Consider the following 54,500-nt stretch of genomic DNA (forward strand, 5'->3'; position numbering starts at 1 on the left):
GGCCAGCCTGCCCTGCGGGCTGGACGACGCCGGGCTCCCCATCGGCGTCCAGCTCGTGGCCGCCCGGCACGCGGACGCGCTCGTCCTGCGTGCCGCGCACGCCCTGTACGGCACCGGGCTGCCGGAGCTGCCCCCGCCGCCCCTGCTCGCCGAGTCGCCCGTCCGCTCCTGAGCCCCGGCCCGGGCCCGTTCGGCGGGCCCGCCGCTCCTGTTCGTTCCTCCCCCGGCTCCGGGCCGGGGGCATGCCCCCAGAGGAGTCACGATGGCCGACCGCTTCATCGAGGTGTCGCTCGACAAGCGCGGAGTGCGCTGCACCGCCCGGCTGCTGGACGACCGCGCGCCGATCACCTGCGCCGCGGTGTGGAACGCGCTGCCGCTCGGCGGCGACGTCTACCACGCCAAGTACGCGCGGAACGAGATCTACGCCCTGGTGCCCCCGTTCGCCCCCGAGGAACCGCCGCTGGAGAACCCGACGATCACCCCCATCCCGGGCGACCTCTGTTACTTCACCTTCACCGAGGTCCAGCTCGGCACCTCGTCCTACGGCTACGAGACCGACGCACGGCACCAGGGCCGGCCCACCGTGGTCGACCTGGCGCTGTTCTACGAGCGGAACAACCTGCTCATCAACGGGGACGCCGGCTGGGTGCCCGGGATCGTGTGGGGCAGCGTCATCGACGGCCTGGACCGGATGGCCGACGCCTGCCAGGACCTGTGGCGGGCGGGGGCGATCGGCGAGAGCCTGTCCTTCCGGCGCGCGTAGCGCGACCCGGCGCGCGTAGCGCGACCCGGCGCGCGTAGCGCGACCCGGCGCGCTTGGGAGGTCTGCGCCACGGGCGCAGGGCCGGCAAGGGCAGCCCCCAGCTCCGGGCCGGCCCCGGCCAGGGGAGCTTCTTGCCCGCACGCCCCAGGGTGCGAGCACCTCCCGGCCGGTCGCACCGTTGCCGCGTCCCTTCGGGGCACACGAAAGGCCCCTGCCTCAGGCAGGGGCCTCACCGTACGCCGCCAGGGACTCGAACCCCGGACCCGCTGATTAAGAGTCAGCTGCTCTAACCAACTGAGCTAGCGGCGCCCGCGCCGGTGCGGTGACCGGCGGGAGGAGACTCTACCCGATGTCCTGGGGTGCCGGTGACCAGGCGGCGTCGCGGTCCCGCAGCTCCGCCAGCACGCGGCGCAGGTACTGCGGCGGGACGGCCGGGAGCAGCAGCGCCACGGCGTGCACCAGCTTCCCGAGGACGAAGGTGGTGTCCGGGGTGGCGCGCACGAGGTCCTGCACGGCCTCGGTGTCGTTCTGGTCGACGGCCTCGATGAGGACGGCCACGTGCGGGGCCGCGTCCTCGGCGGTCTCGACCCAGCGCCCGCCCCGCCCGGCGACGGCTCCGGAGGCGTCGGAGGCGGCCAGCCGCCGCAGCCTGCGGTCGCCCGCCTCCGCCGGGTACGCGCCGCGGACGCAGTCGTTGGCCACCCGGCACAGGGACGCGAGGAGGTCGCGGGCGTTCTCGTCGCAGTCCAGCCCGTCGAGCGCGGCGTCGAACGCGAGTTGGTTGCCGTGCCGGAAGGCCAGGAGGAGCCGGCCCGCACGGGCGTCCGCCCTGGACCGCGCCGGGGTGGCGACTGCCGGGGTGGCGCTCGCCGAGGTGGTGGAAGCGGCCAGGGTGTCGTCGCCGTGCCAGGACGTCCGCATGGCCCAAATCATGACATAGCTGCTGTTTCACCCCAGGGAGGCCGCACCCGGCCACGCCAGGCCGGTCACGTCGCCCGCACGCTCCCCGCCCCTTCGCCCGCGCAGCCGTGCCCGCAGCCCCAACACCCCACCGCCCGAACGGAGTACCGGAAGGATCGGCGGCCGAAAGTGGCGGGCATATCTTCATAGCGTTTGGGTAGCCGCGCGCCCATGGCTCCACCACCGAGGAAGTTCCAGACATTGAGCGAATTCCGTGGCATCGGGAGAAGACCCATCAGCCGCCGCGCCCTGCTCGGCGGGACGGCGGCGTTGGGCCTCCTGGGTGCGGCCGGGTGCAGCAAGGCACCCGACGAGGGGAAAGTGGAGGGCGGCGATCTCCTGGAGAGACTGCGCGACCGGGGCACCGTCCGGGTCGGCATCGCCAGTGAGCCGCCCTTCGGTTACATCAACTCCGAAGGGGAGGCGGCCGGCGAGGCTCCGGACATCGCCAAGGTGATTTTCCAACGGCTCGGTGTGCCGAACATCGAGCCGGTGCCCACGGAGTTCAGCGCGCTGATCCCGGGGCTCCAGGCACAGCAGTTCGACTGCGTGTCCGCGGGGATGTACATCAACCCCACGCGCTGCGCACAGGTCCTGTTCTCCGACCCGGACTACCTCATGCTGGACGCGTTCATCGTCCCCGAGGGCAACCCGAAGAACATCCGGACCTACCAGGACGTCAAGGACCAGGGGCTCCGGCTGGCGAGCGGCGAGGCCTACGCGGAGGTGGCCTACGCGAAGGACGCCGGCATCAGCGACATCCTGATCCTGCCCGACCAGGTCGCCGGTCTCGACGCCGTCGTCCAGGGGCGGGTGGACGCCTTCGCCGGTACGAACATCACCGTGCAGGCCGTCGTCAAGGACAACGACCGGGCCGACGGCACCGAGCCGTTCCAGCCGACGCTGGAGGGCGAGCCGGCCTACGGCGCGGGCGGCTTCGCGTTCCGGCTCTCCGAGAAGAACCTCCGCGACGCGTTCAACCGGGAGCTGCACAAGCTCAAGGAGAACGACTACAAGGAGCTGCTGCAGATCGTCGAGCCCTACGGCTTCACCCGCGCGGAGATGACCGACCTCACCGCAGAGGAGCTGTGCGAATGAGCTCAGGCATCTTCACCGAGTGGTTCCTTCCCGGTGTCTGGATCACCATCCAGGTGACGCTGTACAGCGCCGCCCTGGCCGGGGCCGTGGCCTTCGTCGTCGGTATCGCCCGCACCCACGACCTGTGGATCGTGCGGTTCCTCGCCGGCATCTACTTCGAGATCTTCCGCGGCACCTCCGCGCTGATCTTCATGCTGTGGATGGCCTTCGCCTTCCCGCTGATGTTCGGCTGGCAGTTCGTGCCGATGGCGGCGGGCGTGGTGGCGCTGGGGCTCACCTACGGCGCCTACGGCTCGGAGATCGTCCGTGGTTCGCTGGCGGCCGTCGCGGCCGGACAGCGTGAGGCGGGCATCGCCCTCAGCTTCACCAAGGGCCAGCGGCTGCGCCGCATCGAGCTGCCGCAGGCGTGGCCGGAGATGGTCCCGCCCTTCAACAACCTGCTCATCGAGCTGCTGAAGGGCACCGCCCTCGTCTCGGTCATCTCGGTGGCGGACATGACCTTCGCCGGGAACCTCTCCCGGCTGGCCTCGAACGAGAGCGCACCCGCCTACACCCTGCTCCTGTTCTCCTACTTCGTCATCGCCTTCGTCCTCACGCGCGGCATGCGTCTGGTGGAGCGCCGCGCGAAGGCCGGCCTGGGGCAGACCCCGAAGAAGGGGGCGCTGTCCGATCTGTTCACCCGCAAGCTCGAGGCCGAGGGTGAGTCGGCGCAGGCCAAGACCGGTACCGCAGGAGGCCTGGGATGAACTGGGACTGGGACGTCGTCAGCGACTTCATGCCGCGCTTCTGGGACGGGGTGCTCGTCACCCTCCAGGCGCTGGCCCTCGGCTCGCTCGTGGCCTTCACCCTCGGTCTGGTGTGGGCCATCGCGCAGCGCTCGCACCAGAAGTGGATCAGCTGGCCAGTGACCGCGGTCACCGAGTTCATCCGCAACACCCCGCTGCTGGTGCAGCTGTTCTTCCTGTTCTACGTGGTCCCCGAGATGGGCATCTCGATGTCCGCGCTGACCACCGGCATCGTCGGCCTCGGACTGCACTACTCCACCTACACCGCCGAGGTGTACCGAGCCGGCATCGACGGCGTCCCGGCGGGCCAGTGGGAGGCGGCCACCGCGCTGAGCCTGCCGCGCCGCCGCACGTGGACGTCGGTGATCCTGCCGCAGGCCATCCGCCGGGTGGTCCCCGCCCTCGGCAACTACGTCGTCGCGATGCTGAAGGACTCGCCGATGATCGCCGTCATCGGCGCCTTCGAGATGCTGGGCGAGGCCCGCGCCTTCAGCAACGAGACCTTCACCTTCGAGGCCTACACGGTGGTGGGTGTCGCCTTCATCCTCATCGCGTACCCGGCCTCCCTTCTGATCCGAGCCCTGGAGCGTCGTCTTGTCCAGTGACATCACCAACAGCCAGGAAGCCCCCGCCACGAGAGCGAGCGGCAGCGAGCTGATCCGTTTCGACCACGTCACCAAGCGGTTCGGGGACAACGTCGTTCTGGACAACCTCGAGTTCACGGTCGACGCGGGCAAGCACGTCACGCTCATCGGACCGTCCGGCTCCGGCAAGACGACGATCCTGCGGCTGCTCATGACCCTGCTGAAGCCCGACGAGGGCACCATCACCGTCGACGGCGACTACCTCACGCACGAGCAGCGCGGGGGCAAGCTCGTGCCGGCGGGCGAGAAGCACACCCGCGAGGTGCGCAAGAAGATCGGCATGGTCTTCCAGCAGTTCAACCTGTTCCCCAACATGAAGGTGCTGCGCAACATCACCGAGGCGCCGGTGCACGTGCTGGGGCTGTCCAAGGACGAGGCCGAGGAGCGGGCCCGCGGCCTGCTGGAGCTCGTCGGCCTGACCGAGCACATCGACAAGTACCCGACCCAGCTCTCGGGCGGTCAGCAGCAGCGCGTGGCCATCGCCCGGGCGCTGGCGATGCGCCCGCAGGTGCTGCTGCTGGACGAGGTCACCTCGGCGCTCGACCCGGAACTGGTCGCCGGCGTGCTGGACGTCCTGCGGGACATCGCGCACACCACGGACATCACCATGCTCTGCGTCACCCACGAGATGGGCTTCGCCCGGGACATCTCGGACACCGTCCTGATGTTCAACGAAGGGCGCGTCATCGAGTCCGGCTCGCCGGAGAAGATGTTCAACGAGCCCGAGAACGAGCGCACCCGGGAGTTCCTGAGCGCCGTTCTCTGAGTACCGTTCCCTCGGCCCGCACGGGCCACGTCGGCTGAGCGCGCGTCCCCCGCCGGGGCCGCGCGCTCAGCCGCTTCCCGGCCCCGGCGGCCCCGGCCCGGCCGACCGCGCGGGTTCAGCCGTCCCCGGGCTCGGGCTCCCGCGCCGCGCCGACCCGGAACGTCGTCCGGTAGGCGCTCGGCGAGACGCCCAGGGCCGCGTGCAGGTGCTGCCGCAGGGAGACGGCCGTGCCGAAGCCCGCCTCGGCGGCGACCCGGTCCACCGGGAGGTCGCTCTCCTCCAGCAGGTGCCGGGCCCGCTGGACGCGCTGCTGCGTCAGCCACTGGCCCGGCGAGACGCCGACCTCCTCCCGGAAGCGCCGGGTGAAGGTCCGCACGCTCATCGCCTCCCGCGCGGCCAGATCCCCGAGCGTGAGGGGCTCGTGGAGCCGTTCCGCCGCCCAGGCCCGCGCCCGCACCGTCGAGCCCTCCCCCAGCTCCCGGGGCACCGGCCGCTGGATGAACTGCGCCTGGCCGCCCTCCCGGTGCGGCGGGACGACCGAGCGCCGGGCGACCGCGTTGGCCACCGCCGTCCCGTGGTCGCACCGGATCATGTGCAGGCACAGGTCGACGCCCGCGGCCACCCCGGCGGAGGTGAGCACGCCGGCGTCGTCGGTGTAGAGGACGTCGGGGTCGAGGCACACGGCCGGGAACAGCGAGCGGAACTGCCGGGCCGAGCGCCAGTGCGTCGTCGCGCGACGGCCGTCGAGCAGCCCGGCGGCGGCCAGTACGAAGGCTCCGGTGCAGATCGAGGCGGTGCGCGCACCCGGCCGGACGCGGCCGAGCGCGGCCCGCAGGGCGGGGTCCAGCCCGGCGTCGTCGCGGACGTAGTCCTCCTCGGCAGCCGGTACGACGACGGTGTCGGCGTCCGCCAGGGCCTCGGGGCCGTGGGCGACGCCGAGGGTGAAGTCGGTGTCGGTGCGGACGGACCCGGGTTCCAGGGCACAGGTGACCACCTCGTACAGCGGGGTGCCGTCGGGCGCCTCGGCCGTGCCGAACAGCCGGTGCACGATGCCCAGCTCGACGGGCAGCAGCCCGTGCCGTACGAGGACGGCGACCCGGTGCCGACGCACTCCGCCGCCGGGCCGTCGGTTCGGGGACGTCGTGACCGCACGCATGGCCCGATTCTTTCACATCATGGCCATCAGGCCACTCGTTCGGCGTCCCACCGGAGCCGAACATCGGAGCATGACGTGCCCGACCTCCCCCGAAACGCTCCCCGAGACCCGACCGGCGGCCCGACCGGCGGCCCGACCGGCGACCCGTGCGGCGAGCGGGCCCGCGCCCGCGCGGTCCGGCGCCGCGGACGGCTCCCCGCCCCGGTCCCACCGCGTGCACCGGGCCTGGTGGGTCGCGGCCGTCGCGGCGCTGGCGGTGATGGTGACCGGAGCGCTCTCCGCGCTGCCCGGACTGCTGGTCGACCCGCTGCACGAGGAATACGCCTGGTCGCGCGGCTCCATCGGCTTCGCGGTCTCCGTCAACATGGTCCTCTACGGGCTGACGGCGCCCTTCGCCGCCGCGCTCATGGACCGCTTCGGGCTGCGCCGCGTCGTGGGCGGCGCCCTGCTCCTCATGGCCGGCGGGGCGGCCCTCACGCCCACCATGACGGCGGCCTGGCAGCTCACCCTCTACTGGGGGCTGCTGGTCGGCCTCGGCACCGGTTCACTGGCCATGGCCTTCGCGGCGACGGTCTCCCTGCGCTGGTTCGACCACCGCAGGGGCCTGGTCACCGGCGCGCTGGCCTCGGCGAGCGTCGTCGGCCAGACCGTGTTCCTGCCCGGGCTCGCCTGGCTGACCGACCACCACGGCTGGCGGCCCTCGGTGATCACCGTGGCCCTGGCCGCGCTCGCCGCCGCCCCGCTCGCCGCGCTCCTCCTGCGCGACCACCCCGCCGACGTCGGCCTGCCGCCCTACGGCTCCCGCACCCTCGTCCCCAAGCCGCCGCCGGTACCGGGCGCGGCCCGCCGCACCCTGCGCGTGCTGCGCCAGGCCGCGCGCACCAGCACGTTCTGGCTCCTGGCCGCTGCCTTCGCCATCTGCGGCGCCTCGACGAACGGCATCCTGTGGACCCACTTCACGCCCGCGGCCCACGACCACGGCATGCCCACCACGGTCGCGGCCTCGCTGCTGGCCGGGATCGGCGTCTGCAACATCGGCGGCACCCTGGCCTCCGGGTGGCTCACCGACCGCTACGACGCCCGGCGGCTGCTGGCCGGGTACTTCGCGGCCCGCGGTGTCCTGCTGCTTCTGCTGCCGATGCTGCTCGCCCCCACCGTGGGGGCGCCGATGGTGGCCTTCGTCGTCCTGTTCGGGCTGCTCGATCTGGCCACCGTCCCGCCGGTCATCGCGCTGTGCCGGGAGCACTTCGGCGCCGACAGCTCGATCGTCTTCGGCTGGGTCAGCACGGGGCACCAGGTCGGGGCGGCGCTCGTCGCGGTCCTGGGCGGCGTGGCCAGGGACGTCTTCGCCACCTACGACGTCGTGTGGGTCGCCGTGGGCGCCCTGTGCGCGCCTGCGGCCCTGCTGTCGCTCGTCGTCCGAAAGGTCTCGGCCACGTGAGGGAGGCCGGATCTCCGCCCCTCCCGGCAGCCCCGCAGGTCACTGGCATATGCCGATCGTGGTAACGACTGGTTCCGGACGGGGGGTTGGAGGCTATCGTGAGACCACGCAGGTGACACGACGCTACCTGAGGAATGCTGAAGGTCACTGCTCCAGCGGTCACAACCTCCAAGGGGGCAACCGTGGTGATGCCGAAGCCCGTACCCGCCGCGTCCTACCGCGCGGTGCAGCGCGCTCTGCGGCTTCTGGAAGCCGTCTCCCGCAACGGGGACGGCATAGCCGAGCGCGCGCTCGCCCGGCAGGCCGCGATGCCGCCCGCCGAACTGGCGCGCATGCTGGCCATGCTGCGCACCGAGGGATACGTGGAGCGACTGCCGGACGGCGGCTACGTCACCGGAGAGGCCCTGCGGCGGCTCGGCTCCTCCGGCGACCACCAGGGCGTCCTGCGCGAGCAGCTCCACACCAAGCTCTCGGAGCTGCGGGACGACATCGGGGCGGCCGTCTACATCAGCCGCTACGAGGACGGCGAGGTACGGATCACCCAGTTCTCGGCCGGTGCGAACACGCCCCCGGTGGCCGAGTGGGTGGACTTCAAGGCCGCCGCGCACGCCAGCGCCGTCGGCAAGGCGCTACTCACCCAGCTCGACCACGACGGCCGCCGCGACCACCTCTCGCGGCACAAGACCATCCGGCTGACCTCGCGCACGACGACGAACGAGCGGGCGCTGCTGTCCGAGCTGGACAGCCGTCCGCCGACCGTCCCCGTGCTGGACCTCCAGGAGTACGCCATCGGCACCGTGTGCGCGGCCGTGCCCCTGACGGCGGGCGCCTCCGTGGGCTGCCTCGCCCTGTCGCTGCCGATCCGGCAGGCCCACCGGCTGCGGTCGGCGGCCCGCAGGCTCAACGAACAGGCGGCACCCGTCCTACTGTCCCTGTGCATCTGAGACACGTCCGCAAGATGGCGTGGCGCACTCCGCACGCCACCGCCGGGTGGTGAGGAGCACCCCTCCCGGGACGGTAGGATGAGCGACGCGGGCGCCGCTAGCTCAGTTGGTTAGAGCAGCTGACTCTTAATCAGCGGGTCCGGGGTTCGAGTCCCTGGCGGCGCACAGCGAAGGTGAGGCCCCCTGCCACGGCGGGGGGCCTCACGCGTTGGCGCCGGTCAGGCGGCCAGAGCGCCCGCGAAGGGGCCGGCCTCCAGGGCGGACAGGACGCCGGCCAGGTCGACGGCGTTGGTCCGCGGCCCCCGGCACACCGGCAGGCACGCCGGGCCCTCGGCGCCGCCGAGGCGCCGCATGAAGGGGGCAGCAGCACCGCGGCCCGCACCCGGGTGCGGCGGCCCGCGGGCCCCGGTGCACGCAGCGCGAGGAAGCGGGCCAGCTCCCGGGCGGTGGGGTAGAGCCGGATGTCGGTGGGATCGATCAGCGGGCCGTGCTCCTCCTCGATGTCGCCGTAGAGGCTCAGCGCGGCGACGGAGTCGAGCCCGGCCTCCGCGAACGGGGTGTCGGGGCCGGCCGGCCGGGTCCGGGCCTCGCCGCGTCCCCGGCGGTGGGCCGGGGTCAGGCTCCGGCGCGGGAGGCCTCCGCGTACTGCTTGGCGTGGCTGAGCGCGGTGTCGCTGAGGGTGCTCAGCGACGTCCGGATGTGCTGCCGGGCCTCGGCTAGGGTGGCGTCGTCTCCGTAGGTGCTGCGGACTCCCTCGGGGTCGAGGGTGATGGTGTGCCAGGACGTGGCGCGCAGCCGCGGCTCCCCGCGCCCGGTGTGGAACCCGGCGAGCTGCCAGCGCCCGGTGTGGGCGCGCATCGCCACCGGGAGCCGCTGCTGCTTGTAGACGATGGCGTGGCGTCCGGGGAAGCAGACGCGCACGGATCTGGTGTGGTGCAGCGTGCCGTCGGGGGTGCGGGAGTCCATGTCCAGGCGGTGCATGCCGGGCCCGGCCTCGGTGACGGCGGCGCGGACGACGTGCGGCAGGCGCTCGGGCCAGTGCTCGGCCTGCCGGAGGTAGGCGTAGACGGTGTCGGCCGAGCCGGCGGCGCCCGCGATGTCGACGCTGGTGCGGAAGGCGAACTGGAGGGCGTCGTGGCGCTCGCCGAGTTCGGCGTGGTTGCGCAGGGCGGTCAGTCCGCTTCTGCTGTTGTCGTCGACGGCGTCGGCGACGAACTCGGCCGCCTCCCGGTCCCCGCGCACCGTGCGGAAGGCGTGGCGCAGGACGAGCAGGGTGCCGCCGGCGTCGGTGGGCTCGATGCGCCAGTCGCCCTGCATGGAGGTCACCGGGGCGGCGGGGAGCACCTGTTCGAACCGGACCCGCCCGGCACCGGGGTCGAGGACACGGCGGGACGTCCAGCTCTGCACGCGGTCCCCGGCCAGCGCCCAGAGCTGGACGAGCTGCTCGCGCCGCTCCCCGCCGACGAGCCGGTCCTCGACGACCTCGGCGTGGACGACGGATCGCAGGAACTGCGGCCAGCCGGTGATGTCGGCGATGAGCCGGTAGACGGTGCCGGGAGGGGCGTCGATCCCGATGGTGTGCTCGGCGTTCGCGCCGGCCGGACCGGCGGAACTCTGTCGTGTCACGGCGACCTCCCCTTCACGCCCGCTGGCCCTGGTCTCGCGTCGTCCCGTGCGTTCGGACGGGACGACATCCCGTGCGTTCGGACGGCCAGCGTCTCCGCAGCCGGTGGAACCCGGCTCGAATCCCGTCCCCTGTTCGGGTGATTCGCGACCGCCGCGGGGGTGGTCGTTCTGCCGGGCTTCGGCTGGTTCGCGACCGGCCGCGCGCACGATCCGAGCGAGTGGACCTGCCACTCGGCATTCCGGGCCACGCCGCCCGTCACCGCGTGCCACCTGCGGGTTTTCGCGCGTGCCCGGTCGCGGGGGGCGCGGCGCTCGCGCACACTGAGTCGTGCTGCCCGACCGACGTCCGAGGGAGTTGACGCAAGTGACGGTGATCGACGTGACGATGGGCCGGCCCGTGCGGGAGTCCGCGCACGCACCGCTCAGCACGTCCGGGTCCGTGGGCGGCCGGTCCACGGGGGGTCGGTCCGCGGGGGAACGGTCCGCGGGAGTGGAGGAGGCCCCCTGCGTCGCGGCCCTGCTGGCGGGCGAGGACGAGGACGGCGACGCCGAGCCGCACATCTGGCGGGGCATCGACTGACGCCCGCGGGCGCCGCCGGGCTCGCTCCCGGTGAGGGGCGGGCCCGGCGACGGCCGGGACCGGGGGACGGGGGAGAGCGGGAGGCGGGACGAGGGGCGGGGCCAGCAAGGGCGGAGCCGGGCGAGGGCCGCGAAGGCCGGGGAAGGGACCGGGCGTGTCGGCCGGGGCCCCACATCGATTTGATCACGTTCGTCCGGGCAATCGCCGCATCTCTCCGCAATCAGGTCATCACACTCTTGCGATCATGTGAGGGTTTCGAAAAGCTGACCTTCGGTCATTGGTCCGGAACTCCTGCGCGGTCGGGGTCCGTCTGTGTGGTTCTTGTGCGGTTCCGGGAACCGGAACGCCCCTGCCCCTGTCTTGGGGACCGGGGGAGGCACAACCCGAACGACGGCACACAGGACGCTGTGTGCGGGGGGATGGACACATGACGGCACGGGGCGGATCGACGCCGCACGCCGATGACGACGCGTCACGGACGACGAAACTGCGCGTCGTGCGCGAACGGATCAGCCAGCGCACCGGCGAGACGGCCGTCGGCACACTCGGCCGCGGGCTGCGCTGGCCGCGCAAGGCGCCGCCGCGCTACGACTACGAGCACTACAGCCGCCTCGCCGGCCCGCTCACCCAGCCCCCGCGCGACACCCCGTACCGGGTGCGCTACCGCAGCCTGCTGGCCGACGAGCCGCACCGGGTCAGGGCGGCGCTGCTGCTCGCCGCGGCCCCACTGCTCTCCCTCGGCCTGTTCGTCTGGCTCATGCAGCCCCAGCACTGGACCCAGCGCGACGAGGGCTCGGTCTCGGACCTGGTGCTCGCCCTCGACGTCGTCATGCTCGTCGCCATCGGCCTCATCGAGCTGTTCCGCACCCTCAACGTGCTCTCCAACTCCCATGCCACGCTCGTGGCCCGGGACCCGGTGCCGGTGGTGCCCGAGTCGGGCACGCGGGTGGCCTTCCTGACCTCGTTCGTCCCCGGCAAGGAACCGCTGTCCATGGTCACCAGGACCCTGGAGGCGGCGGTGCGGATCCGGCACCGCGGCACGGTCCACGTCTGGCTGCTGGACGAGGGCGACGACCCGGAGGTGAAGGCCGTCTGCCAGCGCCTGGGCGTCCACCACTTCAGCCGCAAGGGGGTCGCCCGCTGGAACACGGACAAGGGCGCCTTCCGCGCGAAGACCAAGCACGGCAACTACAACGCCTGGCTGGACGCGCACGGCGACGCCTACGACTTCTTCGCCGGCGTGGACACCGACCACGTGCCGCTGCCGAACTACCTGGAGCGGATGCTCGGTTACTTCCGGGACCCGGACGTCGGCTTCGTCATCGGCCCCCAGGTCTACGGCAACTACGACAACTTCGTCACCAAGGCGGCCGAGAGCCAGCAGTTCCTCTTCCACGCGCTCATCCAGCGGGCGGGCAACCGCTACGGCGCGCCCATGTTCGTCGGCACCAGCAACGCCGTGCGCGTCAAGGCCATCAAGCAGATCGGCGGCCTCTACGACTCGATCACCGAGGACATGGCCACCGGCTTCGAGATGCACCGGCACCGCAACCCGGACTCCGGCCGCAAGTGGCGCTCGGTGTACACCCCGGACGTGCTGGCCGTCGGCGAGGGCCCCAACGCCTGGACGGACTTCTTCACCCAGCAGCTCCGCTGGTCCCGCGGCACCTACGAGACCATCCTCAGCCAGTACTGGAAGGGCTGGTACTCGCTGCCGCCGGGCAAGCTGTTCAACTACACCATGATGATCATCTTCTACCCGATCTCGGCGTTGAACTGGATTCTCGCCGCGCTGAGCTGTGCCCTCTTCCTGGGCCTGGGCGCCTCCGGTGTGCAGATCGACCCGATCGTCTGGATGATGCTCTACGGCAACGCCTCGGCCCTCCAGGTCGGCCTGTACATCTGGAACCGGCGGCACAACGTCTCCCCGCACGAGCCGGAGGGCTCCGGCGGGCTCGCGGGCATGCTGATGTCGGCGCTCTCCGCGCCCATCTACGCCCGCTCGCTCATGGACGCCGTGCTGCGCCGCAAGAGCAAGTTCGTCGTCACACCCAAGGGCGACTCGGCCAGCCCCGACACGCTGTTCGGCACCTTCCGCGTCCACCTCTTCTTCATCGCCGTCTTCGGCGGCTCGCTCGTCGGGTCGTTCTTCCTCGGCCACGACCACCCCGCCATGCTCACCTGGGCCGCCCTGGCCCTGCTGATCACCGCCGCCCCGATCGTCGGCTGGCGCGTGACGGTACGGGCCGAGCTGAAGCGCCGACGTCAGCAGGGCGCCGCACCCGCGGCGCCCGGCGCATCCGCGGCCCCCACGGCGCCCCGGGCCCCCGCGGCCCCGGACGCACCGCGCGGGCCCGGGGCGCCCGCCGGGCCGGTGGACCGGGCGGCGACCACCGCCGTCCTGCCCGCCGCGGGCTCCGACGAGACCGTCCGGACCAGCCTGCCCGGAGCCGGGCGTCCCTCGCCGCGACCCTGACGGCCCGGCCCCCGGCCGGCACGCCCCACCGCCCACTCGCACGCACGCACCAGCACGTTTCAGCCAGGAGTCGTGAGCCGTGAAGTACCGTCCGAGCCGCCGCACGAAGCGGATAGCCATCTCCACGGCGGCCCTGCTCGCCGTCGCCGGGATGAACGCGCCCTGGCTGATCCGCTACGGCTCGGAGCAGTATCACGAATACAAGATCAACCAGGCGTCCTACAAGGCCGACAACGGCAAGTGGGACACGGTGAACGTCCCGGACGAGTACCGGATCAACACCATCCACGCCGCCCTCCTGCACACCGGCAAGGTGCTGCTCATCGCCGGGTCGGGCAACGACGCCGAGCAGTTCGCGGCCAAGACCTTCCGCAGCGTCCTGTGGGACCCGGAGAACGGGACGTTCAAGAACATCCCGACCCCCGCCGACATGTTCTGCGCGGGCCACAGCCAGCTTCCCGACGGCAAGCTGCTGGTCGCCGGCGGCACCAAGCGGTACGAGACGCTCGAGGGCGACGTCGAGAAGGCCGGCGGGCTGATGATCGTCAGCAACGAGAACCCGGACAAGCCCATGACGTTGGCCAAGGGCACCAGGTTCACGGGCAACGACTCCGGCAAGGTCTTCGTCGCCCAGGACTCCGTGCTGGTGCCCCGGGCCGAGAAGAAGGCGGACCCGGTCACCGGCGAGGTCACCGTCACCGCCAGCCAGGCCCGGCTGTACGTGGAGGCCGAGCACAAGGGCAAGCAGCACGCCACCGGCGCCACCGAGCAGTACACGGTGGCCGGGCTGACCGGCGAGGACAAGAACAACGTCTACGGCATCGCCAACAAGCTGTCCTTCGACAAGAAGGACTTCCAGGGCATCCGCGACTCCTTCGAGTTCGACCCCGTGGCCGAGAAGTACATCCGGGTCGACCCGATGGAGGACGCCCGCTGGTACCCGACGCTGACCACGCTGGAGGACGGTCGCGTCATCTCCGTGTCCGGCCTGGACGACATGGGCGAGGTGTCGAAGAAGGTCGAGATCTACGACCCCGCGACGAAGGAGTGGGAGACCCTCCCCTACCAGCGCTACTTCCCCACCTACCCGGGGATGTTCCTGTCCCAGGGCGGTGAGCTGTTCTACACCGGCACCAGCTCCGGCTACGGCCCGGCCGACGAGGGCCGCACGCCCGGCCTGTGGGACTGGCGGGAGGACGAGTTCGAGGTCGTCCCCGGCATCAGCGACCCCGACGCACTGGAGACCGCGATGGCCGTCCTGCTGCCGCCCGCCCAGGACCAGCGGTACATGGTGCTCGGCGGCGGCGGCATCGGCGAGAGCGAGAAGGTCACCGGCAAGACGCGCATCGTCGACCTCACCAAGGACCTGCCCCGCTTCGAGGACGGCCCCGAGCTGTACGCGCCCGTCCGCTACCCGAGCAGCGTCATCCTGCCCGACGACACCGTGCTGACGACCAACGGCTCGGGCGGGTACCGGGGCCTGAGCGACAGCAACGTGCTGGGCGCCGAGATCTACGACCCGGAGAGCAACTCCTCGCGCCGCGTCGCCGATCCGCTGGTGGGCCGCAACTACCACTCCGGCGCGCTGCTGCTGCCCGACGGCCGGGTGATGACGTTCGGCTCCGACTCGCTGTTCGCGGACGAGGCCAACACCAAGCCGGGCGAGTTCGAGCAGCAGATCGACATCTACCAGCCGCCCTACCTCTTCCAGGGACCGCGTCCCGAGCTGGCCGACGACGGCGGGGAGCCGCAGACGGTCGTGCTGGGCGGCACCGCCGAGTTCCGCACGAAGGACGCGGCCGACGTGGCCGAGGCGCGGCTGATCCGGCCGGGCTCCTTCACCCACGTCACCAACGTCGAGCAGCGCTCGGTGGCCCTGGAGTTCGAGCGGACGGACGACGGCGTCCGGGTCACCGTCCCCGAGGACCCCACGCTGGTGCCTCCGGGGTACTACATGGTCAACGTGGTCGACGCCGAGGGCATCCCGTCCGAGTCGGTCTGGGTGCACGTGCCGGGCCCCGGCGAGGAGGGCTGACCCCGCCTCCCCGGCCCCTCCCCCGGCCGCGCGCCGGGGGAGGCCGGCTCAGCCCGCGTTGCGGGCCAGCTCCAGCGCGTAGCTGTGGTGCCACTCCCCCGCCGGGGGGCCACCCTTGCAGGTCCCGTCGGACTCGCCCGGGCGCTTGATCCACAGGTAGGCGTCGATCTGCTCCTCGCCCGTCTCGGTGGTGGGGCGTTCACCGAGCGCCCGGCCCGGCGGGTTGCACCACGCCTCCTCGTCCTCGTGCCCCGCCACCGGCCCGTTGCCGTTGCGGCTGGTGTCGATGACGAAGGGCTTGCCGTCGATCATCGCCGACAGCCGCTGGCCGTAGTCGGCGTTGGCCCGCGTCGTCTGGTAGTTGGAGACGTTCAGCGAGAAGCCGTGGGCCTGCTCGATGCCCGCACGGCGCAGGGGCTCCACCAGGCCGCCCGGGTCCCGCACCCAGCGCGGGTTGCCCGCGTCCAGGTACACCCGCGTGTTCGGCAGCGCGCCGAGCTTGCCCACGGCCTCGCGCAGCAGCGTGTACTGCTCCTCGTGGAACTCCTCGGGCACGCAGCCGGGCACGAGGAGGTGCGGCAGCGCGTCCGGCTCCAGCACCACCCACGTCTCCCGGTCGCCGATGCCCGCGACGACGCGGTCGATCCAGTTCCGGTAGGCGTTCGCGTCGGCGGCGCCGCCCTGCGAGTACTGCCCGCAGTCGCGGTGCGGGATGTTGTAGAGGACGAGCAGCGCCGTGCGGTCGGCCGCGGCCGCGGCCTCGGTGACGCGGCGCGTCTCCGCCTCCGGGTCCTCCGTGCCGATCCACTGGCCGACGGGCTGCTCGGCGATCGCCTCGACGAGCTCGGCCTCGTCCGCCCTGCCCTCGTCCCGCACCCGGGTCAGCGTCTGCGCGGCCTTGCTGTCGGGGTTGACCCAGAAGGTGCCGGAGGAGGACTGGCCCACGCTCGGCCGGGAGTTCGGGGGGGCCGCCCCCTCCTCGTCGCCGCCCGACGAGCAGGCGCCCAGCAGCACCATCGCGGCCAGGGCCGCCGCCGCGGCCTTCGTTCCTGTGTGCGGGCGGCGCTGTCCGCGGCCGGCGTCGATGCCGTACATCCACTCCCCTTTGGAGACGGTTGAAACCGGTCGGGCCCATCGTGGCACACCCGGCCGCCGGATCGAACGCCCATCCCTCATGCCGGGCGGACCCCCGACAGGTACGCCGAGACGACGACGTTCGCCGTGTAGGCGTCGGCTTTCTCGTCGAAGGTCCCGCCACAGGTGATGAGGCGCAGCTCCGCCCGGCCCGGGTGGCGTTGCCCGTAGACCCGCTCGGCGTCGAAGCCCTCCCGCTGGACGACCTCGACGTCCTCGACGGTGAACTCCGCGACCGTGCCGTCCGCCCGGGTGACCAGCACCGTGGTTCCGGGCTTCACGGTGCTCAGCTCGTAGAAGACGGCCCGGTCGGTCTCGGTGTCCACGTGGCCCACCAGCAGGGCCGCGCCCTCCTCGCCGGGCGCCGCGCCGCCCGCGTACCAGCCGACCGTGTCGGCCTCCCGGAACGGCGGGGGGTCCACCGCCCCGTCCTCGTCCAGCCCGCGCGGGACGACGACCGCGTCCACGCCCAGGCCCTCGACGGCCACCCGCTGCGGCGCCGCCCGGTCCGCGAGCGGAGCCCGGGTCGGCGGCAGCGGGTGACCGCCCTCCTCCCCCGTCCGGCTACCGGCCGCGACGTCCCGCACGGCGGCCGGGGGCGGCACGGCGTCCGTGAGGTCCTTGCCCCACAACCACAGCGCCAGCAGCAGCACCGCCCAGGCGGTGCCCGTCATCAGCCGCCCGGTGCCCGAGGACCGCGCCTCACCGGACACGGGCTCAGTCGTCGGCGCCGCGCCGCGCCGCGAGGCGGCGCCGCCGCAGGACGGCGAACCCGGCCAGCCCCGCGGCCCCGGCCCCGGCGAGGGCCAGCGTGGCGGCGGGGGCCGAGCCCTCGGCGTCGTCGGCCGTGCCGCCGCCGCCCGCCCGCACCGGAGCCACGGGCTGCCCGTGGTGCCGGTCCCGGTCGTGCCCGTCGTGGCGGCCGTCGTGGTGGGTGGGTTCGGGGTGCGGCCGGCCGCCGACGACGAACACCGAGCCCTCGGCGATGCCGCGCTTGAGGTCGCCCGTCTTGTCGTAGCAGTCGACGACGACCGTGTAGCGGCCCGGCTCGGCGGCGGGCCGGATGTCGGCCCGGCCGGTGAGCGTCTGGTCGGCGGCCTCCTTGAGCGTCGCCGTCTCCACGAACGCCCGGGAGCGGGCCAGCCCCTTGTCCCCGTCGCAGGCGGCCACCCGCAGGTCCACCGCGCCCCCCGCGCGCACCTTCGCCGGGGCGACGACGACGGACCCGGCGTGCTCCGGGTCGACCGGATCGGCCGGGGCGGCCGACGCGGGGGCGGCTCCGCAGACGGCGAGCGCGGCGGTGCCCAGCGGCAGCAGCGCCGTACGGAACGTCACCCTGGCGGGGCATGCGGAACTCATGGGGAACCTCCGGGGTCGATGCCCTTCGAAGATCCCCGGCCACGGCCGTGCCCGCACGCGGGCCGCCGCCGAACGGGTGCCGGCGGCGGCGTTCCGTCAGACGCGCTCGACCAGGTCGGCGATGGAGTCCGCGACCGTGGACGGGCGGAACGGGTAGCGCTCGACGTCCTCGCTCCGGGTCAGCCCGGTGAGCACCAGGAACGTCTCCATACCCGCCTCCAGACCGGCCAGCACGTCGGTGTCCATGCGGTCGCCGACCATCGCGCTGCTCTCGGAGTGCGCGCCGATGGCGTTGAGCCCGGCACGCATCATCAGGGGGTTGGGCTTGCCGACGAAGTAGGGCTCGCGCCCGGTGGCCTTGGTGATGAGCGCGGCCACCGAGCCCGTCGCGGGCAGCGGCCCCTCGGCCGAGGGGCCGGTCTCGTCGGGGTTGGTGGCGATGAAGCGGGCGCCGCCGTCGATGAGCCGGATCGCCTTCGTGAGGGCCTCGAACGAGTAGGTGCGGGTCTCGCCCAGGACGACGTAGTCGGGGCGGGTGTCGGTGAGGACGTAGCCCACGTCGTGCAGGGCGGTCGTCAGACCCGCCTCACCGATGACGTACGCGGTGCCGCCCGGTCGCTGGTCGTCCAGGAACTTCGCGGTGGCCAGCGCCGAGGTCCAGATGTTCTCCACCGGCACGTGCAGGCCCATGCGGGACAGCCGGGCGTGGAGGTCGCGCGGCGTCTGCATCGAGTTGTTCGTCAGAACGAGGAACGGCTTGCCCGAGTCGGTGAGCCGCTTGATGAAGGCGTCGGCGCCGGGGATGGGCACGCCCTCGTGTATGAGGACGCCGTCCATGTCGGTGAGCCATGACTCGATGGGCTTGCGCTCTGCCACGTTTGCTCCTGCCGTGCGGTGCGGACCTCCAGCCTATGTGTTCGGTTCCGCCGGGCCTCCACCGCGCCAGCCTCTGAGACGCCCCCCGGCCCGCCGGGTCCACGGGGTCAGGTTCCGGCTCCGGCCTCCGTCGTACGCTGGAGGCCGGAGCCGGGACGAGGTCGGGTGAGGTGGACGCGTTGAGGGACCGGTACCCGCCGTCGTCCCCGCGGTGGCGAGGTGGAACCTGGCGCTGCCGACGCTCTTCGGGGCCTTCACCCGCGGGGCCCGCCACGTGAACCACGGGTCGGCCGCTCCGGCTACGCGGGTTTCAGCTCGGTGCGCTGCCGGCCCAGGCCGTCCACCTGAAGCTCCACCACGTCCCCGGCACACAGGAACGGCTTGGGCTCCGGCTGCCCGTTCGCGACCCCGGCGGGGGTGCCCGTGTTGATGACGTCGCCGGGCCGCAGCACCATGAACCGGCTCAGGTAACGCACGACCTCCAGCACGGGGAAGATCTGGTCGGCGGTGCTGCCGTCCTGCCTCAGCTCGCCGTTCACCCAGGTCCGCAGGCCGAGGGCCTGCGGGTCGGGGACCTCGTCGGGCGTCACGAGGTAGGGGCCCATCGGGTTGAACGTCTCGCAGTTCTTGCCCTTGTCCCACTGGCCGCCGCGCTCCAGCATGAACGCGCGCTCCGAGACGTCGTGCGTGATCGTGTACCCCGCGATGGCGGCCCGCGCCTGCTGGGCATCGTCCAGGTAGCGCGCCGTGCGGCCGATGACGACGGCCAACTCCACCTCCCAGTCCAGCTTCCGCGCGCCGCGCGGCACGAGCACCGTGTCCTGCGGTCCGACGACGGTGTCGGGGGCCTTCATGAAGACCAGCGGCTCCTCGGGGATGGGCTGCCCCGTCTCCTCGGCGTGGTCGCGGTAGTTGAGGCCGATGCAGACGATCTTGCCGATGCCGGCCACCGGCGCCCCGACGCGCAGCCCGGCCGGGTCGAGTTCGGGCAGCTCGCGGGCGGCCAGCGCCTCCCGGATCCGGGTGAGCGCGGCGTCGTCCGAGAGCAGGGCGCCGTCGACGTCGGGGACGAGCCCGGACAGGTCGCGCAGGAGACCGGCCCCGTCGAGGGCCGCCGGACGCTCCGCCCCCGCGGGCCCGACACGCAGCAGCTTCACAGGCACACTCCTTCAGTGGTGAGGGGTCACGATGGGGACGGCCATCAGAGGAATCGGACGATCCTCCAAGAACCCGTCACAAGCGCGCAACCACCATCCACGTACTGGACGGTAACTTCCGAAAGTTCCCGACCCGCCCCGCCGTCGGGGCACTCAGCCGCCGAGGATCCGGGTCGCCGCGTGGATCGCCAGCCCCGCCAACGACCCGACCACGGTGCCGTTGATCCGGATGAACTGGAGGTCCCGGCCGATGTTCGCCTCGATCTTGCGGGCCGTCTGGTCCGCGTCCCAGCCCGCCACGGTCTCGGTGATCAGCGAGGTGATCTCGTGCCGGTACGTCGTCACCACGTGGGCGGCGGCCCCCTCGACCCAGTCGTCCACCTTGTCCTGCAGCCGCCCGTCCGAGGCCAGCCGGCCCCCCAGGGAGAGCAGGGAGGCACGCACCCGCAGCCGCAGCTCGCTGCGCTCGTCCTCCGCCGCCGCGACGATCATCGCCCGTACCGAGGACCACGCCGAGGCGATCAGCTCCTGCACCTCGTCCCGGGCCAGCAGCTCGGACTTCAGCCGCTCCACCCGCTCCCGGGTCGCCGGGTCCTCCTGCAGCTCGCGGGCGAAGTCGCCGAGGAAGCGGTCGACGGCCACCCGCGCCGGGTGGTCGGGCATGTCCCGCATGTCGGCGGCGAACCGCAGCAGCTCCTTGTAGACGCGCTCCCCGATCTTGTGGTCCACGAAGCGCGGGGTCCAGCCCGGGGCGCCCCCGGCCACCGCCTCCATCACGCTCTCCCGGTGCCGCAGCAGCCAGTCGTGGGCCCGCCCGCACACCAGGTCCAGCACCCGCCGGTGCCCCTGGTCGTCGACGATGCGCTGCAGCATGCGGCCGAGGCCCGGCGCGATCTCCTGGGCGTCCGCCCGGCGGTTGATGGCCTCCCCTATCACCGCCTGCACGTCCGCGTCCCGCAGCACCGTCAACGCCCCGCGCACGGCGGTGGCCAGCTCGGCCGTCACCCGGTCCGCGTGCTCCGGGTCGGCCAGCCACCTCCCGAGCCGGGAGCCGATCCCCACGGCCCGCAGCCGGGAGCGGACCACGTCGTCGGAGAGGAAGTTGTCCCCCACGAAGTCGCCCAGGTTCCGCCCGAGCTGGTCCTTCTTGGTGCGGATGATGGCCGTGTGCGGGATGGGCAGCCCCATGGGCCGCTTGAACAGCGCCGTGACGGCGAACCAGTCGGCCAGCGCGCCGACCATGCCCGCCTCGGCCGCCGCCGCGACGTACCCGGCCCACGCACCCGCTCCGGCGTGCTCCGCCCACGTCGCCAGCCCGTACACCACCGCCGCCAGCACCAGTGCCGCCGTCGCGATGGCCTTCATCCGCCGCACACCGCGCTGCTTCTCCACGTCGGCGGCGGTGAAGGCTCCCAGCTCGCGGGCCAGACCGGGCCCCCGCCCGCGCCCACCGCCCGCCGGCCCCTGCTCCGCACCCGGCCCCGCCGCCGGCCCCGCGTTCGCACCCTGCTCCGTACTCGCCATGTCTCCACCCGTTCCGCGACTGGGTCGATTGTGCGGGGTGATCGTCTCCCAACGGGAGCGCGACCCACATGACCCGTCCGGCGCACCCGTTCCCCCGGGTTGCTGGAGTGTTCGACGACCCCTGGGTGTTTTGCCGTGTTTGAGTGTTATGGGGATGAAACTCCACCGTCGCGGCCCCGCCCGTGACCCGACGCCGGACGAGGAGTCTGCGGACAGATGAGTGACGAGCCGACCCGCGGCGACGACGCGCCCCCCGGCCCCGACACCCCACCCCCTTCCCGCCCCCCGGAGCCCATCGGCGGCCCCGGCGAGCGGCGGCCGCGGCGGGAGACGGCGGGGGCGGGCGGAGGCCGCGGGCCGGGGGAGCCGGACGAGCCCGGGACCCCGGCCCCGGGCGGCCCCGGCCGCCGGGCCCGGCGTGCCCGGCGGCGACTCGCCCTGACCGTGCGGCTCCTCGTCGGCACGTTCCTGCTCGGCGTCGTCCTCCTCGCGGGCGCCCTCGTCCTCGGCTATCTGCTCGTGCCGATCCCGGAGCCCAACCAGGTGGCCACCGCCCAGAGCAACGTCTACCTGTACGCGGACGGCTCGCTCCTCGCCAAGGACGGGGACGTCGACCGGGAGAACATCACGCTCGCCCAGGTCCCGAAGCACACGCAGCACGCCGTACTCGCCGCCGAGGACCGCGACTTCTACAACGAGTCGGGCGTCGACCCCGAGGCCATGATCCGCGCCGGCTGGAACATGCTGCGCGGCGAGGGCAAGCAGTCCGGCTCCACCATCACCCAGCAGTACGTCAAGAACTACTACCTCTCCCAGGAGCGGACGATCACCCGCAAGCTGGAGGAGTTCGTCATCGCGATGAAGCTGGACCAGGAGGTCGGCAAGAACGAGATCCTCGCCGGCTACCTCAACACCAGCTACTTCGGCCGCAACGCCTACGGCCTCCAGGCCGCCGCCCGCGCCTACTACGACAAGCCGGCCCGCGAGCTGACCGTAGCGGAGGGCGCCTACCTCGCCGCCGTGGTCAACTCCCCCAGCCGCTACGACGTCGTCGCCAACCCCGACAACAGGGACCGGGCCGTGGCCCGCTGGAACTACGTGCTCGACGGCATGGTCAAGGAGGGCTGGCTGACCCCCGCGGACCGGCGGGAGCTGGAGTTCCCCACGCCGCAGCCGATCGAGCCGCCCATGTCGCTGTCCGGACAGCGCGGCTACCTGCTCGAGGCCGTACGCACGTACCTGGACGAGGAGGGCATCGTGAGTGAGTCCCGGCTCGCGGGCGGCGGCTTCCGCATCACCACCACCCTCGACCGGGACAAGCAGGAGGCCTTCGTCGCGGCCGTGGAGGAACAGCTCTACCCGCAGCTCAGCGAGGAGCGGGAGGTCGACGGCTACGTGCGGGCGGGCGGCACCTCCATCGACCCCCAGACCGGGGACGTCGTCGCCATGTACGGCGGGGTGAGCTTCACCGAGCAGTACACCAACAACGCCACCCGCACCGACTACCAGGCCGCCTCCACGTTCAAGCCGTTCGTGTACGCCACCGCCGTCGCGGAGGACGCCGAGACGCAGGACGGCGACCCGATCGGCCCCAGCACCGTCTACGACGGCACGAGCAAGCGCGAGGTCGTCGACGACGGGCGGCGCATCGGCTACAACCCGCAGAACGAGGGCGACCACTCGCACGGCGACATCCCCGTCAGCGAGGCCATGGACAAGTCCGTCAACGCCGTCTTCGCCCAGATGGGCGTCGACGTCGGCCCGGAGAAGGTCCGCGAGACCCTCGTCGGCGCCGGTATCCCGCAGGACACCCCGGCCCTCGCCAACGCCGGAGCGTCCATCTCCCTCGGCACCGCCACGCCCAGCACCCTGCACCTCGCCCAGGCCTACGCCACCCTCGCCAACCACGGCGAACGCGTCGACTACCGGCTCGTGGCCGAGGTGACCCGGGGCGAGGAGGAGGTCGTGGTCCCGGAGTCCAAGCCCGTGCGGGCCATGCCCCGGGTCGCCGCCGACGCCGCCACCGCGCTGCTCCGGGGCGTCGTCGAGGGCGGCACCGGAACGGCCGCCCAGAGCGCGGGCCGCCCCGCCGCGGGCAAGACGGGCACCGCCGAGAAGGACCGGGCGGCCTGGTTCGCCGGTTACACGCCGAACCTCGCCACCGTCGTCGCGATCATGGGCCAGGACCCGGAGACCGGCGCCCAGAAGGCCCTGCACGGCGCGGCCGGACTGGCAAAGATCAGCGGCAGCGGCTTCCCGGCCCGGATCTGGGGCCAGTACACCGGGGCCGCTCTCGCCGGCGAGCCGGTCATCGGCTTCGACCTCTCCCCCGACGTCCCCGAGCCCTCCCCCGTCCCCAGCGACGGCGAGGACTCCGAGGAAGACCGCCAGGACAGCGAAGACGGCACGGAGCCCGAGGCCCCCGCCCCCACCGAGGCGGGCGGCCCGGGCGGTTCCGACGGCTCGGGCGACACCGGGGACGCGGGCGACTCCGGCACCGGGGCGCGCGAGGACGCCCCCGCCACCGGGAACGGCCACGGAGGAGGGGACGGGGACGAGGCCGACGGCAAGCCGACCGGCCCGCGCGAGCCCGCAGCCCGCGACCGCAGCGAACCGGAACCTGCACCGGCCCCGGACGGGACGGCCACGGGCGGCGCAGCCGGGGAGAAGGCGGCCGGGGAGCGGCTCAGTGGCCGGACGTCGCCTTGAGACCGACCACGGCCACCAGCAGCAGCGAGATGAAGAAGATCCGGGCGGCCGTCACCGGCTCGTGCAGGACGGCCATGCCCAGGATCGCCGCACCGGCGGCACCGATGCCGACCCAGACGCCGTAGGCCGTACCGATCGGCAGCGTCCGCGCCGCCTGGGCGAGCAGCAGCATGCTGGCCGCGAAGCCGAGCACGGTGAGGACACTCGGCCACAGCCGCGTGAAGCCCTCGGTGTAGGGAAGCCCGACCGCCCAGCCGACCTCGAGCAGACCGGCGACGACCAACAGAACCCACGCCATGACGTGCACACCTTCCGTGAGTGATCACTGACAGGTGCGTCGTCTTTGCCTTCGTCCCTCACCCGCGGGGAGGGACGGCCCGGTACGGCGCGTCTCGTCGGGCTCCGGACAGGCTACCCCGAAACCGACATCACGGTCAGGTCACAGATAGAGCCCCGTGGAGTCCTCCGACCCGGCCAGCCGCTCGGCGGCGACGGCGTGCAGGTCCCGCTCGCGCATCAGTACGTAGGCGACGCCCCGGACCTCCACCTCGGCCCGCTCCTCCGGGTCGAAGAGCACCCGGTCACCGGGCTCGACCGTCCGCACGTTCTGGCCGACGGCCACGACCTCCGCCCACGCCAGGCGCCGGCCCACCGCCGCCGTCGCCGGAATCACGATCCCACCGGAGGAACGGCGCTCCCCCTCGGGGATGTCGGTACGGACCAGCACCCGGTCGTGCAGCATCCGGATGGGCAGCTTGTCGTCGGTCGTATGCGAACTCACGGGGCCGACCGTATCTCAGGGCCCGCCCGGGCCCGGTCAGCGGTGCCGACGTCGCGAGGAGCCGACGTACAGCCCGACCACCGCCACGGTCACCAGCGCCAGCGGCACCACCCGCTCCAGCCGCGGCGAGCCCTCCTCCGTCACCAGCTGGTCACGCACCGCGCCGACCGCCCGGTTCGCGGCCAGATAGGCGCGCCCCGCCGTACGGTCCACGGCGGCGGCCGCGGCCGCCTTCGCGTCGTCGGCGATCGTCTTCGGGTGCACCCGCACCGCGAGCTCGTCCAGCGTCGCGGCCAACTGCTCCCGTCGACGGACGATGTCCGCCTCGATCTGCGCGGGGGTCCTGTCCGGCACCGCAACTCCTCCGTCGGCCGTCATAAGGGGTCCAAGCTAGTGGACAGTCTGTCAGCTCCCCCGGACCGGCGCCCCACCACACCCCGGTTTCCCGCGCGGTTACCCTCGGCGGTACGCATCACGACAAGGAGCACCCATGAGCGAGCGCCTGCAGCCCGGCGACACCGCCCCCGCCTTCGCCCTCCCGGACGCCGACGGCAAGGAGATCTCCCTCGCCGACTTCGCGGGCCGCAAGGTCGTCGTCTACTTCTACCCCGCCGCCCTCACCCCGGGCTGCACCAAGCAGGCCTGCGACTTCACCGACAACCTGCAGGTCCTGGCCGACGCCGGGTACGAGGTCGTCGGCGTCTCGCCGGACAAGCCGGAGAAGCTGGCCGCGTTCCGCGAGAAGGAGGACCTCAAGGTCACGCTCGTCGGCGATCCCTCCAAGGAGACCCTGAGGGCTTACGGCGCCTTCGGCGAGAAGCAGATGTACGGCAAGACCGTGACCGGCGTGATCCGCTCCACGATCGTCGTCGACGAGAAGGGCGCGGTGGAGCACGCCTTCTACAACGTGCGGGCGACCGGGCACGTGGCCAAGCTCATGCGCGACCTCGGCATCGCCGCCTCCTGACCCGGACACGGCGCCCCCGTTCGGCGTAACCGATCGCTCACGCGTTCGTTGAGTCGAACGGGGGGAGGGTTCGCCGACATGCCCTCCGCGGCCAAGGGAGGGAATCATGACGTATCCGTACACACGCGAGGCCACCGCAGACGCCGCGACGGCGGCCGGGGCATGCACGGAGGCGCTCCCCCGCCCCCCGGGCGAGCGGGCGAGACTGGCCGACGCCGTGGCGCGGTCCTCGAGTTGGGCCGAGCTCATGCGCACGTTGAACGTGACACCGAGTGGTGGCAGGCGGCGCACTATCCAGCGGAAGGTCCTCGAGTACGGCCTCGATACCGCCCACTTCAAACAGCGCAGCCCCTGGCGGAAGTACTCCGACGCGGCCATCGCCGACGCCGTGGCCACGTCGCGTTCCCTGCGGGAAGTCGCGTGCAGGCTGGGGGCCCGGCCCGCGAGCGGCACGCTCTCCCACCTGAGCCGCCGCATCGCCGCTGCGGGGATCGACGTCAGAAACCTCCCCGGGCTGAGCCGACCACAACTCCACGTGCAGATCTCCGAGGCGGAGCTGCGGCGAGAGGCCGCCCGATGCTCCAGCGTACGAGCCCTCGCTCGCCGTCTCGACCTCGCCGACGACGGCGCGACGCGTGCCTGCCTGCGCCGCGCACTGCAGCAGGCGGGCGTGGACGTCAGTCACTTCAGTCATGCCCGGATCGCCCTTCCGGAGGCGCGGCTGCGGGAGGCCGTGGCGGCGAACACCAGCGTGGCGGGCGTCGTCCGCGCCATGGGCCTGCCGGAGAACAACGCGAGCTGGCACAAGGTCCGGCGCTCCATCACCCGCGCAGGAATCGACACCGGTCACTTCCGGCGTCGGCCCCGCAGCTCCCCGGACGTTCCGCCCGTGCGGCCGAGGTCGGGAGCCGAGAACGTCCTGCGGGTCACCCCGGCCGGGAGCCCGCGCACGAGCCGTCCCCGCCTGCGGCAGGCACTCGATGCCGTGGGTATCAAGTACGCCTGCGGCCGCTGCGGCAACCGCGGCGCGTGGCAGGGCGAACCGCTCACCCTGCACATCGACCACGTCAACGGTGACTGGCACGACAACCGCCGGGAGAACCTGCGGTACCTGTGCCCGAACTGCCATGCCCTCACGGACACGTACTGCGGGAGGAACCGACGCACCGCACGGCTTCAGCTGACCCGCTCTCCCGAGTCTCCCGAGCCCGCAAAGAGAGACGAGACCGTAGACGATACGATGCCTCCCACCGGCGGCGGTGGCGCAGAGGCGACGCAGCAGGTTTAGGTCCTGTGGCCCGTGAGGGCTTGAGGGTTCGAATCCCTTCCGCCGCACACTCCTCGCGCGGCCCCCGGTATCGGTTCACCAGGGGCCGCGCGCCGCGTCAGCCGAGGAGTTCGCGGATGGCCGGGGCGAGGGCACGGAAGGCTCGACCGCGGTGGCTGATGGCGTTCTTCTCCTCCGGCGTCAGCTCCGCGCAGGTGCGCGTCTCCCCGTCCGGCTGGAGGATCGGGTCGTAGCCGAAGCCACCCGCGCCGACGGGGGTGTGGCGCAGGGTGCCGCGCAGCCGCCCCTCGACGACGCGTTCGGTGCCGTCGGGCAGGGCGAGGGCCGCGGCGCAGGCGAAGTGGGCACCGCGGTGGGCGTGGTCGATGTCGGCGAGCTGGGCGAGCAGCAGGTCGAGGTTGGCCTTGTCGTCGCCGTGGCGGCCGGCCCACCGCGCGGAGAAGATGCCGGGCGCGCCGCCGAGGACGTCGACGCACAGCCCGGAGTCGTCGGCGACGGCCGGGAGGCCGGTGGCCCGGGCGAGTGTGTGCGCCTTGAGCAGGGCGTTCTCGGCGAAGGTGGTGCCGGTCTCCCTGACGTCGGGAATGTCGGGGTAGGCGTCGGCGCCGGTGAGGTCGGCGCTGAGGCCGGCCGCGCCGAGGATGGCGCGGAGCTCGGTGACCTTGTGGGCGTTGCGGGTGGCCAGGACGAGGCGGGGCGCGGCGGGCGAGGCGTCAGTCATGGAGGGCTCAGTTCGGGGTGCAGACGGAGGTCAGTTCGTTCGCGGCGTCGCCGACGGGGCTGACGTCGGGCACCTGGCCGTTGTCGAGGGAGGTGCGGGCGTTGTCGACGGCCTTGCGCATGTCGTCGACGGCGGCGGTCACGTCGGTGTCGCCGCTGTTCTCGGCTATCTGGTCGAGGTCGTCGTCGATGCGGTCGAGGGCCTCGGCGGCGGCGACCGGGTCCTCGCCGGCGTTGGAGACGGCGTCCTGGAGGTCGCCCACGCTCTCCGCGATCGCGGCCGCGGTGGTGGCGCAGCTGATGGCCTTCTCCACGGCGCTGCAGCCGATGAGTGCGGTGGCCGCGAGTGCGGCTGCGGCGACGGTGAGCAGGGTACGACGCACGTCGGGTCCTCTTTCGCTCGCTGGGAAGCCGGTCCGGCCGGACCGCTCGGGGTAAAGCCCCGGTAAAGGGTACGGTCCGGTACCGGCTGAGACGCCGCCGGGGGCGTGCTGGTTGCCCTGGTTACTGGGCGGCGAGGGCCTGCCGCTGAGCGCCGTCGAGCTGGGCGCAGCCCGCGACGGCGAGGTCGAGGAGGGCGTTGAGCTCGTCGCGGGCGAAGGGCTCGCCCTCGGCGGTGCCCTGGACTTCGACGAAGCGCCCGTCGCCGGTGCAGACGACGTTCATGTCGGTCTCGGCGCGGACGTCCTCCTCGTAGCAGAGGTCGGCGAGGGGGGCACCGTCGACGATGCCGACGCTGATGGCGGCGACGGTGCCGGTCAGGGGCTGGGCCTTGGCGCGGATGAGCTTGCGCTCCTGGCACCAGGAGACGGCGTCGGCGAGGGCGACGTAGGCACCGGTGATGGCGGCGGTGCGGGTGCCGCCGTCGGCCTGGAGGACGTCGCAGTCGAGGACGACGGTGTTCTCGCCGAGCGCCTTGAAGTCGACGACGGAGCGCAGTGAGCGGCCGATGAGCCGGGAGATCTCGTGGGTCCGCCCGCCGATCTTCCCGCGGACGGCCTCGCGGTCGCCGCGGGTGTTGGTGGCGCGCGGGAGCATCGCGTACTCGGCGGTGACCCAGCCCTGGCCGCTGCCCCGGCGCCAGCGCGGGACACCCTCGGTGACGCTGGCGGTGCAGAAGACCTTGGTGTCGCCGAAGGAGATGAGCACGGAGCCCTCGGCGTGCTTGCTCCAGTGCCGCTGAATGGTGACGGGGCGGAGCTGTTCGGCGCTGCGGCCGTCGATGCGTGACATGCCCCGAGCCTAGTAGGGAAAGCGGAAGGCCCGTTCCACGGGGGGAACGGGCCGGTGGGGGCGGGGCGCGCCTACATCATGTCCTCGATCTCCGCGGCGATCGGGTCGGCGTCGGTGCCGATGACGACCTGGACGGCGGTGCCCATCGTGACGACGCCGTGGGCTCCGGCGGCCTTGAGGGCGGTCTCGTTCACCTGTGAGGAGTCGAGGACCTCGGTGCGCAGGCGGGTGATGCAACCCTCGACCTCTTCGATGTTCTCGATGCCACCGAGCCCGGCGACGATCTTCTCAGCCTTGCTGGCCATGGGCTCTCTCCTGAGTCTCTACCGGGTGTCACCAGCCGTCAGATTGACACATTAACACACGGTTGGACCATGCTCGCGCGCATGGGGACGATTTGTCGCGAATGATGGCGTTCAGCAGGCTTCGTGGGCGCGGGCACCGCGCCCGCACGGCAGTGCGATGGGGCCGCGCCCATCGCCCGCAGGTCGAACCGGGAGAGCGCCGATGGGTTCCGAGGCCGACACCGCGCGGGACGACAGGCCGCGCCGCACCTGGCGGCAGGCGACGCTGCGGTCGCTGCAGAAGCTCGGGCGCAGCCTCCAGCTTCCGGTGGCGGCCCTGCCCGCCGCCGGGCTCGTCCTGCGGCTGGGCCAGCCGGACGTCCTCGGCGACGAGGGGCTCGGCTGGGACCGGCTGGCGGCCGTGTTCAGCGGGGCGGGGGCCGGCGTCATCGACAACATCGCGATCCTGTTCTGCGTCGGCGTCGCGATCGGGTTCGCCCGCAAGGCGGACGGTTCGACGGCCTTCGCCGCCGTCGTCGCCTACCTCGTCTTCGTCAACATCCTGGAGAGCGCCTTCACCGACCCCGTCACCGGGGAGCCGGTCAGCCCGGGGGTGCTCGGCGGGGTCGTGCTCGGCGTCGTCACGGCCAAGGTGTGGGAGCGCTACCACCGCACCCGGCTGCCGGACTGGCTCGGCTTCTTCAGCGGCCGTCGCTTCGTCCCCGTCGTGATGTCTCTCCTCGCCCTCGTGCTGGCCGTGGGCTTCGGGTACTGCTGGGCGCCGGTCGGCAACGCGCTGGACAGCACGGCCGAGAGCCTGTCGGACCTCGGGGCGTGGGGGTCCGGGGTCTTCGGCGTGCTGAACCGGCTGCTCATCCCGTTCGGGATGCACATGCTGATCAACACGTTCGCCTGGTACCAGTTCGGTGAGTACACGGACGAGGAGGGCGAGACCGTCAACGGCGACTTCTTCCGCTTCCTGGCCGGCGACCCGGACGCGGGGATGTTCATGACGGGCTTCTACCCGATCATGATGTTCGCCCTGCCCGCCGCCGCCCTCGCGATCGCGCACTGCGCGCGCCCCGAGCGCCGCAAGGCCGTCACCGGCATGATGCTCTCGCTCGCGCTGACCTCGTTCGTCACCGGGGTGACGGAGCCCATCGAGTTCTCCTTCGTTTACCTGGCCCCCGCGCTCTACGGCATCCACGCCCTGCTGACGGGCGTCTCGATGGCGGTGACGTGGGCGCTGGGCATCCGGGAGGGCTTCACGTTCTCCGCCGGGCTCTTCGACTACGTGCTGAACTACGGCGAGGCCACGAAGCCCTGGCTGATCATCCCCGTCGGTCTCTGCTTCGCGGTGGTCTACTACGTGCTCTTCCGCGTGGTGATCCTGCGGTTCGACCTCAAGACCCCGGGCCGGGAGTCCGACGAGGAGATCGCCGCGATGGAACGGGAGAACCTGCGGTAGGGGGCCGGGCCCACCGGGCCGGCGGCGGCGTCAGAACGCGTAGACCGCGCCGGGGCGGGCCAGCTCCACCGGGCCGTCGAAGACGGCCTGAGCATCCCGCAGGTTGACCTGGGCGTCCGTCCACGGCGGCACATGGGTCAGGACGAGCCGGGAGACCCCGGCGCGCTTGGCCGTCTCCCCGGCCTCGCGGCCGTTGAGGTGCAGCCCGGGGATGTCCTCCTTGCCGTGGGTGAAGGAGGCCTCGCACAGGAAGAGGTCGGCGCCCCGCGCCAGCTCCTCCAGCACGGGGGTCTCCCCGGTGTCGCCCGAGTACGTCAGGACGGAGTCACCGTGCTCGACGCGGAACCCGTACGCCTCGACGGGGTGGTCCACCAGGGCGGTGTGCACGCGGAACGGGCCGAGGTCGAGGACGGCGCCGTCGGTCAGGGTCCGGAAGTCGAAGACCTCACGCATCGCCGTCTCGGACGGGGTGTCGGCGTGGGCGGTGGTCAGCCGCTCCTCCGTGCCGGCCGGGCCGTAGACCGGGAGTGCCGCGCAGCGCCCGCCCTCGAAACGGAAGTAGCGGACGACGAAGTAGGCGCACATGTCGATGCAGTGGTCGGCGTGCAGATGGCTCAGGACGATCGCGTCGAGGTCGTAGAGCCCGCAGTGGCGCTGCAGTTCGCCGAGGGCCCCGTTGCCCATGTCGAGCAGCAGTCGGTAACCGTCGGCCTCGACGAGGTAGCTCGAACAGGCCGACTCCGCGGACGGGAACGAACCCGAGCAGCCGACGACGGTGAGCTTCATAGGGGTGGGAACCTCCGCGCAGCCCGGTAGGGGAGTCTCCGAGCGTAAGGGGCACCGGCTGCCCTCGCTCCTCAGGAACGCCACGGTGTGGGCGGAATCACCAGCGCGAGGGATGTCCCCCGCCGGAAGTGCGAGCAGGGTTCGGACGGCTCCGGCGGCCCTGTCCGGACGGCCGCGGCACCGCGCGGGCAGGGCCCGGGGGCTGCCCGTCAGGCCCAGAGCTGCCCGTGGAGCCGGGCGACGGCCTCCTCCGTGGAGGAGGCGGTGTAGATGCCGGTGGACAGGTACTTCCAGCCGCCGTCGGCCACGATGAAGACGATGTCCGCGGACTCCCCGGCCCGCAGTGCCTTGCGGCCCACGCCGATGGCCGCGTGCAGCGCCGCCCCCGTGGAGACCCCGGCGAAGATTCCCTCCTCGGCGAGCAGCTCGCGGGTGCGGGTGACGGCGTCCTCGGAGCCCACCGAGAACCGGGAGGTGAGTACGGAGGCGTCGTACAGCTCGGGCACGAAGCCCTCGTCCAGGTTGCGCAGACCGTAGACCAGGTCGTCGTAGCGCGGCTCTGCGGCGACGATCTGGACGTCCGGCCTGTGCTCCCGCAGGTAGCGCCCCGCGCCCATGAGGGTGCCGGTGGTGCCGAGCCCGGCGACGAAGTGCGTGATCGAGGGCAGGTCCGCGAGGATCTCCGGGCCGGTGGTGGCGTAGTGCGCGCCCGCGTTGTCCGGGTTGCCGTACTGGTAGAGCATCACCCAGTCGGGGTGCTCGGCGGCCAGCTCCTTGGCGACGCGCACCGCGGTGTTGGAGCCGCCGGCGGCCGGCGAGGAGATGATCTCGGCACCCCACATGGCGAGCAGCTCGCGGCGCTCCTCGCTGGTGTTCTCGGGCATGACGCACACGATGCGGTAGCCCTTGAGCTTGGCGGCCATGGCCAGCGAGATGCCGGTGTTGCCCGAGGTGGGCTCCAGGATGGTGCAGCCGGGGGTGAGGCGGCCGTCCTTCTCCGCCTGCTCGATCATGTGCAGGGCGGGGCGGTCCTTGACCGAGCCGGTCGGGTTGCGGTCCTCCAGCTTGGCCCAGATCCGGACGTCCTCGGACGGCGAGAGCCGCGGCAGCCGCACCAGGGGGGTGTTGCCGACCGCGGCCAGCGGCGCGTCGTAGCGCATCAGCGCATGCCTCCGGCGACGGCGGGGAGGATGGTGACGCTGTCCCCGTCGCCGAGCTTGGTGTTGATGCCGTCGAGGAAGCGGACGTCCTCGTCGTTGAGGTAGACGTTCACGAAGCGGCGCAGCTCGCCGCCGTCCACGAGCCGCTCCTGAATGCCGCTGTGCCGGGTCTCCAGGTCCTGGAAGAGCTCGGCGAGCGTGGCGCCGGCGCCCTCGACGGCCTTCTGGCCGTCGGTGTAGGTGCGGAGGATGGTCGGGATGCGGACCTCGATGGCCATGGGTGTGCTCCTGGTCGGTGGGAAAGGCTGGTGCGCGAGGGCGTACGGAGGTGTCGCGTCGGCAGCGCGGGGCGCGGCCGACGGCCTCAACACATGGCGCTGGAGAGGCGGCACAGGTCGACGTGCAGGCGCGCGACGAGCAGGCAGCCCGGGGCCTTGGTGTTCACGTCGTTGATAACCATGGGCACATCGTAGCGATTCCCGGACCCGCGATCGGACCGGCGTTTCATGATGCGGACGTTGGCGTCTCAGATCGCTCGGCCTCGGCGGCGGCCGATCCACGGGCCGACGTCTCGGCCGGTGTCTCCGTGGCGGGGGCGTAGGCGTCGACGATCTCGACCTCCTCCTCGCTCACCTCGCCGTCCACGATGCGGAACGAGCGGAAGGAGAAGGGGCCGTCCTCGTTGCCGCACTCGGCGGTGGAGACGAGGACGTAGTGCGCGCCGGGCTCGTTCGCGTAGCTGACGTCCGTGCGCGAGGGGTAGGCCTCGGTAGCGGTGTGGGAGTGGTAGATGACCACGGGCTCTTCGTCGCGGTCGTCCATGTCCCGGTAGAGCTTCAGCAGGTCCGTTGAGTCGAACTCGTAGAACGTGGGCGAGCGGGCGGCGTTGAGCATGGGGATGAACCGCTCGGGGCGCCCCTGCCCCACCGGGCCGGCGATGACGCCGCACGCCTCGTCCGGGTGGTCCTGCCGGGCGTGGGCCACGATCTGGTCGTGCAACGTTCGGTTGATGGTCAGCATGGGGACGAGGATACGCAGCCGGTCCGGGGCCGTCCGTGAGCTGTTCGACGCCCGGGACGAAGGGGCGTTTCCGCGGGCACCGCACACCGGAAAACGTCATTCCGCCTCCCCGGGGCGAATGCGGGATGTTTTCCGGTCACCATCGCCCGGAAAGCCGGATTCTCCGGCGACAATCCACCTCAGGCCCTTATCGAGGGTCGCTACAGGCAATCACCGGGCAACAGCGGACCGGACCGCAGAAAGGCGGGTGCCCCCTGCCCGGATTTCACCGGAAACAGGGGGCACCCGCCCGCGTCGGGCGAAAGGCACCGACCTGGAGGCCTCGGGGCCCGGGGACGTCAGCCCTTCTGGACGGAGGCGGAAGCGGCCTCCTCGGCCAGCTCCGCGGCCTCGATCTCCTCCTCCGACTCGCCCGCGTCGCGGCGGCGGACGTAGTTGAGGACCTTCTTCAGCTCCCGCTTCACGATCGGGCCGAGGAAGTACAGACCCAGGATGTTGAAGAGAGCGGCCATGAACAGCGTGGAGTCGGCCAGCGAGACCAGCGTGCCCAGGCCGAGCAGCGCACCGGAGACGATGATGATCGAGAACAGGACCTTGTAGACGAGGTCACCGGTCTTGCTGTGGCCGAAGAGGTAGCCCCAGCACTTGAGGCCGTAGTAGCCCCAGGTGATCACCGTGGAGAAGGCGAAGAGGACCACGGCCACGGTCAGCACGTAGGGGAACCAGGGCAGCGCGGTGTCGAAGGCGTCCGAGGTGATGGAGATACCGGCAGCGGTGCTGTCGTCGAACTCCCGGCCCTCGATGGCCGCGTCGCGCGTCGCCTGGTACTTCGGGCCACCCGCGATGATGATCGTCAGCGCCGTCATGGTGCAGATGACGACCGTGTCGATGAACGGCTCCAGCATGGCGACGAGACCCTCGGTGGCGGGGCGCTTCGTCTTCACCGCGGAGTGGGCGATGGGAGCGGAGCCGATGCCCGCCTCGTTGGAGAAGGCGGCCCGCTTGAAGCCGATGATCAGGGCGCCGATCACACCACCGGCGACACCCTCGGGGTTGAAGGCCTCGGTGACGATGGTGCCGAGGGCGTTGGGCACCTCGGTGACGTTGAAGCTGATGACCAGCAGACAGGCGATCACGTAGAGGATCGCCATGGAGGGCACCAGGCGGCTGGTGACGGCGCCGATGCTGCGCATGCCGCCGATGAGGACGAGGGCCACGAGGCCGGCGATGACCACGCCGTAGAAGAGGGCGCCGCCGCTGGTCGCGAAGACGCTGTCCTCCTCACCACCGGTGACGGAGACGACCTGCTCCAGCGACTGGTTGATCTGGAAGAGGTTGCCGCCGAAGAAGGTGAAGAACAGCAGGCTGAAGGCGGCGCCGAAGGCCAGCACCTTGCCCAGCACCGGCTTGCCCAGCTCCGCGAGCCCCTTGCGCAGGTAGAGCATGGGACCGCCGTTGACGGTGCCGTCCGCGTTGAACTCCCGGTACTTCACGCCGAGCGTGCACTCGACGAACTTGGTGGCCATGCCGAGGAGGCCGCACAGGATCATCCAGAAGGTGGCGCCGGGGCCGCCGATGGAGATCGCGATGGCGACGCCCGCGATGTTGCCGAGGCCGACCGTGCCCGAGACGGCCGAGGTCAGCGCCTGGAAGTGGTTGACCTCACCGGGGGCGTCCTTCTGGTCGTACTTGCCGCGCACCAGCCGGTAGGCGACCTTCAGGTGCCGGAACTGCGCGAGCCCGAAGTACGTGGAGAACACGAGACCGGCGACGACGAGCCAGCCGACGATGAGCGGGAAATCGGCTCCGAAGATGTTGACCGTGTAGAAGACGATTTCACCGAGGAAGTCGGCGACGGGTTCGAAGACGCCGTTCACGGCCTCGTCGACCGAATCGGTCCACGTGGTTTCGCTGGTTGCCATGGAAGACCTCTGCCTAGTGCGGCGGACGGTTGTGGGGGGTCACCGGCGGGGTTACCGGTGCTGGGGACCCAGGGAGACAGCGTGCACGCAAGGGGGTCGCCACGCAGTCTCCACCGAAATTCGCTCAGGCGTTAGCCCCGCGCAAAAATCGGATTGGCTGTTCCTACCACGCAGAGCGACGGAAGTCATGTGGCACGGATCACACGACCACATAACGGCCGGGTCACAGTCGGTATGAATCCAAAGATTTCGGTCATCCGATTCACAGAGTGACGATCGGAACACCGATTATCGACCCAAGATCGTTACTTTTTGTGATCTCCGCCGGTCGCGGGGGCACGGACAGCCCGGGATGCGGTCAACCCGCCCACGCGGCGATCGAGTTGGCGGCGGGGCGGGACCGGCTCACGGCATGAGCGTGGCGACCAGGGACTCCTGCAGGGCGCCCAGCCAGAGATAGGCCATGACGAGCGGCTTGCGCGGGTCGTCGTCGGACAGCCGGTAGAGGTCGTCGGCGTCGTCCTCGACCTCCAGCCGGGTGCCGATCGTCAGCCGCAGGTCGTTGAGCGCGCCCAGCCACTGACGCGACTCCTGCGGGGTCAGCGTGAGCACCGCCGCGCCGGAGCCCTCGGCCGGCCGCAGCGTGTCCAGGGTGTGGACGACGGCCAAGCCGTCCGCGCGCTTACGGTCGCGCAGCTCGTTCTCGGTGAAGCGGCGGAACTCGGCCCCGGCCTCCCGGGCCGCGCGGTCCTGCCGCTCCCCCGGGCCGGTGTAGGCGTCCGGGAAGAGCCGGGCGAGCGCCGGGTCGCTGGGCGGTTCGCTGGGGCCGTCCGCGAAGAGCTCCGCGAGCGGGTCGTCGCCCGCCTCCGCCTCGTCCCCGGGCCCGATGAGCTCCAGCAGCTGGACGGCGAGACTGCGCAGGATGGAGATCTCCAGCTCGTCCAGGCCGATCGCGGCACCGCCGGGCACGCTGGACGACGGTTCGAACTGCGCCGCCATCAGCGCTCCTGCTGGAGGGTCGCCCACAGGCCGTAGCCGTGCATCGCCTGCACGTCGCGCTCCATTTCCTCACGGGTACCGCTGGAGACGATCGCGCGGCCCTTGTGGTGGACGTCGAGCATGAGCCGGTGCGCCTTGTCCTTGGGATAGCCGAAGTAGGCCTGGAACACGTAGGTCACGTAGCTCATGAGGTTGACCGGGTCGTTGTGCACGACCGTCACCCAGGGGACGTCGGGCTCCGGTACCGCCTCGGCGGCCTCGCTCGCCTCGGTCCGTTCGATCTCCACGGGTACGGTCACGGGTTCCATGCTGCCACCGCCCCCGGGTGGGTGCGCAAACGGCCCGTGCCATCGGGGCGGCGCGGCGCCCACAGCGTCTCGAACACGCGCCCGACCAATATCGTCACTCTGACGAGATATGGAGTAGCATCGCTGTCATGGACGTTGCTGGAGAGCTGGGTCTGCCCGTCGCCGTGCCCTCGACGGCGCTGTTCACCGACCACTACGAACTGACCATGCTGCAGGCGGCGCTGCGCCACGGCACGGCGCACCGCCGCTGCGTGTTCGAGGTCTTCACCCGCCGGCTCCCGGAGGGCCGCCGCTACGGCGTCGTCGCGGGGACCGGGCGGGTCCTGGACGCCGTGGAGAACTTCCGCTTCGAGGAGGGCGTGCTGGACTTCCTGCGCGAGCGCCGCGTGGTGGACGAACCGACGCTGCGCTGGCTCGCCGACTACCGCTTCCAGGGGGACATCCGCGGCTATCCGGAGGGCGAGGTGTACTTCCCGGGCTCACCGGTACTCCAGGTGGAGGGCACCTTCGCCGAGTGCGTGCTGCTGGAGACGGTGATCCTCTCGATCCTCAACCACGACTCGGCCGTGGCCGCCGCGGCCTCCCGGATGGCCGTCGCGGCCGGCGGCCGGCCGCTGATCGAGATGGGGGCCCGCCGCACCCACGAGCTGTCGGCCGTCGCCGCCGCGCGGGCCGCGTACGTCGGCGGGTTCTCCTCGACGTCCGACCTGGCGGCGGGCTTCCGCTACGGCATTCCCACCGTGGGCACCAGTGCCCACGCCTTCACCCTGGTCCACGACACCGAGCGGGACGCCTTCGTCGCCCAGATCGCGTCCATGGGGCGCGGTACCACGCTGCTCGTGGACACCTACGACGTCGCCGCCGCCGTCCGGGCGGCCGTGGACGTCGCCGGGCCCGAGCTGGGCGCGGTGCGCATCGACTCGGGCGACCTGCTGATGCTCGGGCACCGGGTGCGCCGCCAGCTCGACGAGCTGGGCGCCCGGGACACCCGGATCATCGTCACCTCCGACCTCGACGAGTACGCCATCGCCTCGCTCGCCGCGGCGCCGGTGGACGCCTACGGCGTGGGCACCCGCCTGGTGACCGGGAGCGGCCATCCGACGAGCTCGATGGTCTACAAACTGGTCGCCCGGGCCGACGGCGACGGGCCGGACGCCCCGCTGCGTCCCGTGGCCAAGAGGTCTCTGGGCGGCAAGCTGTCGGTCGCCGGTGCCAAGTGGGCGGCGCGCCGGCCGGACGCCGAGGGGGTCGCCGAGGCCGAGGTGCTCGGCACCGGGCCGGTGCCACCGGAGCTGGCCGGGCACGAGCTGCGCGTCGAGCTGGTGCGCGGCGGGAAGGTTCTCGCCCGGGAGCCGCTGGACGTCCCGCGGGAGCGGCACCGGCGGGCCCGGGCCGGGCTGCCGCTGTCGGCGACGCAGCTCTCGCCGGGCGACCCGGTGCTGCCCACCGAGTACGTGCTGCCCCCGGCTTCCTGACGCGTGTCCCCGCGCCCGGAGAGGGGCGCGGGGACGTGGCGGCCGGGGCCTCAGGCAAGCCCCCTGCCGGGGCCGGGTGCTGCACTAGCCGGCCCTGCGCCTTCGCGCAGACCTCGCCAGCGCGGGGCGGGCCTACTCGCGCACCAGAACCTTGGGCTCCGGCTCGGCCTCGGGCCCGGGCGGGCCGCCCTCCCCGCTGATCCCGCGGAAGCCGCGCAGCGGGGCCGGGGCCCACCAGGTGGCCTTGCCGAAGACGGACATCAGCGCCGGGACGAGCAGGCAGCGCACGAGCGTCGCGTCGACGAGCACGGCCAGGGCCACCCCGAGGTCCAGCATCTTCGTGATGGTGATCTCGGAGGTGCCGATGACCACCAACACGATGGCGAGGATGACCGCCGCCGCGGTGATGACGCCGCCGGTCTGGGCGATGCCGGCGGCCACGGCCGCGCGATGGTCCCCGGTGCGGTCGTGGTTCTCCTTGATCCGCGACAGCACGAAGGCGCTGTAGTGCATCGAGAGGCCGAAGGTCATGCAGAACATGAGCACCGGCAGCGAGGTCTCGATGAACCCGGTGGCCGTGAAGCCGAGGACGCCGCTGAGGTTGCCGTCCTGGAGGACCCACACCGAGGCGCCGAACATGGCCGTCAGGCTGAGCGCGTTGAGCACGACGGCCTGGAGGGGCAGGACGAACGAGCCGGTCATCACGTAGACCATGAACAGGGTCACCACGAGGATGAACAGCAGTGCCCACGGGAGCAGCGTGGTCCAGCGTGGACAGCTCGGTCGCGAACGCGGCCACGTCGACTGTGCCGAACTCCGCCCCGAGGAAGGGGAGTCCGAGCAGGACGAGGAGGGCGGTGATGCCGACGGTCACCATGGGCCCCGGCGCATCGCGCCGCCCGCGAGCGCGCGCCAGCGCCGCTCGGCCGCCGCCTCGCGGGCGCCCCGGTCGCCCCGGACGCGCCGCCAGAGTCGACCCGGCGCCCGGTCCTTCGCCGCACGGGGTCGGGGACCCCTCAGGCGCGCAGGTCCTGGCGGCAGAGCCAGCCCAGGCGCGTGGCCAGCGCTCCGGCCTCGAACCGGCTCCGGGCGCCCAGCTCGTGCATGATCTTGGCCACGGTCCGGCTGACGGTGCGCTGGGAGACGTTCAGCAACTGGGCGATGCTCTCGTCGGTGTGCCCCTCGGCGAGCAGGCGCAGCACGTCCTGCGCGTGCTCGCCGGCCGGCACCCAGTGGTCCGCGGCCAACGGTGCGGCGTTTTCCCAGGTGCCGAGGAAGAAGAAGTGCAGCATACTGCCGATCTCCGGGCAGTGGCACACGCTGAGGTCACCGCCCCGCACCCCGCCGACCACCGCGGTACGGCTGTCGCCGAGCGTCACCTCGACGGGCACCCCGGCGGCCGTGCGGACCTCGACGCCCGAACGGTCCTGCCACAGCGCGTACGCGGCGATGCGCGGCTGGGCGAGCAGTTCCTCGTCCCAGACGACGCTGACCCGCACCCAGCGCCGGACGAGGGTGAGCAGCGCCGCCGCCTCCTGCCGGATCTCGCCGGGCAGCGGGGCCCGTTCGGAGCGGATCATCACCACGTCCCGGCGCGCGGCGGACAGCACGGCCTGGATGGTGGAGAAGCCGGCCGACGGGTGGGCGGAGACGGTGGCGGCGGGAACGGACGCCGCCTGCGCGGTGGGCGGTGTCCTGGGGGACGCGGGGCGCGGCCCGGCGGCCGCGACCACGGTGCAGGCCGTGGGAGAGCGGGAGGGTCGGTGGCCGGTGCGGGAAGTGGGGTACTGGGCGAAGTCAATGGCAGTCATCACCGTGTGCCTTTTCTCGCTGTTCTCGTGGACGCACAGGGGCGGGGAGGGCGCGGACGGGCACGACGGCGGACCACGACGGCCGCGAGCGGCCGGCGCAGCGCGCGGCCGCCCCGGCGTCTGCGGTACGTGGGGGCGTTCGTCGTTCACAGAGGCGGGCACGTTCCCACCGCGTCAGTCGGGCCGGTCCACTCCGTCGCGGAGGACTCTGCGGCCGGCTGTTGGCACACCGTCACTTTCCACGCCTGAAAAGCCTCCCCGTTAAGTGCCGTCCCGGGGAGTCCCGTTGACCAACTGTGCAGTAACCCCCCGGTGTTCCCCATGCTAGGGAGCAACTGCGAGATCTGCGCAGCAGAACCCCCATAGGCGTGTGAGACGTATGTAAGATCTTCGTTGTTACGTTGAACTGATGTTCTTTGCGCGGGGGCGAAGGACCGTCAACCCTCCGCTGCGTCATTCCCGATGACCGTCGGAGGACTCCATGAAGGCCCTGCTCGTCGAGGACGACAGCAGCGTCGCCGAGGCACTGACCGAAGCGCTGGGCCGGTACGGCTGGGACGTGCACCACGTCGCCACGGGCCGCGAGGCCCTCGCCGGGACCGGGCCCGGGAACATCCGGGCCGCCGGTGACGGCACCGGACCCGACATCGTCCTGCTGGACCTCAACCTGCCCGACATGGACGGCATCGAGGTCTGCCGCAGCCTCCGCTCGTCGTCCCGGGTGCCGATCATCGCGGTGACCGCCCGCTCCGGCGAGCTGGACAAGGTCCTGTGCCTGCGCGTCGGCGCCGACGACTACGTCGTCAAGCCCTACCGCATGCAGGAGCTGCTCGCCCGCATGACCGCCGTCCTGCGCCGCACCGGGACGCAGCACACCACCCCGTCCGAGCCCGTCATCACCGAGGGCGCCCTCACCATCGACCGCGCGCGGCGGATCGTGACCCTCGACGGCGACGTCGTCGAGCTCACCCGCAAGGAGTTCGACCTGCTCGCCCTGCTCGCCGCCTCGCCCACCCGGGTCTTCCCCCGGGAGCGGTTACTCGACGCCGTGTGGGATCAGCAGTGGCCCGGCAACTCCCGCTCGCTGGACGCGCACGTCGCCGCCATCCGGCGCAAGCTCGGCAGCCGCGAGTGGATCAGAACCTCCCGGGGTGTCGGCTTCAGCTTCGAACCACCGATCCCGGGGCCGAACCGCCCGCACCGGTGACCGTCCGCTCTCTTCCGTCCGAGAGGCCCGGCATGATCCCCCACACCGTCAGCACCCAGCCCCTGCGCGACGCCGCCGAGGTGACCGAGACCGCCCGCCGCCTCCTCGGGGACGAGGAGGGCGACGTCTTCTGCTACTGGAACGGCGGAGCCCTCGACGACCCCGTCCTCGACGTCCTCCGCGAGCCCGGCCTCCGGCTCCGCCGCGCGGCCGGGAGGACCCGCGTCGTGCTCCCCCACGCCGGCCTCCGGCTGCCCGACATCGCCGAGTCCATGGCCCGGCACGTCCAGGACGGCGTCGGGGTACGCCACAGCCCCCGGCTGCCCCCCGGCGCCCTCGTCCTCACCGCCGGGGGCGCCGTCCTCACCACGGGCCTCGGGGCCGGCACGCAGTACGTCCTGACCCGGGACTCCGCGGCGCTGCGCGCCCTCAGCGGCCTATCCGACCTGCTGTGGGAGCGGGCGGACCGCTATCACGAGGAGCGGGAGGAACCGCCCACCGAGTCCGAGCGCCAGCTGCTCGGCATGCTCGTCCGGGGGCTGACGGACCACGCCATCGCCCGGCAGCTCGGCCTCTCCGACCGGACGGTGCGCCGGGTCGTGGCCCAGCTCATGGACCGGCTGCGGGCACGGAGCCGTTTCGAGGCGGGCGCCCGCGCCGCCGAACGCGGCTGGATCTAGCCCGACGCTCCGCTCGCCGGCGGTTGTCGGGGAGCGGAACCGGACGGCCGTGCCGCCTCTCCCGCTCCGGGCGGGGCGGCCCTAGGCTCGAAGAGGAAGGACCCGGCCCTCGGGGCCGGATCGGTACGCCACCACCATCGAAGGGTCCCCATCATGCACCGCGCACTGATCGTCGTCGACGTGCAGAACGACTTCTGCGAAGGTGGCAGCCTCGCGGTGTCCGGCGGTGCCGCCGTCGCCGCCGCGATCACCGAGCTGGTGGGCGACGCGGCGGCCGGATACCGCCACGTCGTGGCCACCCGGGACCACCACATCGACCCGGGCGAGCACTTCTCCGCCCGGCCCGACCTCCAGCGCTCCTGGCCCGCGCACTGCGTCGCCGGGACGGAGGGCGTGGGCTTCCACCCCAGCTTCGCCCCGGTGATCGCCTCCGGCGCCGTCGACGCCGTCTTCAGCAAGGGCGCCTACACGGCGGCCTACAGCGGCTTCGAGGGCGCGGACGAGCACGGCGTCCTGCTGGCGCGGTGGCTGCGCGAGCGGGCCGTGAGCGAGGTGGACGTCGTGGGCATCGCGACGGACCACTGCGTCAGGGCGACGGCACTCGACGCGGCCCGCGAGGGCCTGCGCACCCGGGTGCTGCTCGACCTCACCGCGGCCGTCTCCGCCGAGACCGCCGAGAAGGCGATGGAGGAGCTGCGGAGCGTGGGCGTCGCCCTGAGCGGCAAGCCCGCGGCGGCCTGAGCCGCCGCGGACGGCCCCCGGCTCCGGGCCCCGCCCACACGGGCCCGGACCCCGGCTCCGGGTTCCGGGCCTCGCACACGGCCCGCGACGTCAGCCGCCCGCCACCGCGCCGTCCAGCGCGGTCTGCGGCCGCAGCAGGGCGCGTGCGGGCTGCCAGAAGGCCGCCGCCGTGCAGGGCGCGGGCTCCTCCCGCCACACCAGCCCGTCGGGGTGGTGCAGCACAGCGGTGACCTCGTCCGGCGTCGGTGGCTGCGCGTTGCCGCGCAGATACACGGCGCGCAGGCCGAGGTTCCGCAGCCGGGTCAGCGCACGGGCCCGGTTCGAGGCCCTGACCAGCACCCGGATGCGACGGGACCGGGCCCCGGCCGACTCCGGCAGACTCAGCGCCACGACGACGCTGCCGTCCGGCTGACGCGCGTATCCGCCTCCTGTCATGATCAACTCCCCCGTTTGGTGGTGTCCAGCGGTCACCACGCATTGAAGCGCGAACGGCCGCCGCCCGCTAGGGGGCGACGGCCGATCGCTTCATGACCTGCGGTCATTCCGATCCGTGAGGAACGGTGACGTCAGGTGAGGTTCACCACCACTGGGAGGGGCCGACCATGATCTGCATGTGCCGACCGTGCCACGGCTGGTCCAGGATGGTGATGCGCGTGTTGGTGTCGGGCACCTTCACGCTGTGGGTGGGGTTCTCCGCGGACCAGTAGGTGCCGTTCCGGTCGTCGAACACCGGGTTGGGCATCTTGGCGCTGATCTTCGCCGGCTCGCCACCCTTGTGCAGGGTCATGCCGTGCGTCGGGAACCAGCTGAACGTCGAGTCGTAGCCCTGGATGCGGTTGCGCATGGCCGTACCGTCCGACCACGTCTCCACACCGGCGTGGGCGTCGACGGGGAGGACCAGGCCCTCACCGGGGTGGACACCGACGTTGTTGTCGAGCTGCGAGGTGTCCCACAGCCAGACCAGCATGCCGCGCTCGTTGCTGAAGTGCTCGACCCAGTTCGGGCGGTCCGGGAAACCGAAGTTGTACGGACCGGTCTCCAGCGTCTTGTCGTAGCCCGTGTACTGGCGGTTCTCGACGATGTAGAACTGCGGGTAGGACTTGGTGAACGACTCGCCGATGCGGGTGTAGCCGTCCGCGGTCCAGCCCGCGTCGCCGTCCTCGGCACCGTCCTGGAAGAGGGTCGCGCCATCGGCGGTGATGGTGACCTCGTCGGCCGCGAAGCCCATCTCGGCCACGCCACCGTCGGTGCGGTAGAAGAACCGCAGGTCCACCTGCTGGCCGGCGTAGGCGTCCAGCGAGTAGGACAGGTCGGCCCAGCCGCCGGACTCGCCGTCCAGCGCCGGGGTGTCGCTGCCGTCGCGGCCGATCGGCTCACCGTTCTTGGTGCCGTCCAGCGCGGTCCAGGTCGCGCCACCGTCGGTGGAGACCTGCGTGTAGAGGTAGTCGTAACCGGCCTCGATCTCCCACCAGCCCTTGAGGTCCAGGGTGGCGGAGGTCTTGCCGGTCAGGTCCACCGAACGGGTCAGCGAGTTGGTGAGGTCGTCACCGCTCCCGCTCCACCACTGCATCGCACCGGCGGCCGGCTTGACGACGGTGGTGGTGACCTCCTTCTCGGGCAGCTCGACGACGACGCCCTGCTTGCCCTTGCGCTTCTGGCCGGGCTCGTCGGACTGCGGCGCGAGCTTGTGGAACGACGTCGTCGCGGCCTTGGCCGTGTCGTAGTCGAGCCAGCCGAGCTGCAGCTTGTCCCAGGCCGTCATCTCGCCGGCCCAGTCACCGATGGCGTCCTCGCCCTTGCCCAGCCAGGAACCCGAGGACATCAGCGACCAGTAGCCGACGGCGGACTCGCCGGTGCCGGAGGTGTCGTAGAGGTCCGGGAGACCGAGGTCGTGGGCGTACTCGTGGGTGAAGACACCCAGGCCGCCGTTCTCCGGCTGGACGGTGTAGTCACCGATCCACACGCCGGTGTCGCCGATCTCGGTGCCGCCGGCCTTGTTGTTGTCCGGGCCGGTGCTGCCGTAGTCGGTGCCGTAGGCGTACCAGCGGTGGGCCCAGATGGCGTTCTCGCCCTGCGCGCCGCCGCCGGCGGACTCGTCCTCACCGGCGTGGACGAACTGGAAGTGGTCCAGGTAGCCGTCCGGCTCGTTGAAGTCGCCGTCGCCGTCGTGGTCGTAGCGGTCCCAGACGTCGAACTCGGCGAGCTGCGCCTTGATGTCCTCGGTGCTCTTGCCCGCGGCCTTCTGCTGCTCGACCCAGGCGTTGGCACCGTCGCGGACCGCGTCCCACACCGTGGCACAGGTGGACTGGCCGCACTTGTTGTTGCCGTAACGGGCCTCGTTGTTGTCGACCTTGACCCAGTCGGTGACGTAGCCGTCGACGCTGTACCGGCCCGAGGACTGCGCCTCGAAGTAGGACTTCACGCTGCCGCGGCCGTCACCGAAGTAGATGTCGGTGAAATGCTCGCGGTTGAAGTCCTCCTGCCAGAGGGTGGTGTTGTCCTCGTCGCGGTCGGGCTCGGCGATCTGGTTGTGCAGCGGACCGGGGTTGCCGCCGTACTCCGGGTCGACCTGGTCGCCGAACTCGAGCAGGATGGTGAAGATCTTGTCGGTCTTCACCTGCTCCATCTCGACGAACTTGTTCTTGCCGAGCTTCATGACCTTGGAGCCGTTGCGCTCCTCCGGCTTCTGGCCCTTGGCCAGCGCCTCGAGGGCGGCCAGCTTCTGGCCCCTCTGCTGCTGCGTGAGCGGGCCCTCGAGGTCGTGGTCGACGTGGGCCGCCTTCGCCGACTGCGGATGCGTCGGCTCGTTCGCCGGCTCCTGAGCCTGCGCCCCGGTCGAGGGCAGCATGACGACTGCCGCGCTCATCGCGGCGACGGCGGTTGCCAGCGCCGCTGTCTTCGATCTTATGGATCGATTTGTTCTGATCACGGGTGTGATGTCCTCCCCTGCAAGTACGAGACTTGACGGGAGGCATTGGACAGGAGTGAAACAAGAAAAGACAGATCTTGTTTTAGACACGTCAAGCCGGTAGGTTGCGTTCCTGATCTACGCCTTGACGCAAACTGACCGCCGGGTGACGCTTTCTGGTCGTCGTCGGCGAGGGCGGGGGCCTCGCGGGCGACGTCGTGGTGACGACACGACTCCGTGCGCCCCCCGTGCACCGGCGCCGTGGGTTAGGTCATGCTTACCCAGCGTCCGGGGCGGGCATCTCGCATCGTAGAGTCGCTCGACGGCCGCCGATGACCAGACCGACGACGGCCGACACCCCCAAGGACGGATTCCGCCATGCCGCGCCCGAACCCCGCCCAGATCGCCTACGGTTCCGCGACTGTCGTGCTCTCAGCGGTCGTTCTCCTCCTCCTGACCCGGACGGAGTCCGGCACGGGGGCCGTGCTCATCGCGAGCGGTTCCCTCGTGCTCGGGCTGCTCGTCGCCCTCACCGCCCCCGCCCGGCAGCGGGCCACCGCCGACGCCGCGGGCCCGCACCCCTCCACCACCCCCGCGGCGGTGGGCCGTTCACACACCGAACAGCGTCTGCCGCAGCCCTCCCTGCGCCGCTGACCGCCCCCGGCCCGTGTTGACGTGACGATGTGCCGTGAAGGCGCTATGTCGACATGACGCCGGACAGGGCGTCAGGTCTGCACGACGACGGTCTTCGCCGCCTTGTCGTGGAGGCACTGGTGATAGGGCTCGTCCCAGGTGCACCACAGGACGTTGACGAGCCAGAAGACGAAGCCGAGGCAGGGCACGACCGTGGGCAGCGCGTACACCGCCGCCCGGAGCCAGCCGGGGTTCCCGGCGGGCACCGCGCCGTCCGCGAGCATGCCCACGCGGATGCTCATGGCCATCTTGCCGAGCGTCTGCCCCCGGGTCGTCAGCATCGCGCCCTCGTAGAGGAAGTAGACGAGAACGTAGATGACGGTCTGTGCGAAGCTCCCGCCGTCGTACGCGCCGCCGTCGCCGTCCATCGTCCAGGTGCCGAAGGCCAGCCCGGTGACGAGCAGCACCGGGATCGCGACGATCAGCCAGTCGATGATGCGCGCGAGAAGCCGCTTGCCCCGGGAGGCCAGCGGCGGCATCCCGGTCGGCGGCCCCGGCTGGCCGTAGGGGTACGGCCCCGGCGGCCCCGGCCCGTAGGGCCCGCCGCCGTACGGCCCCTCGCCGGACGCACCGCCCCCGTACGGTTCCCCGCCCGACGCACCGCCCCCGTAGGGCCCCCCGCCGGACGGCCCGCCCGGCTCCGGGGGCGGCGGGGCCTGCGGCGGCTTGCGGAACGGGTCCTCTTCCGGCGGCTCCCCACCGGGGCGCGGCTCGTCGGTGCTCATGGCCACGAGTGCATCGCGGGCCGCCGCGCCCCGCATCCCGCACGGTCCGTCCGGGGGAACGCGGCGGTTCAGCCGAGCCGCACGGACCCCCGCGCGGGCCGCGCGACGAACGTGCGGGCCGCCTTGTCGTGCCAGCACTGCCGCCACGGCCGGTCGAACAGGCACCAGGCCACGTTGACCACCCCGACGCCCAGGACGGACAGCACGCTGTGGAGCAGCCAGCGCACGGCCGCGGGCCCGAAGCCCGGCGCCGTCTGCTCCTCCACCCGCAGCACCTCCACGCCGCAGAGCTTCTTGCCCAGCGTGCGGCCCCAACGGGCCACCGGCAGCACCTCGTACAGCAGCCCGAAGACCAGGAGGGCACCGAGCACGACGGCCAGATAGCCGCCCGTGGTCCCGTCGATGAGCCAGATCTCGCGCGTGACCCCGGCCTGCTCGGCCGCGTCCACCTGGGCCTCCCAGTGGTCGAGCGCCTTGGGCACGAACGGCGCCGCGACCGCTCCCGCCACCGCGAGGTGCAGGACGGAGTCGATGAGCCGGGCGGCGAACCTGCGGCCGAGCCCGGCGGGCCGGGCCTGTTCCTGCGCGGCCTGGAGAAAGGGGTCGTTGACCGGCGGCTTCCAGCCCATCGCCGCGGCGGCCCCCGCCCCCTGCCCCGGCCCGGAGCCCGCGGGCTGGGCCAGTTCGCGGACCTGCTGCGCCCAGCCGCCCGGCGGCTCCGAGGCGACGGGACCCCCCGGAGGCGGCGCGGGTGCGGGCACCGCCGGAGCCGAGGCGGGCGCCGGAGCCGGTGCCGGAACCGGCGGTGCGCCGACGGTCGGTGCCTGGGCGGGCTCCCCGGAGCGGGGACGGACCGCGCGCAGGGTGTAGGTGTCGTCCTTGCGGGCTGCCGGGGCGGGCCGGGACTCCGGAGCCCCGGCCGGTGCGACGGCGTCGGCGGCCGCGGGCCGCTGCCAGCCGCCACGCGGGTCCGCGCCGGGCGCGCCCGGTGCGGCGCCGCCCGAGGGCGTGCCTCCCGGCTTCGGCTGCGACGGCGAACCGCCCGCCCCAGCCGCGGCGCCCGTACCGCCTCCGGCACCCCAGGAGACGCGGCGGTCCGCGTCGGTGCCGAAGCCGGACTGCCGGGAGGCGTCCGCCCGCCAGGCCGAGGCGGGCTCGGGGCGTGCCCGGTCCGCGGGCTCGGGGCGCGCCCGGTCCGCGGGCTCCGCGGCGGGTTCCGCGGGGGCCTGGCGCGGCGTCACCGGCCGTGTCTGCGGCCGGGCGTCGGACGGTTCCGGCTGGTCGTCCAGGAAGACGGGGCCGGTCTCCTCTGCGGGCCCGGCGTCGCGCGGTGCGGGGACGGCGTCCTGCGGCTCGGCGGCGGGGGCGGGGACGGCGTCCCGGGGCTCGGCGGTGGGCGCGGGCGCGGCGTCCCGGCGTCCCGGCGCGGCGGCGGGCGCGGCGTCCTGCGGCTCCGGAGCGGCGGTCCGGGGCTCCGGGACGGCGGGCGGACGGGCCCCGGCCGGCGGCTCGGGAAGCGGCTCGCCGGGGCGGGGTTCGGGGCGGCTGGTCCCCGGTACCCACGCGACGCCGTCCCAGTAGCGGATGTATCCCGGGATGGAAGGATCCGGGTAATAGCCTGCGGGGGTGCTGCCGTTGGCGGATGCCGAGGGAGGCGCGCTCATCTGTCCGGTCCCGTATCTGCTTGGCCGAAGTCTGGGGTGTGCAGCGTCCACATCTACCAGAGTCCGCGGGGGTCTCGGCGCGCTGTCGGCGGACCCGCACGCTCCGGGCCGGAACCGTTCGCAGATTTCTTCGCGAAGTCGCGTAATGATCCGGCCGCCGCGCTCTCTCACCTGGTGCAGACCGCGTCACGCCAGCATTCAGGAAGGGCATCCCGTCATGCACATCACCGTCGAACGAGAACTGGAGATGACTCTGGTGCTCTCGCCGGAGCACAGCGCCTCGGTCCCGGCGAAGCTCCTCTACCGCACCGACGACCCGTACGCCGTCCACGTCTCCTTCCACATCGGCTCGGCGCACCCCGTGCACTGGACGTTCGCCAGGGATCTCCTCATGGAGGGCGTCTTCCGGCCGTCCGGCCACGGGGACGTGCGGGTGTGGCCGCTCTCCCCCGGTCCGGCGGGGCGGACGCCGGGGCGCAGCGTGATGTGCATGGCGCTCAGCTCGCCCGAGGGCGAGGCACTGCTCCAGGCGCCCTCGGGCCCGGTGGCGGCGTGGGTGGAGCGCACCCTTCGGCTGGTGCCGCCCGGCCAGGAGTCGGCCGAACTGGATCTGGACGAGGAACTGGGGGCGCTGCTCAGCGAGGAGCCGGGCGTGTGAGAAGCGGTCCCGTCGGCCGGCGCCCGGGCCGGCGGGACGCCGAGGCCGCAGCCCGAAGGGGCCGCACCCCCGAAGAGGGCGGAAGCCGAAACGGGGCGGGCGGCTCACCCGCCCGGGGCCGAGCGTCCGGCCGGCGGGCTGGCCGCCCGGGCGGCGGGACGGCTGACCACCAGCACCGGGACGGCCGACTCGTGGAGCAGCCCGTGGGCGACGTCGCCCAGGAGCTTCTTGGACAGACCACGGCCGTGGCTGCCGATCACGAGGACGTCGATGCCCTGTTCCCGGCTGAACCGGGCCAGTGCCCGGGCGGGCGGCCCCGACAGGACCTCGCACCGCGCGACACGGCCCCCGACGCGTCGCGCGGTGGCGATGAGCCGGTCCTGGGCCGCGGCCACCTTCTCGGCGGACTCGGCCGCGTCGTAGTCGAGGACCTCCGCGGCCGTCAGCGTCCCCGAGCCCTGGGCCACGAGGCGGACGGCGAGGTCGACGGCCGCCTCCGAGGCGGGGGAGCCGTCCACGCCGACGAGCACCCGCACCCCGTCGGGTGCCGGGCTCCCGGACTCGGTGAGCGCCAGCATCCGGGGCCTCCGCTGGATGCGCTCGCTCGCGGCCAGAGCCAGCGCCGGGCCGAAGAACGCCGCCATGAGGATCCAGCCCGGGTCGCGGTGGCCCCGGCGCGCCATCCACCACGCGGTGACGAGTCCGATGGCGATCCAGAGCCCCACCACGATGACGGCGAACACGAGCTTGTCCATCGGAATCCTCTCCTTGTCCCCTGGTCTCTTTGTCTCCTTGTCGCGTCGTCACGGACCCTGACCGGTCGTCCGCCGCGATGCCGGCCGCCCACTAACCGGGTGCCGGGCGCAGCCGCTTGTCGACGGCGATGACGAGTGCGGCGAGCAGGGCGACGCCCAGGATGTGCAGCCACGTCCGCGCGCTGATGGGCGCGGTGTGGAAGAGGTGGTTCATCGTCGGCAGATAGGTCAGGGCGAGCTGCCCGAGCGCCTGGGTGAGGACGCCGCCGATGACCCACCGGTTGCCGAACAGGCCGAGCCGCCAGGCCGGACGGGTCAGCGAGCGACAGCTGAAGAGGTACAGCACCTCCACGGAGACGAACAGGTTCACCGCGGCGGTGCGCGCCTCCGCCAGGCTCGCACCCGCGTCGCGCTCCCAGCCGAACACCCACCAGGAGCCGGCGATCAGCAGGGCCGAGACCAGCAGCACCCGCAGGACCAGGGCCCGGGTGAGCAGCGGGCGGGCGGGGTCGCGGGGCGGCCGGTTCATGATGCCCCGCTCCTTCGGTTCGAAGGCGAGCATCAGGCCGAGCGCGACGGCCGTGGTCATGTTGATCCACAGGATCTGCGTGGGCAGGATCGGCAGCGTGCTGCCCAGCAGCACGGCCACGAGGATCACCAGGCCCTCGCCCATGTTCGTCGGCAGGGTCCACACGACGAACTTGGTGAGGTTGTCGAAGACGCCGCGTCCCTCCTCGACGGCGGCCTCGATGGTGGCGAAGTCGTCGTCGGTGAGCACCATGTCGGCCGCGTCCTTGGCCACCTCGGTGCCCCCGCGGCCCATGGCGACTCCGATGTCGGCCTGCCGCAGGGCGGGGGCGTCGTTGACGCCGTCCCCCGTCATGGCCACCACTTGGCCGCGCTCCTGCAGGGCCCGGACGAGCCCGAGCTTCTGCTCGGGCGAGACGCGGGCGAGGACCCGGGCCCGGTCGACCGCCGCGGGGTACTCCCGCGCGCTCAGCGCGGCGAGCTCGGTGCCCGTGAGCACCTCGCCCTCCCCCGGACGCGGCCCGGTCAGCAGACCGATCCGCCCGGCGACGGCGGACGCGGTGGCCGCGTGGTCCCCCGTGATCATCTTGACCGTGATGCCCGCGTCGTGGCAGGCGCCGACGGCGGCGGTGGCGGCCGGGCGCGGCGGGTCCAGCATGGCCTGGAGCCCGGTGAGGACGAGCGTCCCCGGCAGCTCCCGCTCGCTGAAGGCGGCCGGTTCGGCGGCCGGGCGCGCCGCCGTCGCCAGCACGCGGAGCCCCTCGGCCGCCAGCCGTTCGGCCGCGGCCAGGACGGCGGCACGGTCCAGCGGCCGGGTGCCGCCGTCGGCGGCCATCTGCCCGGCGCACAGGCCGACGACGCGTTCGGTGGCCCCCTTGGCCAGCACCGCGGACGCGCCCGATGCGGCGTCGTCGTGGAGGGTGGCCATGTACCGCCGCTCCGAGCTGAAGGCGATCGTGTCGGTCCGCGGGAGGCGTTCGGCCACCTCGTCCGCTCGCAGGCCCGCCTTGCCCGCCACGACCAGCATCGCGCCCTCGGTGGGATCGCCGCGCAGTTCCCAGCGGCCTCCGGCGCGCGTGAGGACGGCGTCGTTGCAGGCGGCTCCCGCGAGCAGACACCACCGCAGGGCGTGGCTCGCGTCGGCGGTCACGGCGGTGCCGTCGGCGTCGCGCAGGGTGCCGGAGGGGTCGTAGCCGCTCCCCGTCACCTGGTAGGCGGTGCCGTCGGGCGTCCACAGCGTCCGCACCGTCATCTGGTTCTCGGTCAGGGTGCCGGTCTTGTCGGAGCAGATGACCGTGGTGCCGCCCAGCGTCTCGACGGCGGGCAGCCGTCGGATCACCGCGCGGCGCCGGGCCATCCGGACGACCCCGATGGCGAGCGTGATGGTGACGGCGGCCGGGAGCCCCTCGGGGATCGCGCCCACCGCCAGGGCGACGGCGGCGGTGAACATCCGCACCGCCTCCTCGCCGCGGGCCAGTCCGATCGCGAACGTCACCGCGGCCAGCGCCAGGATCACCACCGTCAGGATCCTGCTGAAGGCGGCGAGCTTGGCGGTCAGGGGCGTGGCCAGCGTCTCGGCGGAGCCCACCAGGCGGTGGATGGCGCCCAGCTCCGTCTCCGGCCCGGTGGCCACGACGACGCCCGCGCCCCGCCCGGCCGTCACCAGCGTCCCCGAGTGCGTCATGTTCCGGCGGTCGGCAACCGGGGTTCCCGGGTGCAGCACCACCTCGTCCTTGGTCACCGGATCGGACTCCCCGGTGAGCGCCGACTCGTCCACCCGCAGTTCCGCCACCTGCACCAGCCGGACGTCGGCCGGGACCTTGTCACCGGCCTCGACGACGACGAGGTCGCCGGGGACCAGCTCCGCCGAGGGCACGGTGTGCTCCCGCCCCCCGCGGACGACGGTGGCCGTGGTGCGCACCATCGCCCGCAGCCCCTCCAGGGCCGCCTCGGCCTTCGACTCCTGCACGAACCCGATGAGCGCGTTGACGAGGACGACGGCGAGGATCACCGTCGAGTCGACGTACTCCCCGAGCGCGGCGGTGACGGCGCCCGCGACGAGGAGGACGTAGATCAGCGGGTGGTGGAACTGGCCCAGAATCCGCCGCAGCAGGCTCCCTCCGGTGGCCGGAGGGAGCAGGTTGGGGCCGAACCGTTCCAGCCGCCGCGCGGCCTCCGGCCCGCTCAGGCCGCGCTCGGCGTCCGTCTCCAGCAGCAGCACGACCTCGTGCGCCACCAGCGCGTGGTGCGCCTCGGCCGGGTGCCGGCCGCCGGGCGGGCGGGGGGTCCCGGTGGCCTCAGTGCCGGGCATCGTGCCCTCGGACGACGGCGACCGGGCAGTGGGCGTGGTGGAGGACGGCTTGGCTGACCGAGCCGAGCAGCAGCCCGGTGAACCCGCCGCGCCCCCGGGCCCCGACGACCACGAGCCCGGCCCGCTCGCTCCTGTCGATCAGCGCCTCACGCGTCCCGCCGCGCACGACCTCGTGCTCGACCGGGACCTCCGGGTGGCGCTCCGTCCGTCCGGCCAGGGCCTCGGCCAGCACCCGCTCCTCGCCGGCGGCGAGTACCCCCTGTTCCAGGGCGTAGGGAGCCGCCGGATCCTCCGGGCGCGGTGCCTTCACGTTCCACGGGGTCCACGCGTGCAGGGCCAGGACGCCGGTGCCCCGGAGGGCGGCCTCCGCGAAGGCGAAGTCGGCCGCCGCCGCGCCGGCCGGCGAACCGTCGACGCCGAGGAGGACGGGGCGCTCGTCGTCGCGGGTACCGCGCACGACCAGCAGCGGGCAGTGGCCGTGCGCGGCCAGGTGCACCGCCGTGGAGCCCAGGACCAGCCCGGTGAACCCGCCTCGGCCCCGGCTGCCCACCACGAGCAGCGCCGCCTCGCGCGAGCGGTCCTCCAAGGCCGGCACCGCCTCGCCCGGCACGACCGCGCCGGTGACCTCCACCTCGGGTTCTCCGGCGCGGGCGCGCTCCACCGCGAGGGCCACCGCGCGCTCGGCCTGGTCCCGCAGCCCGCCCTCGACGGGACCGAGCAGCTCGTCCTCGGCCGGGCCCAGCGCCGGGGGGCGGGGCGGCACGCGCAGGGCCAGCCAGACGAACGCGTGCACGACCTCCAGTGGGCAGCGGCGCAGCCGCGCCTCGCGGGCCGCCACGGCGACGGCTTCCAGGCTCGACGGGGAACCGTCGACGCCCACGACGACCGGCCGGTTCACGGCGCGGCCCTGCGGCGGTGACGCGTTGCTGGCGTGTTGGTCATCTCTCGGCCTCCTCATCCCACGTTCGCCCGCGGGCACGGGTTCCGCCAACGGGCCGACCGGCCGCGTGCGGCGAACGGGGCCCGCGAGGGGGGCGGGGAGGTCAGAAGAGCTTGCCGGGGTTGAGCAGCCCCAGGGGGTCGAAGACCCGCTTGACGCCGCGGTGCAGTTCCAGGCCGACGGGGCCGAGCTCCCGGGCCAGCCACTCCTTCTTCAGCAGCCCGACGCCGTGCTCGCCGGTGATCGTGCCCTCCAGCTCCAGCCCGAGCGCCATGATCTCGTCGAACGCGGCGTGCGCCCGGGCGGCCTCCCCGGGGTCGGCGGCGTCGAAGCAGACGACGGGATGGGAGTTGCCGTCACCGGCGTGGGCGCAGACGCCGATGGTGAGCCCGGTGCGGTCGGCGACGGCGGTGACGCCCTTCAGCAGGTCGGCGA

The 54,500-nt window shown here is 72.6% G+C and carries 54 protein-coding genes, 3 tRNA genes and 3 pseudogenes (2 of these 60 running past the window's edge); 23 read left to right on the plus strand and 37 right to left on the minus strand.

The annotated features are described in order from the left end of the window. Both O7609_RS06870 and O7609_RS06875 read left to right on the plus strand, forming a co-directional pair. On the plus strand, nt 1-172 hold the end of the coding sequence (locus O7609_RS06870) for an amidase (protein WP_269734045.1). It extends 1,253 nt beyond the left edge of the window; 172 of the gene's 1,425 nt are visible here — the last part of the coding sequence; its start codon lies off the left edge, out of view; it ends in the stop codon at nt 170-172. A 90-nt stretch (nt 173-262) separates the two neighbouring features. Continuing rightward, nucleotides 263-763: a DUF3830 family protein gene (locus tag O7609_RS06875; RefSeq protein WP_269734046.1), complete on the plus strand. Its 501-nt coding sequence runs from the start codon at nt 263-265 to the stop codon at nt 761-763. 235 nt (nt 764-998) lie between these two features. On the opposite strand, the gene O7609_RS06880 is transcribed toward O7609_RS06875, so the two are convergent. Both O7609_RS06880 and O7609_RS06885 read right to left on the minus strand, forming a co-directional pair. Then, nucleotides 999-1,072: transfer RNA gene (locus O7609_RS06880), tRNA-Lys, on the minus strand. A 33-nt stretch (nt 1,073-1,105) separates the two neighbouring features. Further along, nucleotides 1,106-1,684: a hypothetical protein gene (locus O7609_RS06885; RefSeq protein WP_269734047.1), complete on the minus strand. Its 579-nt coding sequence runs from the start codon at nt 1,682-1,684 to the stop codon at nt 1,106-1,108. A 210-nt stretch (nt 1,685-1,894) separates the two neighbouring features. On the opposite strand from O7609_RS06885, the gene ehuB reads away from it, so the two are divergent. From ehuB to ehuA, 4 genes are read left to right on the plus strand one after another with little or no spacing between them, the layout of a single operon-like run. Beyond that, entirely contained in the window at nt 1,895-2,821 is a 927-nt protein-coding gene (gene ehuB, locus O7609_RS06890) for an ectoine/hydroxyectoine ABC transporter substrate-binding protein EhuB (protein WP_269734048.1), read from the plus strand. Next, nucleotides 2,818-3,567, plus strand: coding sequence for an ectoine/hydroxyectoine ABC transporter permease subunit EhuC (ehuC, locus tag O7609_RS06895; protein ID WP_269734049.1), 750 nt, complete (start codon nt 2,818-2,820; stop codon nt 3,565-3,567). The genes ehuB and ehuC overlap by 4 nt, the downstream gene beginning before the upstream one ends. After that, complete coding sequence (gene ehuD, locus O7609_RS06900) at nt 3,564-4,211, plus strand: ectoine/hydroxyectoine ABC transporter permease subunit EhuD (protein WP_269734050.1); 648 nt, start codon at nt 3,564-3,566, stop codon at nt 4,209-4,211. The genes ehuC and ehuD overlap by 4 nt, the downstream gene beginning before the upstream one ends. Continuing rightward, entirely contained in the window at nt 4,201-5,016 is an 816-nt protein-coding gene (gene ehuA / locus O7609_RS06905) for an ectoine/hydroxyectoine ABC transporter ATP-binding protein EhuA (RefSeq protein ID WP_269734051.1), read from the plus strand. Before ehuD ends, ehuA begins: the two co-directional genes overlap by 11 nt. Before the next feature lie 115 nt (nt 5,017-5,131). On the opposite strand, the gene O7609_RS06910 is transcribed toward ehuA, so the two are convergent. Beyond that, complete coding sequence (locus O7609_RS06910; protein ID WP_269743248.1) at nt 5,132-6,172, minus strand: GlxA family transcriptional regulator; 1,041 nt, start codon at nt 6,170-6,172, stop codon at nt 5,132-5,134. A 70-nt stretch (nt 6,173-6,242) separates the two neighbouring features. Here O7609_RS06910 and O7609_RS06915 point away from each other — a divergent pair, with 70 nt between their 5' ends. From O7609_RS06915 to O7609_RS06925, 3 genes are all read left to right on the plus strand, one after another. Beyond that, nucleotides 6,243-7,613 carry an MFS transporter gene (locus tag O7609_RS06915; protein WP_269743249.1) on the plus strand — a complete coding sequence of 457 codons (1,371 nt, stop codon included), beginning with the start codon at nt 6,243-6,245 and terminating at the stop codon, nt 7,611-7,613. A gap of 185 nt (nt 7,614-7,798) precedes the next feature. Continuing rightward, nucleotides 7,799-8,557: an IclR family transcriptional regulator gene (locus O7609_RS06920; protein ID WP_269737052.1), complete on the plus strand. Its 759-nt coding sequence runs from the start codon at nt 7,799-7,801 to the stop codon at nt 8,555-8,557. 91 nt (nt 8,558-8,648) lie between these two features. Continuing rightward, nucleotides 8,649-8,722: transfer RNA gene (locus O7609_RS06925), tRNA-Lys, on the plus strand. A 53-nt stretch (nt 8,723-8,775) separates the two neighbouring features. Here O7609_RS06925 and O7609_RS06930 read toward each other — a convergent pair. The 3 genes and pseudogenes from O7609_RS06930 to O7609_RS06940 all read right to left on the minus strand — a co-directional run bounded on the left by O7609_RS06930 (nt 8,776) and on the right by O7609_RS06940 (nt 10,183). Continuing rightward, nucleotides 8,776-8,910 carry a hypothetical protein gene (locus tag O7609_RS06930; protein WP_269734054.1) on the minus strand — a complete coding sequence of 45 codons (135 nt, stop codon included), beginning with the start codon at nt 8,908-8,910 and terminating at the stop codon, nt 8,776-8,778. An 80-nt stretch (nt 8,911-8,990) separates the two neighbouring features. Beyond that, nucleotides 8,991-9,176 (minus strand): annotated as a pseudogene (locus O7609_RS06935) (acyl carrier protein); the annotation flags it as partial. Continuing rightward, nucleotides 9,173-10,183, minus strand: a complete 1,011-nt coding sequence (locus O7609_RS06940; RefSeq protein ID WP_269734055.1) for an aromatase/cyclase — start codon at nt 10,181-10,183, stop codon at nt 9,173-9,175. The pseudogene O7609_RS06935 and the gene O7609_RS06940, both read right to left, overlap by 4 nt. A 364-nt stretch (nt 10,184-10,547) precedes the next feature. Here O7609_RS06940 and O7609_RS06945 point away from each other — a divergent pair, with 364 nt between their 5' ends. From O7609_RS06945 to O7609_RS06955, 3 genes are all read left to right on the plus strand, one after another. Then, on the plus strand, nt 10,548-10,763 hold the full coding sequence (locus O7609_RS06945) for a hypothetical protein (RefSeq protein ID WP_269743250.1): 216 nt from the start codon (nt 10,548-10,550) through the stop codon (nt 10,761-10,763). 427 nt (nt 10,764-11,190) lie between these two features. Beyond that, nucleotides 11,191-13,239, plus strand: a complete 2,049-nt coding sequence (locus tag O7609_RS06950; RefSeq protein WP_269734057.1) for a glycosyltransferase family 2 protein — start codon at nt 11,191-11,193, stop codon at nt 13,237-13,239. 79 nt (nt 13,240-13,318) lie between these two features. Further along, on the plus strand, nt 13,319-15,274 hold the full coding sequence (locus O7609_RS06955; protein ID WP_269734058.1) for a kelch motif-containing protein: 1,956 nt from the start codon (nt 13,319-13,321) through the stop codon (nt 15,272-15,274). Between the two features lie 48 nt (nt 15,275-15,322). On the opposite strand, the gene O7609_RS06960 is transcribed toward O7609_RS06955, so the two are convergent. From O7609_RS06960 to O7609_RS06985, 6 genes are all read right to left on the minus strand, one after another. After that, nucleotides 15,323-16,369, minus strand: a complete 1,047-nt coding sequence (locus O7609_RS06960; RefSeq protein WP_269734059.1) for a glycoside hydrolase family 6 protein — start codon at nt 16,367-16,369, stop codon at nt 15,323-15,325. A gap of 77 nt (nt 16,370-16,446) precedes the next feature. Then, nucleotides 16,447-17,121, minus strand: coding sequence for a class F sortase (locus O7609_RS06965; protein WP_269734060.1), 675 nt, complete (start codon nt 17,119-17,121; stop codon nt 16,447-16,449). A gap of 4 nt (nt 17,122-17,125) precedes the next feature. Beyond that, on the minus strand, nt 17,126-17,767 hold the full coding sequence (locus tag O7609_RS06970) for a hypothetical protein (protein WP_269743251.1): 642 nt from the start codon (nt 17,765-17,767) through the stop codon (nt 17,126-17,128). 96 nt (nt 17,768-17,863) lie between these two features. Next, nucleotides 17,864-18,643, minus strand: a complete 780-nt coding sequence (locus O7609_RS06975) for an HAD-IIA family hydrolase (protein WP_269734062.1) — start codon at nt 18,641-18,643, stop codon at nt 17,864-17,866. A gap of 299 nt (nt 18,644-18,942) precedes the next feature. After that, nucleotides 18,943-19,800: a fumarylacetoacetate hydrolase family protein gene (locus O7609_RS06980; RefSeq protein ID WP_269734063.1), complete on the minus strand. Its 858-nt coding sequence runs from the start codon at nt 19,798-19,800 to the stop codon at nt 18,943-18,945. 153 nt (nt 19,801-19,953) lie between these two features. After that, nucleotides 19,954-21,324 (minus strand): DUF445 domain-containing protein, encoded by a 1,371-nt coding sequence (locus tag O7609_RS06985; protein ID WP_269734064.1) that lies wholly within the window; start codon nt 21,322-21,324, stop codon nt 19,954-19,956. A gap of 216 nt (nt 21,325-21,540) precedes the next feature. Here O7609_RS06985 and O7609_RS06990 point away from each other — a divergent pair, with 216 nt between their 5' ends. Then, a complete protein-coding gene (locus tag O7609_RS06990) occupies nt 21,541-24,033 on the plus strand; it encodes a transglycosylase domain-containing protein (protein WP_269743252.1) in 2,493 nt (830 codons plus the stop codon). Here O7609_RS06990 and O7609_RS06995 read toward each other — a convergent pair. The 3 genes from O7609_RS06995 to O7609_RS07005 all read right to left on the minus strand — a co-directional run bounded on the left by O7609_RS06995 (nt 24,011) and on the right by O7609_RS07005 (nt 25,168). Beyond that, nucleotides 24,011-24,331, minus strand: a complete 321-nt coding sequence (locus O7609_RS06995; protein WP_219091687.1) for a DMT family transporter — start codon at nt 24,329-24,331, stop codon at nt 24,011-24,013. The genes O7609_RS06990 and O7609_RS06995 overlap by 23 nt on opposite strands. Before the next feature lie 141 nt (nt 24,332-24,472). After that, complete coding sequence (locus O7609_RS07000) at nt 24,473-24,775, minus strand: GroES family chaperonin (RefSeq protein ID WP_219091724.1); 303 nt, start codon at nt 24,773-24,775, stop codon at nt 24,473-24,475. Between the two features lie 75 nt (nt 24,776-24,850). After that, the gene (locus O7609_RS07005; RefSeq protein WP_269734066.1) at nt 24,851-25,168 is read right to left on the minus strand and encodes a DUF3618 domain-containing protein; all 318 of its coding nucleotides are present in this window, start codon (nt 25,166-25,168) and stop codon (nt 24,851-24,853) included. A 136-nt stretch (nt 25,169-25,304) separates the two neighbouring features. Here O7609_RS07005 and bcp point away from each other — a divergent pair, with 136 nt between their 5' ends. The 3 genes from bcp to O7609_RS07020 all read left to right on the plus strand — a co-directional run bounded on the left by bcp (nt 25,305) and on the right by O7609_RS07020 (nt 27,116). Then, nucleotides 25,305-25,781, plus strand: a complete 477-nt coding sequence (gene bcp, locus O7609_RS07010; protein WP_269734067.1) for a thioredoxin-dependent thiol peroxidase — start codon at nt 25,305-25,307, stop codon at nt 25,779-25,781. A gap of 106 nt (nt 25,782-25,887) precedes the next feature. Then, nucleotides 25,888-27,069: an HNH endonuclease gene (locus O7609_RS07015; RefSeq protein ID WP_269743253.1), complete on the plus strand. Its 1,182-nt coding sequence runs from the start codon at nt 25,888-25,890 to the stop codon at nt 27,067-27,069. Next, nucleotides 27,035-27,116 (plus strand) — tRNA-Leu (locus O7609_RS07020). Before O7609_RS07015 ends, O7609_RS07020 begins: the two co-directional genes overlap by 35 nt. A 50-nt stretch (nt 27,117-27,166) precedes the next feature. Here O7609_RS07020 and rdgB read toward each other — a convergent pair. The 4 genes from rdgB to O7609_RS07040 form a co-directional block, all read right to left on the minus strand. After that, nucleotides 27,167-27,790: an RdgB/HAM1 family non-canonical purine NTP pyrophosphatase gene (gene rdgB / locus O7609_RS07025; RefSeq protein WP_269734069.1), complete on the minus strand. Its 624-nt coding sequence runs from the start codon at nt 27,788-27,790 to the stop codon at nt 27,167-27,169. Nucleotides 27,791-27,797: 7 nt separating this feature from the next. Beyond that, nucleotides 27,798-28,172, minus strand: a complete 375-nt coding sequence (locus O7609_RS07030; protein WP_269734070.1) for a hypothetical protein — start codon at nt 28,170-28,172, stop codon at nt 27,798-27,800. Nucleotides 28,173-28,293: 121 nt separating this feature from the next. Next, on the minus strand, nt 28,294-29,022 hold the full coding sequence (gene rph, locus O7609_RS07035; protein WP_269734071.1) for a ribonuclease PH: 729 nt from the start codon (nt 29,020-29,022) through the stop codon (nt 28,294-28,296). Between the two features lie 71 nt (nt 29,023-29,093). Beyond that, the gene (locus tag O7609_RS07040; RefSeq protein WP_269734072.1) at nt 29,094-29,327 is read right to left on the minus strand and encodes a PTS glucose/sucrose transporter subunit IIB; all 234 of its coding nucleotides are present in this window, start codon (nt 29,325-29,327) and stop codon (nt 29,094-29,096) included. A 202-nt stretch (nt 29,328-29,529) separates the two neighbouring features. Here O7609_RS07040 and O7609_RS07045 point away from each other — a divergent pair, with 202 nt between their 5' ends. Beyond that, a complete protein-coding gene (locus O7609_RS07045) occupies nt 29,530-30,774 on the plus strand; it encodes a PTS transporter subunit EIIC (RefSeq protein ID WP_269743254.1) in 1,245 nt (414 codons plus the stop codon). Nucleotides 30,775-30,804: 30 nt separating this feature from the next. On the opposite strand, the gene O7609_RS07050 is transcribed toward O7609_RS07045, so the two are convergent. The 8 genes and pseudogenes from O7609_RS07050 to clpS all read right to left on the minus strand — a co-directional run bounded on the left by O7609_RS07050 (nt 30,805) and on the right by clpS (nt 36,969). Further along, on the minus strand, nt 30,805-31,560 hold the full coding sequence (locus O7609_RS07050; RefSeq protein ID WP_269734074.1) for an MBL fold metallo-hydrolase: 756 nt from the start codon (nt 31,558-31,560) through the stop codon (nt 30,805-30,807). Nucleotides 31,561-31,769: 209 nt separating this feature from the next. Next, entirely contained in the window at nt 31,770-32,720 is a 951-nt protein-coding gene (locus tag O7609_RS07055) for a PLP-dependent cysteine synthase family protein (protein ID WP_269734075.1), read from the minus strand. Beyond that, nucleotides 32,720-32,998: a MoaD/ThiS family protein gene (locus tag O7609_RS07060; RefSeq protein WP_219091699.1), complete on the minus strand. Its 279-nt coding sequence runs from the start codon at nt 32,996-32,998 to the stop codon at nt 32,720-32,722. The genes O7609_RS07055 and O7609_RS07060 overlap by 1 nt, the downstream gene beginning before the upstream one ends. Nucleotides 32,999-33,084: 86 nt before the next feature. Further along, nucleotides 33,085-33,180: a putative leader peptide gene (locus O7609_RS24590; RefSeq protein WP_332328049.1), complete on the minus strand. Its 96-nt coding sequence runs from the start codon at nt 33,178-33,180 to the stop codon at nt 33,085-33,087. A gap of 134 nt (nt 33,181-33,314) precedes the next feature. Beyond that, a pseudogene (locus tag O7609_RS07065) lies at nt 33,315-33,740 on the minus strand (Mov34/MPN/PAD-1 family protein); the annotation flags it as partial. A 338-nt stretch (nt 33,741-34,078) separates the two neighbouring features. Further along, a complete protein-coding gene (locus O7609_RS07070; RefSeq protein ID WP_269743255.1) occupies nt 34,079-35,662 on the minus strand; it encodes an alanine/glycine:cation symporter family protein in 1,584 nt (527 codons plus the stop codon). A gap of 405 nt (nt 35,663-36,067) precedes the next feature. Beyond that, entirely contained in the window at nt 36,068-36,661 is a 594-nt protein-coding gene (locus tag O7609_RS07075; RefSeq protein WP_269734077.1) for a DUF2017 domain-containing protein, read from the minus strand. Further along, on the minus strand, nt 36,661-36,969 hold the full coding sequence (gene clpS, locus O7609_RS07080) for an ATP-dependent Clp protease adapter ClpS (RefSeq protein ID WP_219091702.1): 309 nt from the start codon (nt 36,967-36,969) through the stop codon (nt 36,661-36,663). Before clpS ends, O7609_RS07075 begins: the two co-directional genes overlap by 1 nt. 128 nt (nt 36,970-37,097) lie before the next feature. On the opposite strand from clpS, the gene O7609_RS07085 reads away from it, so the two are divergent. Continuing rightward, nucleotides 37,098-38,444 (plus strand): nicotinate phosphoribosyltransferase, encoded by a 1,347-nt coding sequence (locus O7609_RS07085; RefSeq protein WP_269743256.1) that lies wholly within the window; start codon nt 37,098-37,100, stop codon nt 38,442-38,444. 132 nt (nt 38,445-38,576) lie between these two features. Here O7609_RS07085 and O7609_RS07090 read toward each other — a convergent pair. Together O7609_RS07090 and O7609_RS07095 are read right to left on the minus strand one after the other, a co-directional pair. Further along, a pseudogene (locus tag O7609_RS07090) lies at nt 38,577-39,200 on the minus strand (MMPL family transporter); the annotation flags it as partial. A gap of 260 nt (nt 39,201-39,460) precedes the next feature. Next, nucleotides 39,461-40,255, minus strand: a complete 795-nt coding sequence (locus O7609_RS07095; RefSeq protein ID WP_269743257.1) for a helix-turn-helix transcriptional regulator — start codon at nt 40,253-40,255, stop codon at nt 39,461-39,463. Between the two features lie 481 nt (nt 40,256-40,736). On the opposite strand from O7609_RS07095, the gene O7609_RS07100 reads away from it, so the two are divergent. The 3 genes from O7609_RS07100 to O7609_RS07110 all read left to right on the plus strand — a co-directional run bounded on the left by O7609_RS07100 (nt 40,737) and on the right by O7609_RS07110 (nt 42,883). Further along, nucleotides 40,737-41,462 (plus strand): response regulator transcription factor, encoded by a 726-nt coding sequence (locus O7609_RS07100; RefSeq protein ID WP_269734080.1) that lies wholly within the window; start codon nt 40,737-40,739, stop codon nt 41,460-41,462. A gap of 32 nt (nt 41,463-41,494) precedes the next feature. Continuing rightward, nucleotides 41,495-42,142: a helix-turn-helix transcriptional regulator gene (locus O7609_RS07105; protein ID WP_269743258.1), complete on the plus strand. Its 648-nt coding sequence runs from the start codon at nt 41,495-41,497 to the stop codon at nt 42,140-42,142. 153 nt (nt 42,143-42,295) lie between these two features. After that, nucleotides 42,296-42,883 carry an isochorismatase family protein gene (locus O7609_RS07110; protein ID WP_269734082.1) on the plus strand — a complete coding sequence of 196 codons (588 nt, stop codon included), beginning with the start codon at nt 42,296-42,298 and terminating at the stop codon, nt 42,881-42,883. Between the two features lie 90 nt (nt 42,884-42,973). Here the strand turns inward: O7609_RS07110 and O7609_RS07115 are convergent, their stop codons facing one another. Next, nucleotides 42,974-43,318 carry a hypothetical protein gene (locus O7609_RS07115; protein WP_269734083.1) on the minus strand — a complete coding sequence of 115 codons (345 nt, stop codon included), beginning with the start codon at nt 43,316-43,318 and terminating at the stop codon, nt 42,974-42,976. Nucleotides 43,319-43,460: 142 nt separating this feature from the next. Beyond that, complete coding sequence (locus O7609_RS07120) at nt 43,461-45,749, minus strand: immune inhibitor A domain-containing protein (RefSeq protein WP_269734084.1); 2,289 nt, start codon at nt 45,747-45,749, stop codon at nt 43,461-43,463. A 420-nt stretch (nt 45,750-46,169) separates the two neighbouring features. Here O7609_RS07120 and O7609_RS07125 point away from each other — a divergent pair, with 420 nt between their 5' ends. Then, complete coding sequence (locus tag O7609_RS07125; protein WP_269734085.1) at nt 46,170-46,445, plus strand: hypothetical protein; 276 nt, start codon at nt 46,170-46,172, stop codon at nt 46,443-46,445. A gap of 71 nt (nt 46,446-46,516) precedes the next feature. On the opposite strand, the gene O7609_RS07130 is transcribed toward O7609_RS07125, so the two are convergent. Together O7609_RS07130 and O7609_RS07135 are read right to left on the minus strand one after the other, a co-directional pair. Next, nucleotides 46,517-47,209 (minus strand): RDD family protein, encoded by a 693-nt coding sequence (locus tag O7609_RS07130; protein ID WP_269743259.1) that lies wholly within the window; start codon nt 47,207-47,209, stop codon nt 46,517-46,519. Nucleotides 47,210-47,277: 68 nt separating this feature from the next. Continuing rightward, a complete protein-coding gene (locus tag O7609_RS07135) occupies nt 47,278-48,873 on the minus strand; it encodes an RDD family protein (RefSeq protein ID WP_269743260.1) in 1,596 nt (531 codons plus the stop codon). Nucleotides 48,874-49,090: 217 nt separating this feature from the next. Between O7609_RS07135 and O7609_RS07140 the strand changes: the two genes are divergently transcribed. Then, on the plus strand, nt 49,091-49,531 hold the full coding sequence (locus O7609_RS07140) for an SsgA family sporulation/cell division regulator (RefSeq protein WP_269743261.1): 441 nt from the start codon (nt 49,091-49,093) through the stop codon (nt 49,529-49,531). A 104-nt stretch (nt 49,532-49,635) separates the two neighbouring features. Here O7609_RS07140 and O7609_RS07145 read toward each other — a convergent pair whose 3' ends face one another. The 4 genes from O7609_RS07145 to O7609_RS07160 all read right to left on the minus strand — a co-directional run. Then, a complete protein-coding gene (locus O7609_RS07145; protein WP_269734089.1) occupies nt 49,636-50,286 on the minus strand; it encodes a universal stress protein in 651 nt (216 codons plus the stop codon). Between the two features lie 91 nt (nt 50,287-50,377). Further along, a complete protein-coding gene (locus tag O7609_RS07150; RefSeq protein ID WP_269743262.1) occupies nt 50,378-53,125 on the minus strand; it encodes an HAD-IC family P-type ATPase in 2,748 nt (915 codons plus the stop codon). Then, nucleotides 53,112-54,023 carry a universal stress protein gene (locus tag O7609_RS07155; protein WP_269734091.1) on the minus strand — a complete coding sequence of 304 codons (912 nt, stop codon included), beginning with the start codon at nt 54,021-54,023 and terminating at the stop codon, nt 53,112-53,114. The genes O7609_RS07150 and O7609_RS07155 overlap by 14 nt, the downstream gene beginning before the upstream one ends. A 145-nt stretch (nt 54,024-54,168) precedes the next feature. Then, nucleotides 54,169-54,500, minus strand: partial view of an FAD-binding oxidoreductase gene (locus tag O7609_RS07160; RefSeq protein WP_269743263.1) — the end only. The gene runs 1,069 nt beyond the window's last position; only the last 332 of its 1,401 coding nucleotides appear in the window; its start codon lies beyond the right edge, outside the window — the gene reads right to left on this strand; it ends in the stop codon at nt 54,169-54,171.

This window comes from Streptomyces sp. WMMC1477 (assembly GCF_027460245.1).
Lineage (GTDB): Bacteria > Actinomycetota > Actinomycetes > Streptomycetales > Streptomycetaceae > Streptomyces.

What these genes read in the sequence shown, in the direction of transcription:
- O7609_RS24590 (WP_332328049.1), bottom strand. Translation starts at nt 33,180, where the DNA reads ATGGTTATCAACGACGTGAACACCAAGGCCCCGGGCTGCCTGCTCGTC.
- O7609_RS06985 (WP_269734064.1), bottom strand. Translation starts at nt 21,324, where the DNA reads ATGGCGAGTACGGAGCAGGGTGCGAACGCGGGGCCGGCGGCGGGGCCG.
- O7609_RS07125 (WP_269734085.1), top strand. Translation starts at nt 46,170, where the DNA reads ATGCCGCGCCCGAACCCCGCCCAGATCGCCTACGGTTCCGCGACTGTC.
- O7609_RS07110 (WP_269734082.1), top strand. Translation starts at nt 42,296, where the DNA reads ATGCACCGCGCACTGATCGTCGTCGACGTGCAGAACGACTTCTGCGAA.
- O7609_RS06915 (WP_269743249.1), top strand. Translation starts at nt 6,243, where the DNA reads ATGACGTGCCCGACCTCCCCCGAAACGCTCCCCGAGACCCGACCGGCG.
- O7609_RS06910 (WP_269743248.1), bottom strand. Translation starts at nt 6,172, where the DNA reads ATGCGTGCGGTCACGACGTCCCCGAACCGACGGCCCGGCGGCGGAGTG.
- O7609_RS06930 (WP_269734054.1), bottom strand. Translation starts at nt 8,910, where the DNA reads ATGCGGCGCCTCGGCGGCGCCGAGGGCCCGGCGTGCCTGCCGGTGTGC.
- O7609_RS06970 (WP_269743251.1), bottom strand. Translation starts at nt 17,767, where the DNA reads ATGAGTTCCGCATGCCCCGCCAGGGTGACGTTCCGTACGGCGCTGCTG.
- O7609_RS07105 (WP_269743258.1), top strand. Translation starts at nt 41,495, where the DNA reads ATGATCCCCCACACCGTCAGCACCCAGCCCCTGCGCGACGCCGCCGAG.
- ehuC (WP_269734049.1), top strand. Translation starts at nt 2,818, where the DNA reads ATGAGCTCAGGCATCTTCACCGAGTGGTTCCTTCCCGGTGTCTGGATC.
- O7609_RS07070 (WP_269743255.1), bottom strand. Translation starts at nt 35,662, where the DNA reads ATGGCAACCAGCGAAACCACGTGGACCGATTCGGTCGACGAGGCCGTG.
- O7609_RS07000 (WP_219091724.1), bottom strand. Translation starts at nt 24,775, where the DNA reads ATGCTGCACGACCGGGTGCTGGTCCGTACCGACATCCCCGAGGGGGAG.
- O7609_RS07115 (WP_269734083.1), bottom strand. Translation starts at nt 43,318, where the DNA reads ATGACAGGAGGCGGATACGCGCGTCAGCCGGACGGCAGCGTCGTCGTG.
- O7609_RS06875 (WP_269734046.1), top strand. Translation starts at nt 263, where the DNA reads ATGGCCGACCGCTTCATCGAGGTGTCGCTCGACAAGCGCGGAGTGCGC.
- rph (WP_269734071.1), bottom strand. Translation starts at nt 29,022, where the DNA reads ATGTCACGCATCGACGGCCGCAGCGCCGAACAGCTCCGCCCCGTCACC.
- bcp (WP_269734067.1), top strand. Translation starts at nt 25,305, where the DNA reads ATGAGCGAGCGCCTGCAGCCCGGCGACACCGCCCCCGCCTTCGCCCTC.
- O7609_RS06950 (WP_269734057.1), top strand. Translation starts at nt 11,191, where the DNA reads ATGACGGCACGGGGCGGATCGACGCCGCACGCCGATGACGACGCGTCA.
- rdgB (WP_269734069.1), bottom strand. Translation starts at nt 27,790, where the DNA reads ATGACTGACGCCTCGCCCGCCGCGCCCCGCCTCGTCCTGGCCACCCGC.
- clpS (WP_219091702.1), bottom strand. Translation starts at nt 36,969, where the DNA reads ATGGAACCCGTGACCGTACCCGTGGAGATCGAACGGACCGAGGCGAGC.
- O7609_RS07095 (WP_269743257.1), bottom strand. Translation starts at nt 40,255, where the DNA reads ATGACTGCCATTGACTTCGCCCAGTACCCCACTTCCCGCACCGGCCAC.
- O7609_RS06885 (WP_269734047.1), bottom strand. Translation starts at nt 1,684, where the DNA reads ATGCGGACGTCCTGGCACGGCGACGACACCCTGGCCGCTTCCACCACC.
- O7609_RS07055 (WP_269734075.1), bottom strand. Translation starts at nt 32,720, where the DNA reads ATGCGCTACGACGCGCCGCTGGCCGCGGTCGGCAACACCCCCCTGGTG.
- ehuB (WP_269734048.1), top strand. Translation starts at nt 1,895, where the DNA reads ATGGCTCCACCACCGAGGAAGTTCCAGACATTGAGCGAATTCCGTGGC.
- ehuD (WP_269734050.1), top strand. Translation starts at nt 3,564, where the DNA reads ATGAACTGGGACTGGGACGTCGTCAGCGACTTCATGCCGCGCTTCTGG.
- O7609_RS07015 (WP_269743253.1), top strand. Translation starts at nt 25,888, where the DNA reads ATGACGTATCCGTACACACGCGAGGCCACCGCAGACGCCGCGACGGCG.
- O7609_RS06995 (WP_219091687.1), bottom strand. Translation starts at nt 24,331, where the DNA reads ATGGCGTGGGTTCTGTTGGTCGTCGCCGGTCTGCTCGAGGTCGGCTGG.
- O7609_RS07085 (WP_269743256.1), top strand. Translation starts at nt 37,098, where the DNA reads ATGGACGTTGCTGGAGAGCTGGGTCTGCCCGTCGCCGTGCCCTCGACG.
- O7609_RS07130 (WP_269743259.1), bottom strand. Translation starts at nt 47,209, where the DNA reads ATGAGCACCGACGAGCCGCGCCCCGGTGGGGAGCCGCCGGAAGAGGAC.
- O7609_RS07120 (WP_269734084.1), bottom strand. Translation starts at nt 45,749, where the DNA reads ATGAGCGCGGCAGTCGTCATGCTGCCCTCGACCGGGGCGCAGGCTCAG.
- O7609_RS07050 (WP_269734074.1), bottom strand. Translation starts at nt 31,560, where the DNA reads ATGAAGCTCACCGTCGTCGGCTGCTCGGGTTCGTTCCCGTCCGCGGAG.
- O7609_RS07135 (WP_269743260.1), bottom strand. Translation starts at nt 48,873, where the DNA reads ATGAGCGCGCCTCCCTCGGCATCCGCCAACGGCAGCACCCCCGCAGGC.
- O7609_RS07150 (WP_269743262.1), bottom strand. Translation starts at nt 53,125, where the DNA reads ATGCCCGGCACTGAGGCCACCGGGACCCCCCGCCCGCCCGGCGGCCGG.
- O7609_RS07075 (WP_269734077.1), bottom strand. Translation starts at nt 36,661, where the DNA reads ATGGCGGCGCAGTTCGAACCGTCGTCCAGCGTGCCCGGCGGTGCCGCG.
- O7609_RS07040 (WP_269734072.1), bottom strand. Translation starts at nt 29,327, where the DNA reads ATGGCCAGCAAGGCTGAGAAGATCGTCGCCGGGCTCGGTGGCATCGAG.
- O7609_RS06960 (WP_269734059.1), bottom strand. Translation starts at nt 16,369, where the DNA reads ATGTACGGCATCGACGCCGGCCGCGGACAGCGCCGCCCGCACACAGGA.
- O7609_RS07100 (WP_269734080.1), top strand. Translation starts at nt 40,737, where the DNA reads ATGAAGGCCCTGCTCGTCGAGGACGACAGCAGCGTCGCCGAGGCACTG.
- O7609_RS07140 (WP_269743261.1), top strand. Translation starts at nt 49,091, where the DNA reads ATGCACATCACCGTCGAACGAGAACTGGAGATGACTCTGGTGCTCTCG.
- O7609_RS06990 (WP_269743252.1), top strand. Translation starts at nt 21,541, where the DNA reads ATGAGTGACGAGCCGACCCGCGGCGACGACGCGCCCCCCGGCCCCGAC.
- O7609_RS07060 (WP_219091699.1), bottom strand. Translation starts at nt 32,998, where the DNA reads ATGGCCATCGAGGTCCGCATCCCGACCATCCTCCGCACCTACACCGAC.
- O7609_RS07045 (WP_269743254.1), top strand. Translation starts at nt 29,530, where the DNA reads ATGGGTTCCGAGGCCGACACCGCGCGGGACGACAGGCCGCGCCGCACC.
- O7609_RS07145 (WP_269734089.1), bottom strand. Translation starts at nt 50,286, where the DNA reads ATGGACAAGCTCGTGTTCGCCGTCATCGTGGTGGGGCTCTGGATCGCC.